General features: G+C 45.2%; 55 protein-coding genes (2 of these 55 running past the window's edge). 29 read left to right on the top strand and 26 right to left on the bottom strand.

The window, feature by feature from the left end; genetic code table 11:
- From recC to recD, 3 genes are all read left to right on the top strand, one after another.
- Positions 1-1,418, top strand: the 3' portion of a protein-coding gene (gene recC / locus R7F07_RS02575; RefSeq protein WP_054574838.1) for an exodeoxyribonuclease V subunit gamma. 2,074 nt of this gene lie to the left of the window's left edge; 1,418 of the gene's 3,492 nt are visible here — the last part of the coding sequence; the start codon falls outside the window, past its left edge; its stop codon occupies positions 1,416-1,418.
- A gap of 327 nt (positions 1,419-1,745) precedes the next feature.
- Entirely contained in the window at positions 1,746-5,420 is a 3,675-nt protein-coding gene (gene recB, locus R7F07_RS02570; RefSeq protein ID WP_171343223.1) for an exodeoxyribonuclease V subunit beta, read from the top strand.
- The gene (recD, locus tag R7F07_RS02565; protein ID WP_171343209.1) at positions 5,420-7,567 is read left to right on the top strand and encodes an exodeoxyribonuclease V subunit alpha; all 2,148 of its coding nucleotides are present in this window, start codon (positions 5,420-5,422) and stop codon (positions 7,565-7,567) included. Before recB ends, recD begins: the two co-directional genes overlap by 1 nt.
- A gap of 34 nt (positions 7,568-7,601) precedes the next feature.
- On the opposite strand, the gene R7F07_RS02560 is transcribed toward recD, so the two are convergent.
- Together R7F07_RS02560 and argA are read right to left on the bottom strand one after the other, a co-directional pair.
- Complete coding sequence (locus R7F07_RS02560) at positions 7,602-7,790, bottom strand: hypothetical protein (RefSeq protein ID WP_318110432.1); 189 nt, start codon at positions 7,788-7,790, stop codon at positions 7,602-7,604.
- A gap of 415 nt (positions 7,791-8,205) precedes the next feature.
- The gene (gene argA / locus R7F07_RS02555; RefSeq protein WP_012841478.1) at positions 8,206-9,543 is read right to left on the bottom strand and encodes an amino-acid N-acetyltransferase; all 1,338 of its coding nucleotides are present in this window, start codon (positions 9,541-9,543) and stop codon (positions 8,206-8,208) included.
- Positions 9,544-9,705: 162 nt separating this feature from the next.
- Here argA and R7F07_RS02550 point away from each other — a divergent pair, with 162 nt between their 5' ends.
- The 5 genes from R7F07_RS02550 to R7F07_RS02530 all read left to right on the top strand — a co-directional run bounded on the left by R7F07_RS02550 (position 9,706) and on the right by R7F07_RS02530 (position 14,125).
- Complete coding sequence (locus R7F07_RS02550; protein WP_005380234.1) at positions 9,706-10,161, top strand: DUF2850 domain-containing protein; 456 nt, start codon at positions 9,706-9,708, stop codon at positions 10,159-10,161.
- Positions 10,162-10,434: 273 nt separating this feature from the next.
- Positions 10,435-11,538: a murein transglycosylase A gene (gene mltA / locus R7F07_RS02545; RefSeq protein WP_005391723.1), complete on the top strand. Its 1,104-nt coding sequence runs from the start codon at positions 10,435-10,437 to the stop codon at positions 11,536-11,538.
- A gap of 99 nt (positions 11,539-11,637) precedes the next feature.
- Positions 11,638-12,447: a tRNA cyclic N6-threonylcarbamoyladenosine(37) synthase TcdA gene (tcdA, locus tag R7F07_RS02540; RefSeq protein WP_005391724.1), complete on the top strand. Its 810-nt coding sequence runs from the start codon at positions 11,638-11,640 to the stop codon at positions 12,445-12,447.
- A 19-nt stretch (positions 12,448-12,466) separates the two neighbouring features.
- Positions 12,467-12,895, top strand: coding sequence for a cysteine desulfurase sulfur acceptor subunit CsdE (csdE, locus tag R7F07_RS02535; RefSeq protein ID WP_025768227.1), 429 nt, complete (start codon positions 12,467-12,469; stop codon positions 12,893-12,895).
- 309 nt (positions 12,896-13,204) lie between these two features.
- Entirely contained in the window at positions 13,205-14,125 is a 921-nt protein-coding gene (locus tag R7F07_RS02530; RefSeq protein ID WP_025768228.1) for a GGDEF domain-containing protein, read from the top strand.
- A 33-nt stretch (positions 14,126-14,158) separates the two neighbouring features.
- Here the strand turns inward: R7F07_RS02530 and csdA are convergent, their stop codons facing one another.
- The 4 genes from csdA to R7F07_RS02510 form a co-directional block, all read right to left on the bottom strand.
- Positions 14,159-15,370: a cysteine desulfurase CsdA gene (gene csdA, locus R7F07_RS02525; RefSeq protein ID WP_017636018.1), complete on the bottom strand. Its 1,212-nt coding sequence runs from the start codon at positions 15,368-15,370 to the stop codon at positions 14,159-14,161.
- Positions 15,370-15,969, bottom strand: coding sequence for a DJ-1 family glyoxalase III (locus R7F07_RS02520; protein ID WP_006742560.1), 600 nt, complete (start codon positions 15,967-15,969; stop codon positions 15,370-15,372). Before R7F07_RS02520 ends, csdA begins: the two co-directional genes overlap by 1 nt.
- Positions 15,966-16,856 carry a 2-dehydropantoate 2-reductase gene (panE, locus tag R7F07_RS02515; RefSeq protein ID WP_171343210.1) on the bottom strand — a complete coding sequence of 297 codons (891 nt, stop codon included), beginning with the start codon at positions 16,854-16,856 and terminating at the stop codon, positions 15,966-15,968. The genes R7F07_RS02520 and panE overlap by 4 nt, the downstream gene beginning before the upstream one ends.
- A gap of 108 nt (positions 16,857-16,964) precedes the next feature.
- Entirely contained in the window at positions 16,965-17,810 is an 846-nt protein-coding gene (locus tag R7F07_RS02510) for an outer membrane protein OmpK (RefSeq protein ID WP_005391741.1), read from the bottom strand.
- 323 nt (positions 17,811-18,133) lie between these two features.
- On the opposite strand from R7F07_RS02510, the gene R7F07_RS02505 reads away from it, so the two are divergent.
- Genes R7F07_RS02505 through R7F07_RS02490 form a run of 4 tightly spaced genes read left to right on the top strand, consistent with a single transcriptional unit; the run spans position 18,134 to position 21,370 of the window.
- Positions 18,134-18,730, top strand: a complete 597-nt coding sequence (locus R7F07_RS02505) for an LON peptidase substrate-binding domain-containing protein (RefSeq protein ID WP_017636020.1) — start codon at positions 18,134-18,136, stop codon at positions 18,728-18,730.
- Positions 18,727-20,085, top strand: a complete 1,359-nt coding sequence (locus R7F07_RS02500) for a DUF4397 domain-containing protein (protein ID WP_171343211.1) — start codon at positions 18,727-18,729, stop codon at positions 20,083-20,085. The genes R7F07_RS02505 and R7F07_RS02500 overlap by 4 nt, the downstream gene beginning before the upstream one ends.
- A 44-nt stretch (positions 20,086-20,129) precedes the next feature.
- Complete coding sequence (locus R7F07_RS02495) at positions 20,130-20,714, top strand: RNA polymerase sigma factor (RefSeq protein ID WP_005380255.1); 585 nt, start codon at positions 20,130-20,132, stop codon at positions 20,712-20,714.
- Positions 20,711-21,370, top strand: coding sequence for a ChrR family anti-sigma-E factor (locus R7F07_RS02490; protein WP_171343212.1), 660 nt, complete (start codon positions 20,711-20,713; stop codon positions 21,368-21,370). Before R7F07_RS02495 ends, R7F07_RS02490 begins: the two co-directional genes overlap by 4 nt.
- 63 nt (positions 21,371-21,433) lie before the next feature.
- Here the strand turns inward: R7F07_RS02490 and R7F07_RS02485 are convergent, their stop codons facing one another.
- From R7F07_RS02485 to R7F07_RS02470, 4 genes are all read right to left on the bottom strand, one after another.
- Positions 21,434-22,786, bottom strand: coding sequence for an AmpG family muropeptide MFS transporter (locus R7F07_RS02485; protein WP_005380257.1), 1,353 nt, complete (start codon positions 22,784-22,786; stop codon positions 21,434-21,436).
- A 71-nt stretch (positions 22,787-22,857) separates the two neighbouring features.
- Positions 22,858-23,403: a peptidylprolyl isomerase gene (locus tag R7F07_RS02480; RefSeq protein ID WP_005380258.1), complete on the bottom strand. Its 546-nt coding sequence runs from the start codon at positions 23,401-23,403 to the stop codon at positions 22,858-22,860.
- Positions 23,403-23,972: a YajG family lipoprotein gene (locus tag R7F07_RS02475; RefSeq protein ID WP_005380259.1), complete on the bottom strand. Its 570-nt coding sequence runs from the start codon at positions 23,970-23,972 to the stop codon at positions 23,403-23,405. The genes R7F07_RS02480 and R7F07_RS02475 overlap by 1 nt, the downstream gene beginning before the upstream one ends.
- Before the next feature lie 32 nt (positions 23,973-24,004).
- A complete protein-coding gene (locus R7F07_RS02470) occupies positions 24,005-25,159 on the bottom strand; it encodes a methyltransferase (protein ID WP_171343213.1) in 1,155 nt (384 codons plus the stop codon).
- 243 nt (positions 25,160-25,402) lie between these two features.
- On the opposite strand from R7F07_RS02470, the gene bolA reads away from it, so the two are divergent.
- The 9 genes from bolA to nqrM all read left to right on the top strand — a co-directional run bounded on the left by bolA (position 25,403) and on the right by nqrM (position 33,446).
- The gene (gene bolA, locus R7F07_RS02465; RefSeq protein ID WP_005380262.1) at positions 25,403-25,711 is read left to right on the top strand and encodes a transcriptional regulator BolA; all 309 of its coding nucleotides are present in this window, start codon (positions 25,403-25,405) and stop codon (positions 25,709-25,711) included.
- A gap of 473 nt (positions 25,712-26,184) precedes the next feature.
- The gene (locus tag R7F07_RS02460; protein ID WP_005380264.1) at positions 26,185-27,525 is read left to right on the top strand and encodes a Na(+)-translocating NADH-quinone reductase subunit A; all 1,341 of its coding nucleotides are present in this window, start codon (positions 26,185-26,187) and stop codon (positions 27,523-27,525) included.
- A 5-nt stretch (positions 27,526-27,530) separates the two neighbouring features.
- Positions 27,531-28,775, top strand: coding sequence for an NADH:ubiquinone reductase (Na(+)-transporting) subunit B (locus tag R7F07_RS02455; RefSeq protein WP_005380265.1), 1,245 nt, complete (start codon positions 27,531-27,533; stop codon positions 28,773-28,775).
- Positions 28,765-29,535, top strand: coding sequence for a Na(+)-translocating NADH-quinone reductase subunit C (locus R7F07_RS02450; protein WP_005380267.1), 771 nt, complete (start codon positions 28,765-28,767; stop codon positions 29,533-29,535). The genes R7F07_RS02455 and R7F07_RS02450 overlap by 11 nt, the downstream gene beginning before the upstream one ends.
- The gene (locus R7F07_RS02445) at positions 29,535-30,167 is read left to right on the top strand and encodes an NADH:ubiquinone reductase (Na(+)-transporting) subunit D (RefSeq protein WP_005380269.1); all 633 of its coding nucleotides are present in this window, start codon (positions 29,535-29,537) and stop codon (positions 30,165-30,167) included. Before R7F07_RS02450 ends, R7F07_RS02445 begins: the two co-directional genes overlap by 1 nt.
- Positions 30,168-30,174: 7 nt before the next feature.
- Positions 30,175-30,771: an NADH:ubiquinone reductase (Na(+)-transporting) subunit E gene (nqrE, locus tag R7F07_RS02440; protein ID WP_005380270.1), complete on the top strand. Its 597-nt coding sequence runs from the start codon at positions 30,175-30,177 to the stop codon at positions 30,769-30,771.
- Between the two features lie 33 nt (positions 30,772-30,804).
- Complete coding sequence (nqrF, locus tag R7F07_RS02435; RefSeq protein ID WP_005380271.1) at positions 30,805-32,028, top strand: NADH:ubiquinone reductase (Na(+)-transporting) subunit F; 1,224 nt, start codon at positions 30,805-30,807, stop codon at positions 32,026-32,028.
- A 157-nt stretch (positions 32,029-32,185) separates the two neighbouring features.
- Entirely contained in the window at positions 32,186-33,190 is a 1,005-nt protein-coding gene (locus tag R7F07_RS02430; RefSeq protein WP_005380272.1) for an FAD:protein FMN transferase, read from the top strand.
- 22 nt (positions 33,191-33,212) lie between these two features.
- Positions 33,213-33,446: a (Na+)-NQR maturation NqrM gene (gene nqrM, locus R7F07_RS02425; protein WP_005380273.1), complete on the top strand. Its 234-nt coding sequence runs from the start codon at positions 33,213-33,215 to the stop codon at positions 33,444-33,446.
- Positions 33,447-33,604: 158 nt separating this feature from the next.
- On the opposite strand, the gene R7F07_RS02420 is transcribed toward nqrM, so the two are convergent.
- Positions 33,605-34,822 carry a response regulator gene (locus tag R7F07_RS02420; protein ID WP_005380276.1) on the bottom strand — a complete coding sequence of 406 codons (1,218 nt, stop codon included), beginning with the start codon at positions 34,820-34,822 and terminating at the stop codon, positions 33,605-33,607.
- Positions 34,823-35,009: 187 nt separating this feature from the next.
- On the opposite strand from R7F07_RS02420, the gene R7F07_RS02415 reads away from it, so the two are divergent.
- Together R7F07_RS02415 and dinB are read left to right on the top strand one after the other, a co-directional pair.
- Positions 35,010-35,243: a DUF2789 domain-containing protein gene (locus R7F07_RS02415; RefSeq protein ID WP_005380277.1), complete on the top strand. Its 234-nt coding sequence runs from the start codon at positions 35,010-35,012 to the stop codon at positions 35,241-35,243.
- Positions 35,244-35,319: 76 nt separating this feature from the next.
- A complete protein-coding gene (gene dinB, locus R7F07_RS02410) occupies positions 35,320-36,384 on the top strand; it encodes a DNA polymerase IV (RefSeq protein ID WP_025768236.1) in 1,065 nt (354 codons plus the stop codon).
- Here dinB and R7F07_RS02405 read toward each other — a convergent pair.
- Positions 36,381-38,306: an ATP-dependent DNA helicase RecQ gene (locus tag R7F07_RS02405; protein WP_005380279.1), complete on the bottom strand. Its 1,926-nt coding sequence runs from the start codon at positions 38,304-38,306 to the stop codon at positions 36,381-36,383. The genes dinB and R7F07_RS02405 overlap by 4 nt on opposite strands.
- Before the next feature lie 76 nt (positions 38,307-38,382).
- Here R7F07_RS02405 and R7F07_RS02400 point away from each other — a divergent pair, with 76 nt between their 5' ends.
- Complete coding sequence (locus tag R7F07_RS02400) at positions 38,383-38,862, top strand: GreA/GreB family elongation factor (RefSeq protein WP_171343214.1); 480 nt, start codon at positions 38,383-38,385, stop codon at positions 38,860-38,862.
- Positions 38,863-38,923: 61 nt separating this feature from the next.
- Positions 38,924-39,667, top strand: a complete 744-nt coding sequence (locus R7F07_RS02395) for a YggN family protein (protein WP_005385316.1) — start codon at positions 38,924-38,926, stop codon at positions 39,665-39,667.
- Positions 39,668-39,804: 137 nt separating this feature from the next.
- Here the strand turns inward: R7F07_RS02395 and R7F07_RS02390 are convergent, their stop codons facing one another.
- Positions 39,805-42,351 carry an Ig-like domain-containing protein gene (locus tag R7F07_RS02390; RefSeq protein WP_171343215.1) on the bottom strand — a complete coding sequence of 849 codons (2,547 nt, stop codon included), beginning with the start codon at positions 42,349-42,351 and terminating at the stop codon, positions 39,805-39,807.
- Between the two features lie 378 nt (positions 42,352-42,729).
- Between R7F07_RS02390 and R7F07_RS02385 the strand changes: the two genes are divergently transcribed.
- Positions 42,730-44,094, top strand: a complete 1,365-nt coding sequence (locus tag R7F07_RS02385; RefSeq protein WP_005391763.1) for a sodium-dependent transporter — start codon at positions 42,730-42,732, stop codon at positions 44,092-44,094.
- A 104-nt stretch (positions 44,095-44,198) separates the two neighbouring features.
- Here the strand turns inward: R7F07_RS02385 and R7F07_RS02380 are convergent, their stop codons facing one another.
- The 5 genes from R7F07_RS02380 to tsaA form a co-directional block, all read right to left on the bottom strand.
- On the bottom strand, positions 44,199-44,390 hold the full coding sequence (locus R7F07_RS02380) for a DUF4250 domain-containing protein (RefSeq protein ID WP_005380289.1): 192 nt from the start codon (positions 44,388-44,390) through the stop codon (positions 44,199-44,201).
- Positions 44,390-44,596 carry a YaeP family protein gene (locus tag R7F07_RS02375; RefSeq protein ID WP_005391765.1) on the bottom strand — a complete coding sequence of 69 codons (207 nt, stop codon included), beginning with the start codon at positions 44,594-44,596 and terminating at the stop codon, positions 44,390-44,392. The genes R7F07_RS02380 and R7F07_RS02375 overlap by 1 nt, the downstream gene beginning before the upstream one ends.
- 111 nt (positions 44,597-44,707) lie before the next feature.
- Positions 44,708-45,376 (bottom strand): tellurite resistance TerB family protein, encoded by a 669-nt coding sequence (locus tag R7F07_RS02370; RefSeq protein ID WP_132936894.1) that lies wholly within the window; start codon positions 45,374-45,376, stop codon positions 44,708-44,710.
- A 178-nt stretch (positions 45,377-45,554) separates the two neighbouring features.
- Positions 45,555-47,270 carry a proline--tRNA ligase gene (locus tag R7F07_RS02365; protein ID WP_054577581.1) on the bottom strand — a complete coding sequence of 572 codons (1,716 nt, stop codon included), beginning with the start codon at positions 47,268-47,270 and terminating at the stop codon, positions 45,555-45,557.
- Between the two features lie 111 nt (positions 47,271-47,381).
- On the bottom strand, positions 47,382-48,077 hold the full coding sequence (gene tsaA / locus R7F07_RS02360; RefSeq protein WP_132936893.1) for a tRNA (N6-threonylcarbamoyladenosine(37)-N6)-methyltransferase TrmO: 696 nt from the start codon (positions 48,075-48,077) through the stop codon (positions 47,382-47,384).
- Positions 48,078-48,200: 123 nt separating this feature from the next.
- Between tsaA and R7F07_RS02355 the strand changes: the two genes are divergently transcribed.
- The 3 genes from R7F07_RS02355 to R7F07_RS02345 all read left to right on the top strand — a co-directional run bounded on the left by R7F07_RS02355 (position 48,201) and on the right by R7F07_RS02345 (position 50,406).
- A complete protein-coding gene (locus R7F07_RS02355) occupies positions 48,201-48,461 on the top strand; it encodes a type B 50S ribosomal protein L31 (protein WP_005380295.1) in 261 nt (86 codons plus the stop codon).
- A 3-nt stretch (positions 48,462-48,464) separates the two neighbouring features.
- Positions 48,465-48,590, top strand: coding sequence for a type B 50S ribosomal protein L36 (gene ykgO, locus R7F07_RS02350; protein WP_005380299.1), 126 nt, complete (start codon positions 48,465-48,467; stop codon positions 48,588-48,590).
- Positions 48,591-48,819: 229 nt separating this feature from the next.
- Positions 48,820-50,406: an AbgT family transporter gene (locus tag R7F07_RS02345; protein ID WP_005380301.1), complete on the top strand. Its 1,587-nt coding sequence runs from the start codon at positions 48,820-48,822 to the stop codon at positions 50,404-50,406.
- A 106-nt stretch (positions 50,407-50,512) separates the two neighbouring features.
- On the opposite strand, the gene R7F07_RS02340 is transcribed toward R7F07_RS02345, so the two are convergent.
- The 8 genes from R7F07_RS02340 to R7F07_RS02305 form a co-directional block, all read right to left on the bottom strand.
- Positions 50,513-51,586, bottom strand: coding sequence for a hypothetical protein (locus R7F07_RS02340; protein WP_136976884.1), 1,074 nt, complete (start codon positions 51,584-51,586; stop codon positions 50,513-50,515).
- Positions 51,583-52,695, bottom strand: coding sequence for an ATP-grasp domain-containing protein (locus tag R7F07_RS02335; RefSeq protein WP_017636029.1), 1,113 nt, complete (start codon positions 52,693-52,695; stop codon positions 51,583-51,585). The genes R7F07_RS02340 and R7F07_RS02335 overlap by 4 nt, the downstream gene beginning before the upstream one ends.
- Positions 52,683-53,951 carry a F390 synthetase-related protein gene (locus tag R7F07_RS02330; RefSeq protein ID WP_171343216.1) on the bottom strand — a complete coding sequence of 423 codons (1,269 nt, stop codon included), beginning with the start codon at positions 53,949-53,951 and terminating at the stop codon, positions 52,683-52,685. Before R7F07_RS02330 ends, R7F07_RS02335 begins: the two co-directional genes overlap by 13 nt.
- Complete coding sequence (locus tag R7F07_RS02325) at positions 53,939-54,802, bottom strand: MBL fold metallo-hydrolase (protein ID WP_017636031.1); 864 nt, start codon at positions 54,800-54,802, stop codon at positions 53,939-53,941. The genes R7F07_RS02330 and R7F07_RS02325 overlap by 13 nt, the downstream gene beginning before the upstream one ends.
- On the bottom strand, positions 54,771-55,757 hold the full coding sequence (locus R7F07_RS02320) for an NAD-dependent epimerase/dehydratase family protein (protein WP_017636032.1): 987 nt from the start codon (positions 55,755-55,757) through the stop codon (positions 54,771-54,773). The genes R7F07_RS02325 and R7F07_RS02320 overlap by 32 nt, the downstream gene beginning before the upstream one ends.
- Entirely contained in the window at positions 55,754-56,743 is a 990-nt protein-coding gene (locus tag R7F07_RS02315) for a ketoacyl-ACP synthase III (RefSeq protein WP_017636033.1), read from the bottom strand. Before R7F07_RS02315 ends, R7F07_RS02320 begins: the two co-directional genes overlap by 4 nt.
- A gap of 194 nt (positions 56,744-56,937) precedes the next feature.
- Positions 56,938-57,387 carry a YaiI/YqxD family protein gene (locus tag R7F07_RS02310; RefSeq protein WP_005380310.1) on the bottom strand — a complete coding sequence of 150 codons (450 nt, stop codon included), beginning with the start codon at positions 57,385-57,387 and terminating at the stop codon, positions 56,938-56,940.
- Positions 57,384-57,671: the 3' portion of a hypothetical protein gene (locus R7F07_RS02305; protein WP_151515056.1), read on the bottom strand. The gene runs 6 nt beyond the window's last position; 288 of the gene's 294 nt are visible here — the last part of the coding sequence; its start codon lies beyond the right edge, outside the window — the gene reads right to left on this strand; its stop codon occupies positions 57,384-57,386. Before R7F07_RS02305 ends, R7F07_RS02310 begins: the two co-directional genes overlap by 4 nt.

Genomic DNA, 57,671 nt, shown 5'->3' with positions numbered 1-57,671 from the left:
GCTCCATGCCGCCAGAAGGCTTTGACTTGATGACAGGAAGAACCAAACCGGGCGACCGTTCGCGCCGAGATGATGACCGTTACCTATTCCTCGAAGCGATGTTGTCTGCACAGCAAACGCTCTACATCAGTTATGTTGGCCGTTCAATCCAAGACAACACCGAGCGAGTGCCTTCGGTTCTGGTTTCTGAGCTGATGGAATACTGTCACCAAAACTATTGTCTAAGTGGTGATGAAGCGTTGCCCGTTGATGAGTCTGGCGACAACTTATTAAATGCGTTAGTGAATACCCACGCCATGGTGCCGTTTAGCCCAAGTGCGTTCCAAGGCATGCACGCCAGCTACGCGAAAGAGTGGATTCCAGCGGCATTGACTCAAAGTAGTCAATCGCAAGGCTATGTTCGTCGTGATTTTAATCGGGCATTAGACGACTATCTGTTAGGAGCGACGTTCCCACTTGAGCTCGACTTAGTCGAGTTGCAACGTTTCTGGCGCTTACCTGTGCAGTATTTTTTCAATCGTCGTTTAAAAGTAATCTTTGAACCGCCGCTACCGGTGATGGAAGACGACGAACCCTTTGTTTTAGGTGGTTTGGAAAGCTATCAAATGCGTGATGAGCTGTTAGAAACCTTGCTTGAAACGACATTGATGCAGCCAGAGAAAAAAACAGAGGTGCTTAAACACTTTATGAGTCAACAGCGCGCGCAAGGCAAACTGCCGGTGGGGGCGTTTGGTGATATCGAATTTGAAACTAACCGAGTTCAGGCGGAAGAGCTGGTGGATAAACTGGCGTTTTTATCTGGTGCGCCTCAAGACGATTTGGAAATCGACCTGACGTTTGATTCCTTGTTTGAGCGAAATGAAGGCGAAGAGAAAAACGTTCGCCTAACAGGTTGGCTAACTCAATGCTACCAATCCGGTTTGATTCGCTATCGAAGCGGTAAGATTCGATCGCAGGATTACCTTGCAGCGTGGATCGATCACCTTGCCATGTCGGCGTCGGGTCATGCTAAGAAAACCCACATCATTGGTTACGATCGTAAAGAAGGCGCGCTGCATTTGATCTACCCAGAAATTGCCGATGTGCAGTATGCCAAACAGCTACTGACTGAATTGGTTCGCTTGTTCTTCGAAGGCATGACTAAGCCTATGCCTTATTTCCCGAAAACGGCGTTGGCTTGTGTTGAAGCGGGCTTTAGCCGCGGTCAGTGGGTCGATGACGAAGAGAAATCTTTGAAGAAAATGGCTGACGCATTCAATGATGGCTTCATGAGCCCGGGCGAAGGCAGTAATGCGTACATCTCTCGAATTTGGCCTGCTTGGAATGATGAGTTGGCCTCAGAAGTTCGTTTGCTGACAGCATTAGTACTGCAAGGTGCGCGCTTAGCGGTTCAAGACGCTGATGATGTAAAAGCGTGATAAAGAAAGTTGGATAAAGAGAAGGAAGAGTAGGGTGGCCGTCAGAAAATCATTATTTTTTGTAGGGCGTTCGCTGTACGGCCACAAGGTCAGAGGGACCATGATACTTTTGTTTAATTCATTTGAGTTGTGTCGCCAAAAAGGTTTGGCTTATCTCGTGGGGCGCATACTAACGGTACGTCTTATGGATAACCGTGAGAAAGATCTCACAAAGCTCTAAATTATCCAACTTGTTAAACATATTAATAGAATTTTTAACTATAGATCACATTTATTAGGTGATACGTCCTAGTAAATAATCCGGAGAGATTCAGCGTTATGGATCAAATGTCAGGTGCAGAGTGTCCTCTACATACGTTAGACCGCACAGAGCAACCTCAACCAACGCCACTAGAACCGATGACGTTTCCTCTGCATGGTGCGAGGTTAATCGAGGCATCAGCAGGTACAGGTAAAACCTTCACTATTGCAGGTTTATATCTGCGCCTTTTGCTTGGTCACGGCAGCGCGGAAACTCGACATCGCGTACCGCTTACGGTCGACCAAATCCTGGTCGTAACCTTTACCGAAGCGGCAACTGCGGAATTACGCGATCGTATCAGGGCAAGGATCCATGACGCGCGAATCGCGTTTGCGCGTGGACAGAGTTCCGATCCGGTGATCCAACCTTTGCTTAATGAGTTTGACGATCACAAGCAAGCCGCAGAAATTTTATTGCAGGCAGAGCGTCAGATGGACGAGGCGGCGGTCTACACCATTCACGGTTTTTGCCAACGTATGCTAACGCAAAATGCGTTTGAATCTGGCAGCCGATTTAATAACGAGTTTGTGACCGATGAAAGTCACCTAAAAGCGCAAGTTGTAGCCGATTACTGGCGTCGCAATTTCTACCCGTTGCCATTTACCGTGGCTGGAGAAATTCGCCAGCTATGGGGCTCTCCATCTGCGTTGTTGTCTGACATCAGCAATTACTTAACTGGTGCGCCGTTAAGCCTTTCTGTTCCAGCAATGAAAGGCAGTTTGGCTGATCTTCATACTGAAAATTTGAAAAAAATTGATGAACTAAAAGCACAGTGGCGAGAAAGCCAAGATGACTTCTTAACGCTGATTTCAGATTCAGATATTAACAAACGCAGCTACACCAAAAAGTCTCTGCCGACGTGGTTGGAGGCGGTAAACGCTTGGGCAGCAACGGAAACCACAGGTTACGATTATCCAGACAAGCTGGAGAAATTCGCGCAAAACGTCTTGTTGGAAAAAACACCGAAAGGCAGTGCGCCGCAGCATGCGGTATTTGAAGCCATTGAAACATTTCTTGCCAATCCAATCAGCTTAAAAGCGCCACTGCTTGTTCATGCGATTGAGCATTGTCGTGTGATGCTGGCCAACGCGAAAAATCAAAAACAGTGGCTCTCTTTCGATGACTTGCTGACGCAACTCTCTGCTTCTATCGATACGGACGAAAGCGAGCTTTTAGCGGCGCGTATTCGTACTTTGTATCCTGTCGCAATGATTGACGAGTTCCAAGATACCGACCCGCTTCAATACAGTATTTTCAGCCGTATTTATCTGAACAACCCGGAATGTGGTTTGTTTATGATCGGGGACCCCAAGCAGGCGATTTATGGCTTTCGTGGCGCAGACATTTTCACTTATATCAAAGCGCGTAACCAAGTAAGTGCCCACTACACGTTAGGAACCAACTGGCGTTCTAGCGCAGATATGGTGCAGGCGGTAAACCAAGTATTTGCTTTGCCAGACAGTCCATTTATCTATGATTCGGATATTCCGTTCTTACCTGTTAAGTACAGTCCCAATGCCGAAAAACGCATTTGGACTATGGGTGGCCAAAAGCAACCGGCGCTGACTTATTGGTTGCAAGAAGCGGACGATAAACCGCTACCAAAAGGCGAGTATTTGACTCGAATGGCAGAGGCGACTGCAAGCCAAATCCAAACTATTTTGACGCAGGCTCAACAGGGGAAAGCGTGTCTGGTGAATGGCGAAAAACAGAAAGCGGTTCAAGCGGGCGATATTGCGGTGTTGGTTCGAACAGGTAGTGAAGGTCGAATGATCAAACAAGCGCTGGCTGAACAAGGCATTGCCAGCGTGTACCTGTCTAACCGAGACAGTGTGTTTACCAGTTCAGTGGCGCAGGATCTACAGCGTCTGCTGCAAGCGGTGCTGACTCCAGAAAATGACCGTGCGCTGCGTGCAAGTCTTGCTTCTGAGCTGTTTGCCCTCGACGCAGCAAGTTTGGATGCACTTAATAACGATGAAGTGGTGTGGGAAAACGCCGTAAACGAATTCAAAGAATATCGCAAACTTTGGATTCAACGTGGTGTGCTGCCGATGTTGCGCGCGGTGATCAGCAAACGCCATATTGCCGAGCGATTACTAGAAGAAGGTGCGAGTTCACAGGGTGAAAATGGTGAGCGAGTACTTACCGATTTAATGCACATTGGTGAACTGCTTCAACACGCCAGTAATGAACTGGATAGCGACCACGGTCTGCTGCGTTGGCTCGCTCAGTCTATCAGTGATGCGGAAAACGGTTTGGGTGGCAGTGATGACCAAATCCAACGTTTAGAATCGGAACGTAACTTAGTGCAGATCGTAACTATTCACAAATCAAAAGGCTTGGAGTATGACCTCGTATTTCTGCCGTTTGTGTTCAGCTATCGAGAAGCCAGTGAAGCCAAATATTACGATGCAGCCAATGACCGCACGGTACTGGATATCACTGGCAACGATGCGTCCATGAAGCAAGCGGACAAAGAGCGTTTGGCGGAAGACTTACGCTTGATATACGTGGCACTAACGCGTGCTGTTTATGCGTGTTTTATCGGTGCCTCACCGTTGCGCAATGGCCGTTCGACCAAAGAGCCAACTGGTGTACACCGCAGTGCGATTGGCTATTTGATTCAAAATGGTCAAGAAGGTGGCATTAACGATTTGCACCAAGGTTTAACAAAGCAACAAGACGAGCTTGATTGTGTCGTTGTGGCCGATCCGCCGCAGCAACTCGAAGATAAGTACGTAGCGCCACAAGAAGAAATACACGATCTTAGTGCGAAAGAACTGCAAAACCCTATCGACAGAAACTGGCGCATCACCAGTTATTCTGGCTTGGTCAAGCAAGGCTCTCATCACGCCGAGCATGATGCCACGATTGAGATTACAGGTTTTGATATCGACTCATCTGAAGAACAAGACGAAGCGGATTTGGTGGAGCCAGAGCGTTCGATTTTTACCTTCCCTCGTGGTGCGCGTCCGGGTACGTTCCTGCACAGCCTGTTTGAGGAAATTGAATTTACTCAGCCAGCCACGACGGAAGAGAATACACAAATCATCCTTGGCTTGATGGAAAGCGAACAGCTCGATGAAGAGTGGTTGCCCATTTTACAGCAATTGATTGATACCGTACTCGCAACGCCGTTGGATGGTAAGTCTTTGCTGCTGAATCAAAAAGCACCGTCGCAACGTTTGGTGGAGATGGAGTTTTTGCTGCCGATTGAAGTTTTGTCTGCACCGGCGTTAAACCGAGTCATTCAACGTCACGATCCGTTGTCGGCGAAAGCGGGGGATTTAGGTTTCCAAACCGTGCAAGGCATGCTCAAAGGTTTTATCGACTTGGTGTTTGAACATCAAGGTAAATACTACGTGCTTGACTGGAAATCGAATCATCTTGGCGACGATGTGACGAGATACCATGGTGAGGCTCTGAAATCGGCGATGGCGGATCACCGCTACGATTTGCAGTACCAGATTTATGCGTTAGCACTGCATCGTTTCCTACGCAGCCGATTGGCGAATTATCAATATGAGCAGCACTTCGGTGGCGTGTATTACTTGTTCTTGCGCGGCATGGATGGGCAGAGTGACCACGGCATTTTTGCCGCGAAACCAACTTTCGAGTTCTTACAAGAGATGGATCGTTTGATTGATGGTCAAGCACTCGAAACGCGCTCAACTCAAGCCGGGCAGATGGAGCTACTTTAATGACGACAAATCACAATCTTCATTCTGACCAAGATAGCCTATTGGTAGTGTTGGAACGCTTGGCGCACAAAGGTGCTATTCGTCAGCTCGACTACCAATTCGCCTGTTTTATTGATTCTCAAACGCATGATGAACAGTCGGATAGTCAAGCATTGGCGTTTATCGCGGGTGTTGTCAGTAGTGAGCTTGGCAAAGGACATATCTGTCTGTCTCTGTTCGATGCACAAGGGCAATCTACGGATTTAGCCAGTAAGCTAGGGCTGTTTGGTGAGTCGGCATTGGCGCTCAACACACAGTTGCAAGACATAGACTGGATTCAAGTATTAAAAAATTCCACCGTGGTCGGCGCGCAAGGAGAAGCCTTGCCGCTGATGTTCGATGGCGAGCGTCTGTATCTGCACCGCTATTGGCATTATGAAGTGACACTGGCGGAAAAGCTCAATCAGTTGGGCGCCGCAGTTAACTTGCAACCACAAGAGTTTGTGCGATTATCCGAGTTGCTCAACCATCTGTTCGCACGCCAATACCATTTTCTGTTTAACGCGTTGGGCAAAGCAGTAGAAGCGGGAAGCAGCAACCAAGTGTTACGTCAACAATTGGTGTGTGATCACCTTGATGTGGTCGCAAGCGAATCGTTGGATTGGCACGCCATTGATTCCGTGCTTAGCAATGCGCGCAAGGTTCAGGATTTGCATCAACTGGATGAGCTGGTGCCACTTTCAGCTTGTGTGAACTGGCAAAAAGTCGCGGCGGCGGTTGCGTTAACTCGTCGATTTGCTGTGATTTCTGGTGGCCCTGGTACGGGTAAAACGACGACAGTAACCAAATTGCTTGCTGCTTTGATTGAACAGGCGACACACGAGAAAAATCTGACCATTAAGCTGGTGGCCCCGACGGGGAAAGCGGCGGCGCGATTAACCGAGTCCATTGGTAAAGCAGTGCAAGAACTGCCAGTTTCTCCGGAGCTAAAAGCCAAAATTCCGACTGAATCGAGTACCTTACATAGGTTGCTGGGCGCGATTCCTAATAGCGCAGAATTTCGTCACAACAAGCAAAATCCACTGCATTTGGATATTTTGGTTATCGATGAAGCGTCGATGGTCGATTTACCGATGATGTACAAAGTGGTCGATGCCTTACCGAAACATGCGCGGCTGATTTTGTTAGGTGATAAAGACCAACTTGCCTCAGTTGAAGCTGGGGCAGTGTTGGGTGATATCTGTTCGTTCCATGCATTGGGTTATGGCAAAGAGCAGGCGTCAGCCATCGCAAAACTGACGGGTTTCGATACTTTAGCGCATACGGGTAACAGTGCATCTAGCATTGCTGATAGTTTATGTATGCTGCAAAAGAGCTACCGATTTGACGCTCGCTCAGGCATTGGTCAGTTGGCAAAAGCGGTTAACTCAGGTTCTGCTGCGAGCGTAGATAACGTCTGGGCGCGTGACTTTTCTGACATCGAACATTTCGCGCTAAGTAGTCAACATTACAACCAAATGATGCAGACGTTGGTGCAGGAATACGGTCGTTACCTCAAACGCATTGGACAACAGGAAACTGATCCTAAAACCGGAAAGCCAGAGTCGCTAACGCACAAAGCCAAAGCGGTGTTAGATACTTTCAACCAATGCCGACTGCTGTGCGCGATCCGTGAAGGTGACTTTGGTGTGGCTGGGCTAAACCAGCGCATCGAGAAAGCGCTCGCGGCGCGCAAGTTCATTCAAGTTCAGGATGAAATTTGGTATCACGGCAGACCCGTCATGGTTACGCGTAATGATCACGGTTTAGGTTTGTATAACGGTGATATTGGTATTTGCATGCGAGATGACACTGAAGAAGAACCGCGTTTGAAAGTCTTTTTTGAGTTACCTGGCGGCAGTGTGAAATCGGTCTTACCGAGCCGAGTACCTGAACATGAAACGGCTTACGCCATGACCATCCATAAATCGCAAGGCAGTGAATTTGATTACACCCTGATGATTTTGCCACCAGACTTTAGCCCGATATTAACCCGTGAGTTGATTTACACAGGCATTACCCGCGCGAAAAAGCGTTTAGCTCTTTACGCCGAACTTAATGTTCTGAAGCGAGGCATTAAGGTGAAAACCACTCGTGCGAGTGGGTTAGTACAGCGGCTTACTAACTAAAACAAGAAGACCGAGCTTATGGCTCGGTCTTCTTTTATGCATGTTTTGCAAACGCATTGGTAAAAGACACGCTGCGTATTTTGTATTGCTGTTGATAAGCAAGAATAAAATCTCGGATAGCGTCATTTACGGGGAAAACACAGTGGACGTCTAGGTCTTCTAAAAACTGATTGTCAGCCATATCCCAGAAGCTTTGAAGCGAATTACAAATGATTGTTCTCATAACAGTGCTCGTCTCGGCTTATTTAAAGTCAGATTAACAACTGTCCTTGGTGTGCAATACGGAGCTAACTAGTTTTTAATTGCCCAGTATTTTAGGGTGAAGGCTAATTACATCACCTAGATCCATTCGTATTGGTTAAAAACCAATCACTAGCGAGCAGAGTATAGCCAACCAAATGTATATTTAAAAGATAAAATTGGAACAAAAATCAAGCAATGGTTTGCGCATTTCTAAGTTGGGTTTACATGATGACCCGCTAGTCCGGAGTAGGGTTTATGTGTGGCCTTACTCCTAAACAAACTCGTTCCTAAACAAGCTCGATGTGCAGGGTTGAGCGTGAATGAACTGAATCCTGCCCTTTGAGGTTAGTTGGTATAGTGGAACGTCAAGTTTCGCTCCCTGATTTAAGGTTAAGCTATAAATCTAACGCTAAGATTTTGGACTTACGCTGGAAGTTATATAACCCTTGTTTGGCTCCAGGCAAATAGTCGACACTGACTTCGTAAAAACCTTGCTCTCTGAACCAATGCAAACTGTGTGTCGTGAGGACAAAAATTTGATCAATGGTTTCGGATTTAGAACGATGTTTCATGTAGTTGAGCAGTAACAAACCTCGGTTGCCATCACGATAGTCAGGGTGAATCGCTACGCAAGCCATCTCAGCTTTACGCTCTTCTGGGTATGGATAAAGGGCAGCACAGCCAATAATCAAGCCGTCTTTTTCGATGATGGTAAATTTTCCAATCTCTTGCTCTAGCTGCTCTCGAGAGCGCCTAACCAGTACACCTTGTTCTTCTAACGGGCGAATGAGGTCTAAGATACCGCCAATATCGTCAATATTAGCTTGCCTCACTTGTTCAGCACTCGCCATAACAACTTGGGTTCCGATGCCGTCGAAAGAGAACAACTCCTGAATTAGGGCTCCATCCACTTTATAGCTGATCAAGTGGCTACGAGGCACTCCGGCACGACAAGCGGCAATAGATCCTTTAAGAAAGCGCAGTGTTCCAGTGTTGTAATCTAGGTCAGGAGACGTATTTTCAGAGAGCGTTTTGATGACATGCTCCGCCTCAATTGGTAGTAACTCGGCGACAGCATTGCCGTTGTCATCAATGACACCTTGTTCGGAGCAAAAACCAATCAGCTTATCCGCACCCAGCTTTATCGCTAGTTGGGTGGCGACTTCTTCCGATAATAAATTGAAGCACTCGCCAGTCACAGAGCTAGCAATGGGACCTAGCAGAACAATTGAACCTTGATCAAGAGTGCGGTTGATAGCATCGGTGTCAATGCGGCGAATGCGTCCACTATGGCAATAGTCCACACCATCATCAACGCCGAGTGGCTGAGCAATGATGTAGTTTCCGCTAACGACATTGAGCTGGGTGCCTGCCATCGGAGTGTTGTTGAGGCTCATTGATAGGCGCGCAGTAATCGCAAGTTGAAGTTGTCCGGCAGCTTGCATAACAACAGATAAAGCCGATTCATCCGTAATGCGGATATTTTTGTGGTAAGGCGTAGTGAGGTCTTGTTTTTCTAGCAGCTGATTAATTTGAGGACGTGCACCATACACCACCACGACTTTGATTCCGAGGCTGTGCATGAGTGCGATATCATTAATAATATTGCCAAAATTTTTGTGTGCGACGGCTTCTCCGCCCAGCATGATCACCATGGTTTTTCCGCGGTGAGCATTGACATAAGGTGTTGATTGACGGAATCCTTTTACGAGAGCAGTACTACGAATTTTCACTACAGCCATTCCTTTGTTTAATTATGTTAAAATAATGCCTTTTTATTCATTGAGTGGCAAGGCGAAATTTTGGAATAAAGCACAAACATATTGAGGTAGGTTCTTGGTCCCGTTAAGAGGGAAGGTTACAATGGTGGCGTCTTTCCTCAATACGTGAACCTCATGTCTTCTGCTGTTAATAAGAATGCTGCGATCACTGCTTCAAATCTGTCAAAAACGTCATCTAAATCAATGCTTCGTAAGTGGCTAGAGCGTTCTCTCATGCTTATAGCGATAGTTGGAACCGTTGTCGTGTGCATGCTGTATAGTGATTTGATTACTCGAACCATTAATCCGCCCATTCCCAAATCGACAATTTATGGTCGCTGGGTTGAGCAAGATGTTGCGCCTTATGCTCGTGAAGAATTTGTGTTGAGTGAGCGCGGTGTTACCGTAAATGGTTCTACAGTGGCGACCAGTTTTGAATTCGATGGGGATTCGTTTTCGTATCGAGTGGGTTCAAATGAGCGGCACTTCAATTTTGTGGGTAAGCAGCATGCAGAAATGAAGCTGGATGCCAATGCTCATTATCTACCTGTATTCCGTTTAGAGGGACGTGCAAGGATAGCGGTAAGATAGTCGTTTTTATTATTGTCTTTTAAGCAGAGCTCTCTTGCGTCTGTGAGCCATATGGATGATCACAATTTCATCTCTCAATCAGTAAATTTTACTTCCAAACATAATCCGGACAATTCCGTAATTCTTCCGCTGTTATCATGTTGCATTAACTGAATGAATTTACAACGAGTAAACGGATTGGCTTAGCGTTGAAACATTTTGTCGTTGCTTTTCAATTGCACCGTATGCATTTGTTTGCCATCCTTTTGCTATTCTCTTTTACGGAAAAGACACGTGTTAAAAAAACTCCTTCCTATTATCTCTTTGAGCCTACTCTTTGGCTGTGCTCAACAAAATGATCGTGCTCAGCAATATCTTGATGGTGAGTTTCCTCAGATCCTCAATCAAGTGGATGTGGTTGAGTCTAACAAACCACGCGATTTTACTGAATTTAACAAGCAAGCTGAGCAAGTGGTGATAAAGTCACCATCCATGGCGAAGATATACCAACCGCTATATCAACGATTAAGTGAGTGGGCGCAACAGAGCGGAGATACCAGTGCGTTGAGTGCGTTTGGCATTCAAGCCGCGCAATTGGGTGGTGGTGATAAAAAAGGTAATGTGCTGTTTACCGGATACTTTTCTCCCGTGATGGAACTGCGTCATACACCAAACGACATTTTTAAGTACCCAGTTTATGGCAAGCCAAACTGCTCATCAGATTGTCCGACTCGCGCGGAGATCTACAACGGGGCATTAGATGGCCAAGGTTTAGTGCTAGGTTATGCACCTAACCGTATTGACCCGTTTATGATGGAAGTGCAGGGCAGTGGCTATGTGCATTTTGAAGATGATGATACGTTGGAGTACTTCGCGTACGCAGGGAAAAATAATAAAGCTTACGTTAGTATTGGCCGCATTTTGATTGAACGTGGTGAAGTGCCGCGTGAAAAAATGTCTCTCAAAGCGATTAAAGAATGGGTAATGGACAACGACGACGCAACAGTACGCGAGTTGTTGGAGCAAAACCCTTCTTACGTCTTCTTTGCGCCAAAAGCGGAAGCGCCAGTAACGGGATCGGCTGGTATTCCTTTGTTGCCAATGGCCGCGGTCGCGGGTGACCGTTCTATCTTACCAATGGGGACTCCAATCTTGGCGGAAGTGCCACTGCTGAATGCCGATGGTACGTGGAGTGGTGCGCATCAACTGCGAATGCTGATCGTTTTAGACACTGGTGGTGCTGTAAAACAGAACCATTTGGATCTGTATCATGGCATTGGTGCGAGAGCAGGAACGGAAGCAGGGCACTACAAGCATTTTGGTCGAGTTTGGAAACTTGGGCTGGAAAACTCACCAACTCAAGCGCCTTGGGCTTTGCCGCCAGAAAAGCTACAATAGCCATCCAAGAAAGAGGAACCGCCTCTTATCTAGACATTTCATCAAAGAGTGCGTATAAATCGCACTCTTTGTTTTTCTATCGATCATCTGGACTTCAATATGCGTGAACTCGATACCCCAGCATCTGACAGCTACAATCAACGCTTTGGCGGCACTCGTCGTCTTTATGGCAACAGTGAAGTGGACATTCTTCGCGCTGCACACGTTTGTGTTATTGGTATTGGTGGCGTGGGTTCATGGGCGGTCGAAGCGCTGGCCCGTACTGGGATCGGTGAGTTGACTCTGATTGATATGGATGATGTTTGTGTCACGAATATTAACCGCCAAATTCATGCGATGACGGGCACCGTTGGCCAAAGCAAAATTGAAGTGATGGCCGAGCGTGTCAAATTGATCAACCCAGAGTGTAAAGTCAATCTGATTGATGATTTCATCACGCCAGACAATCAACATGAGTACTTAAGCAAAGAGTTTGATTACGTGCTAGATGCGATTGACAGCGTAAAAGCGAAGGCGTCTTTGTTGGCGTATTGCCGCAGCAACAAGATCAAAGTGATCACCACGGGGGGCGCTGGTGGTCAGGTTGACCCAACGCAGATCATGGTCGCTGACTTAACGAAAACGATCCAAGATCCTCTAGCGAAGAAAATCAAAGACACCTTGCGTCGTCATCATAACTTCCCTAAGAATCCGGCTCGTAAGTTTGGTATTGATTGCGTGTTTTCAACCGAGCAGCTGAAGTACCCTCAAGCAGACGGTTCAGTGTGTGGTGTGAAGTCGACAGCGGAAGGTCCAAAACGTATGGATTGCGCTAGCGGTTTTGGTGCGGCGACTGTCGTAACTGCAACGTTTGGCTTTGTCGCGGTATCGCGAATCGTTGAGAAGTTGATTTCAAAATATAAGCAGTAAACTAGAAGAAGAGCGCATCATGACAGATTTTCCCGTTTCTCCATTTGGTACAGATATCACCAGCGAAGACATTGTAGCGACTATGCAGCAATTTAAAGGCTGGGAAAATCGTTACCGTCAGGTTATTCAGTGGGGTAAAAAGCTGCCAAAAATGCCAGAAGAGCTGAAATCAGAACAAGTTACCGTTTCGGGTTGTGAAAGCTTGGTGTGGTTAGTGAGCCAAGAGCAAGATGGCGTTTGGCATTTTTGTGCGGACTCCGATGCGCGTATCGTCCGTGGATTGATTGCCTTGGTAATGGCAGCTTATGACGGTAAAACGGCCGATCAAATTCAAGCATTTGATATTGATGCTTATTTTGATCAGCTGGGGCTTGTCTCCCATTTAAGCCCGTCACGTGGTAATGGCTTGAAAGCTATTGTAGAGCAGATTAAGCAAGTCGCCGTGTAACGAGTTATTTTTCCAACTCTTAAAAAACGCCGAATAGCCTAGCTGTTTGGCGTTTTTTGTATCTGAGTTGAGATATTTTTTGCATATGGATAAAAAGTATGCAAATGGTCGACTATTTTAGCGTTAATTAACCATTCTATTGATCCTGGTTCATTATATTGCCCACTTGGTTTTTATAAACTCAATTGTATTTAAAATTTGTCTATATTAGATAATAGACATATGCCCCATCCGCTCCTATTCCCCAATGTGGAAACACACTTGGAAGCGATTGGGTTACTTAGATACAAATGCTAGGAACCTCCCTATATGCAATTCACCTTGGAACATGCGCAAGACGTGTTATCCGGAATGCCAGACCCCACTTTTATTCTGAGTGAAGATGGTATCTATATTGATGTTTTTGGAGGAACAGATAAAAAAGCCTATCACGATGGAAGTAATTTGATAGGTAAGACACTTCACGGTGTACTTGAAAAAGATAAAGCCGACTGGTTTATCGAGCAGATCAGTCGATCACTGAAACAAGACAGTATTGTGACGATCGAGTACAAGATGTGCGCCGACAGCATTCAGGGAATAGATGCCAACAGTGGACCAAGAGGCGACCTATACTACGAAGGCAAGATCTGCCCACTCGCTATAAAATACCGGGGTCGTCGCGTTGTCCTTATTCTTACACGCAACATCTCCAATCGCCACCGAGTTGAAACCCTTCTTCGCCATCAAAGCCAAATTGATGCTCTTACCAACATCTACAATCGACGTGTTTTTTTCGAAAAGCTCACAGAAGAAGTTATTAAATCCCAAGCTCCAGATTATCACTCCGCGTTGTTATTGTTTGATTTGGACTTTTTTAAAGTCATCAATGATAAACGTGGTCATGATGCGGGGGATTATGTCTTAGAGACCTTAGCTGATTTGGTTTCTCACTTACTCGTCAAAGACGAAATTTTTGCAAGAGTCGGAGGGGAGGAGTTTGCGATTATTTTGCCAGAAACTTCTCTGTCGGCGGCGAAAGAGGTAGGAGAGGAAGTACGTTCCCACATTCAAAATTGTCAGTTCGAATTTGAAAAGATTGAAATTCCGGTCACGGTGAGTGTAGGCGTGGTGGAAATAGGCAGAAATGAAACCACCAAACGTTTGTATGCGCATGCAGATAAAGCGCTTTATGCTGCGAAAAGAAATGGCAGAAATTGCGTGGCGACTCTGGATAGGCAGATGGAGTAACCTTGTTGGTTACTCCAAATCAAACCGTTGGCGTTATAGCATGTCGACGGCTTTTTCTACGGCGGCGATGAGTCTTTCCACATCGCTCGTCGTGTTATAAATACCAAAAGAGACGCGTACCGTGCCTTTCACATTTAGCGCATCCATCAATGGGTGAGCGCAGTGGTGTCCTGCTCGTACCGCAATGCCTTGTTGATCGAGCAGCGTCGCAATATCTTGGTGATGAACGCCGTCCATTACGAAGGTCAGTACAGAGGCATTCGGTTGATAGCCTAGAATATGGATGTCATCCAAAGCGCTTAGTGCTTGGTAGGCCTTATCCTGAAGCGCATGGAGATGAGTCTCTACTTCGTGATGGTCAAAACCTTGGTACCACTCAATGGCTTTCGCTAGAGCAATCGCGCCCGCAACGTTTGGTGTGCCCGCTTCAAATTTTCCAGGAAGTGCAGAAAACGTCGTTTTTTCGAAAGAAACGCGTTCAACCATTTTACCGCCGCCGTGCCATGGTGGCATGGCTTCCAAAAGTTCAAGCTTGCCGTATAAAACCCCAATGCCTGCTGGTGCATAAAGTTTGTGACCTGAGAAAACGTAGAAATCGATATCTGATGCCGATAAATCAAGTTGCTCATGTACGATGCCTTGCGCGCCATCAACTACAATAACCGCGCCAACGTTGTGCGCCAGTTCAGTGATTTTTTCTATAGGTTGGCGTGTGCCTGTTACGTTGGTTATTTGCGCGCAAGCAACAATTTTACAGCGGTCAGACAGAAGCGCCTCAAATGCACTGATGTCGAACTGGCAATCTGATGTCATCGGAACTTTAATGACTTTAGCACCCGTTTGCTCTGCCACGATTTGCCAGGGCACGATGTTGGCGTGGTGCTCCATCTCGCTAATCAAGATCTCATCACCTGGTTGTAACGTGCTACGGGCGTAGGTTTGAGCAATTAAGTTCAGTGCTTCGGTTGCGCCCCGTGTCCAAATGATCTCTTTAGAGCTGTTTGCACCAATAAAGTTTGCCACTCGTTCTCGTGCCGCTTCAAATTGGCTGGTGGCATTAGCCGTTAAACTATGACTACCACGGTGAACATTGGCATTTTGCGCACTGTAGTAATGACTGATGACATCAATCACACATTGCGGTTTTTGCGTTGTAGCTGCGCTATCTAGATACACTAAGGGCGTATCGTTGACGGATTGATTTAGAGCGGGAAATTGCTCACGTACAGCATTTACGTCAAACATTATTCTTCACCAAGCTTATGGTAATGCAGAGTAGGCAGAGGGATCATTGGTTCAGCAACTGACCATGCGTGTTTTTTACCTGAGAGTTGAATGATTACTTCCATTGCGAACTCTAAAGCAGTGCCCGGACCTTGACTGGTGATCAGGTTGTGGTTGATATCAAAGGTCACGCGTTTGCTGCGCCACTTCTCTTCCGGGATATGTGACTGAAAGCTCGGGTGACAGGTCATCAGTGATTGTGGGAAAAGATCATGGTGTTGCAATACCAACGCCGGTGCTGCGCAGATAGCTGCGACCAATTTTCCCTCGTAGATGTGCTGCTTAAGGATTTCTATCATCACCGTACTATCACGAAAAATTTCTGCACCACCAACACCACCAGAAAGCGCTATGGCGTCAAACTCATCATCAGCGATATCGACCAGTTTACAATCGGCTGTTAGTGTGACTCCGCGAGAAGCTTTCATCGTCAATGAGCCATCAAAAGCAGCACTCGCTACCGTAACGTCATAACCCGCGCGAACCATCATGTCGATAACGGTGACGGCTTCCATTTCTTCGGTGCCCGGAGCGATTGGCACTAAGATTTTCTTACTCATTGTTCTGTCCAGCTTTGTTCTATTTGTTTGATGCGTTGGTAAAGTTTTAAATTCTCAGGCGTATTGATGCGATGTTTCTCGGCAGCCTTTAACAGGTATCCGGTTATAAAATCAATTTCCGTTCGACGCTGATGGAATACGTCTTGTCTCATTGAAGAATAGTTCTCAGCTGTGGCGTTCACCACTTGCATTACCGTATCGAAAAGAGAGCGAAACTCGATAGCAATACCTTCTTTACTCATTACTTCAACCAGTTCTTGAGTGATGCTTTCGAGTTGTATCTTAAACTCGGGCTGCGCAAGCTCACCATTCTTACACTGCTGAATCGCAGTCAGTGGGTTAATCGCGCAGTTAATTGCTAACTTAGTCCATAACGCAGATTGGATGTGTGGATTCCAAATGACCTCTGGAAGGGCATTATGCATAACATCTTGCAGAAAAGTGCACTGCATTCCTTTGTCATTATAACCACCCGCTTGCGTTGTTCCGTGACCGGTATGCAATACGTGTTGGTTATCTGGTTTGTATGCGCCGTGCGTCGTTGTTGCGAGCACTATCGGATTGTTTGGCACAACCTTCTCCACGGCAGAGGCAGTACCCATACCATTGTGCATCAGCATGATAATCGTGTCTGTATTGATATGAGGGAGCAAAGGCTGAATGGCGTCTTCCACTTGCCAAGCTTTTACCGTGATCAAAATGAGATCCGCTTGATTTACGGAGGAAATATCTTGATTACTGAATACGATTGCGGGAGTGTCATCCAACTGGAGTGATTGTTGGCTTTCAGAACTTCTTCCCCACAATGAAACATTGTGCCCGGCAAGCTTAAATTTTGTTGCCCAGAGTGAGCCCACCGCACCTGGACCGAGGATAAGGATATTCACCAAACGCTCTCATTAAAAAGGTTTGCTGCAAGGATAATGAGGGAAAAAAGGAAAGCAAATAAAAATGGCGCCGAAAGGCGCCATTTTTGAGCAAACTTAGTGGTTCAATTAGAACTTGTAAGTTACAGCTAGGTAGTGGCTTACACCAGTCGATTCTAGCTCAACACCTGGAGCGACTTGTAGACCGTCTTTTACGCCATATACTTCTTTGTATGCTTTCAGGCCGTAACCAACCGCGAAGCGATCTGAGTGCCAGTAAATGCCGTTGAACATTGCACCACCGTTTGACGCGGTAGTACCAAATTTGTTACCAGCATCATCATCCATACCGAATTGGTAATCAATGTAACCTTGGTAAGAAATGAATGAACCATTGTCGAAGAAGTAGAATGGTTTGAACCAGTTAGTCGAGATTTGGAAACCGTTCCAACCTTTGTTGTTGCCATCGTAAGTGCTGTACAGGTTTAGGCCGATTTTACCTAACCAAGGAACCATTACATCAGAACCTAAACCGATTTTCTGGTTGTTTACACCACCGTTGTTACCGCCCCATTCCATTAGAGATGCAATGTATAGCTCTTGAACTGGACCGAAAGATAGGTCTTTACCAGTTACGGCATCTAGAGACATACGTGGTGCAAATTTCATGAACATCTTGTCAGGAGCGCCGTTCTCAATTGACTTATCTTGGTTATCTTTAGTCGCTAGGTTAAATACGTCTACGTAACCGTATAGGTCGAAAATACCAGAGCGACCGCCAAATTCCATTTCTAGGTAATCGTGAGCGTTGTCGTCAGCGCCTTTAACTCGTGGCATTTCATCAATTGAGTACATGTAGTTGAACTGCATCCACTTGTAATCGTTTTTGTGGATATCGCCGTCAGAGTAATCTGCCGCCATAACTGGAGCTGAAGTAGCCGCTAGAAGGCTAAGAGCTAAAAGTGATTTACGCATAAGGGGACTCTCTATGTTTGTAATGATTCAGAACACGCAATCTATGCTGCGCTTTCCAATTGGCGGGAATAATAGCGATAAAAATCCCAAATGAAAGTGATAAAGGGTGCAAAATTGAACGTTTTTGGTGAGTTGCGTCACGAAATTATCTTTATTTACGGAACTTTTTGTTTGTTGCATTTGATTGCAATAAATATGTGATTTGGATCGTTTGCGTAAGCGATTTTATGACTTTTTAAGCCAGTCGATTAACCAACATAAATCGTTAGTGATCGGAGTGATAAGGGATTCGTATGTATCCGTGAATCAAAGAGGACGTTTGAATGAAAGAAGTCATGTTATTCCCACTCACTTCAGTTGTACTCCCTGAAGGTAAAATGAATCTGCGCATTTTTGAGCCACGATATAAGCGAATGGTAAAGGAATGCAGCCTACAAAATGTGGGCTTTGGAGTTTGCCTAGTAGGAAGTGAAGGTGACCCTAAAGACGTGGGTAACGTTTCATCTATCGGAACTTTGGTCAGGATCGTTGATTTTGAAACACTCAGTGATGGCCTTCTTGGTATTACAGTTGCTGGTGAGCAACGCTTTGTTGTCAAACGCGTCCGTGCAGATGCGGATGGCTTACGTCATGCAGAGGTTGAATGGTTAGACAATTGGCAACATCTAGACAACTCACCAGATTTCTTCTTTTTAAGCCAGCAGTTATCCCATGTTTATGAAGAGTTTCCTCAACTTGGAAGCCTCTACCAGCATCGTTTTTACGATGACTCTGCTTGGGTTACTCAGCGTTGGCTTGAGTTACTACCCCTAGACTGCAATCTGTTCGAACAGCTAGTCGGCGCAGAGGACTGTATTCCTGCGTTGCAATTTCTGACAGAAGCCATAGAAGCCCCGACTAACAAAGAGGCAAGGATATGAAAGGATTTAATAAAGCTGCGCTAACTATTGTTGCGACATTAGGACTGGCGGCGTGTGGCTCCGACAGTGACACTATCGAGTATTCTAATTTACAAGCAGTGCACGCGTCTTCTGATGCGCCGCTCGCAAATGTGTGGATCAACGATAAACCATCATTAACGAATGTTGATTATGGTGTGGGATCTGGCTACGTTAAATTGCGAGAGGGGATGAATTCGATTCAGGTCGATGTTCAGCTCCCAGGTAATGAAACCGCGACCGTAATACCTAAAACAGAACTAGATCTTGATTCCGACCTCAATTATAACGTGTTCGTTGTTGGCGATGCCGATGGTTCGCCAAACCCAGTTGAGCCTTTAGTTGTGACTCGCAGCTCCGATTCAATGGCTGATGCCAATAGTTTAGATGTTCAAGTTGTTCATGCAGCTTCAGGCGTTCCTGCTGTTGATCTTTATGTCACTGAGCCAGGTGTTGCTCTTGCTAGCGCGACTCCAATAACTAACCTTGCTTACAAAGCTTCTACCGACGTATTGAACATCCCAGCTGGTGAGTATCAAGTTCGACTTGCCGTAGGAGACAGCGTTGCTTTTGACTCCGGCACAGTACCTCTTGCGGCTAATTCCAACTTGACGATTGCCGCTATCGGCACAGGAGATTCGAATAGCACGTCACCTGTCAAACTCTTGGTGTTGGACGGTTCGGGCTCTTCTATAATTGAAGATATGGGCAGCCAAGCTGAAGTAAGAGTCGGACACCTTGTCGATGGAGCGCCAGTCGTCGATGTTAACGTTAACGGGGCGGCCTTCGCTCCTCTTGCCGACTTAGCGTTCAAAGAGATTCGTGGTTATTTGGATCTTGCTGCTGGCGCTTACGATATTGACGTTTACGTGGATGGCACAACAACCAATCCGATCATAGATGTTGACGGGTTAATGGTTGCAGGTGGAATGGATTACAGTGTTTATGCAGTCGGTGTTGTTAGCCCAGCGATTGATATCGAAGCTCTGGTTGTTGAAGATATGAGACGCGCTGTGGCGACTAGCGCGACATTGAATGTGACACACGCTGCGGCTAATCCTATAGCGGAAATGGTGGATATTTACCTCACTACGAGTGCAGGAATAGATGGAAGTGATCCAACTATTGCTAATTTTGCGTATAAAAATAGCGTACAAGGATTATATGTCGCTGAAGGTACATATTATGTAACGGTAACAGTGGCTGGTAACCCAAGTATTGTTGCGGTTGACTCAGCACCAGTCAATGTAATGAACGGTGTTGTGTACCAAGTCGTTGCCATTGATGATGGGAACAACGGTGGTTTCAACTTGTTGGTCGATGACGTGACCGATTAGGACGAATGGGAGGAGGAGACTCCTCCCACAAATTAAGGCCGATTATGATGAGTGATAGCCCGAAAAAACTGGGGCGCAGTGATTGGAACGATTACATGGATAAAGTGAAGGCTCGAGACAAAGATGCGTTCGCTTTTGTATTCCGTTTTTACGCACCCAAGCTGAAGCAATTCGCTTACAAACATGTTGGTAATGAGCAAGTTGCTATGGAGATGGTGCAAGAGACCATGGCGACAGTTTGGCAGAAAGCGCACCTCTATGATGGTGAAAAGAGCGCGTTATCGACTTGGATATATACCATAATTCGAAACCTTTGTTTTGATTTGCTGAGAAAACAGAAAGGTAAGGAATTACACATTCATTCTGATGACATTTGGCCGTCAGAGTATTATCCACCTGATCTTGTTGATCACTATTCACCAGAACAAGATATGTTGAAAGAACAGGTGGTTAAGTTTTTAGATATTTTACCGAAAAACCAGAGAGATGTTTTACAAGCGGTATATCTTGAAGAGCTACCTCATCAACAGGTCGCGGAATTATTTGATATACCCCTCGGTACTGTAAAATCCAGGCTGAGGCTTGCAGTAGAAAAGCTAAGGCATTCAATGCATACGGAGCAACTATGAACAAACACCCAGATAACAGCTTGTTAGAAGCATACGCTTCGGGAAGCATTGATGCGGTTTCTGGTCTTGTGGTCGCAACCCATTTAGAAACATGCACCAAGTGCCGAGCTTATGTGAACCAAGTCGAAGCAAGTCAAGCGAACATCGTAAGTGACATACCTTCTGAGTATGTTTCTGAATTTGACGACATGTTTAATGACATCATCAATGCGGAGCCAGCGACTGATAATATCGTGATCCGCGACTCTGCTGCTGTTAATGTCGCAGGAAAAAGTTTCGCTCTTCCTAAAACCTTAGCGCGTTTCTCTGACCTCGTAGGGTCATGGAGAAGTTACGGAGGCAAGGTTTTTAGTGCTCAGATTGACCTAGGGGAAGACGCTCGTGTCAGCTTAATGTACATCGGGGAAGATGTGCAAATTCCTCAACATACGCACAAAGGCCAGGAGTCTACATTGATCCTGCATGGCGGATTTAGTGACGAGGATGGCCAATATGAAGAGGGCGATTTGATGATTAGAGACGCATCAGTGAAGCACAGCCCTTACACTAAGGCCGGAGAAGACTGCTTGTGTTTAACCGTATTGACTGAGCCGATGATCTTTACTCAAGGCGTGGCACGTATATTTAATATGTTTGGTAAAGGGTTATACCCATAGACCTCTTATCTTATATCTCGCAAAACAAAAACCACCGAATTCGGTGGTTTTTTATATGTTTCGTTAATGCTTGTGACGTGCTTTTTCCAATAGAGCATCAAAGTAATGTCGTAGCGAGTACAACATAATCAAGCTTGGCACGACCATGACAGCGGTAAGCACGAAGAATGTGCTCCAATCATTAAGATAATCCACTAGCTCGCCACTGAAAGAAGCAAGAGTCGTCCGTCCGAAGTTTCCTAGAGAAGCAAGCAACGCATACTGAGTTGCCGAAAATGCTTGTCCGGTTAGAATCGTCAAAAATGAAACAAAAGCGACAGTTGAGAAAGCAGTCGTAAAGTTATCGACAATAATCGTGGCTAAGTACAAGTGCTCGTTTGGGCCTACCGAAGCAATCCAAGCAAACATCAAGTTACTGGCAGACATAGCAATACCACCGATCATTAATCCACGTACAATACCAAACCTAACGTTGAACATGCTTCCGACAAAAGTAAAGAAGATGGTGGCTCCCCAACCAATCAGTTTGGAGTAATAGCCAATTTGTTCATTGCTAAAACCAATATCTTTGTAGAACGCGATCGACATCCTGCCCAAAAACGCTTCGCCAATTTTAAATAGGAAAACGAACAGCAACAGAGTAATCGCGACACGGACACCATTGCGATTAAAGAAATCAAGGAAAGGTTCCACAACAGTCACGGTAAACCAAGCTACGACTTTCGAACCAACCACTTCTTTGTGGCGTTGTTCAGCGGCAGACTGAAGTTGTTCGCGTTGAGTCTTAGGTTCACCGACTAAAATCGTAAAGACCATTAGAATGCCGACTATCACCGCCATCCCGTAATACACACCATTCCAACCGACACTGTCAGCATTAACAAACGCTAAATAACCCGGTAGTGAATAACCTGTCCACCAGCCAATGACCGCCATTGCAGAAGCTTGAGGCAGTTTAGACTCTTCTGACTTTGGGAAAGTATCAATACGAAAAGCATCAATTGCGATGTCTTGTGTCGCTGAAGCCGTTGCAATACACAAGGCGAGTAGTGACGCAAACACCAAGTTTTCCGCTGGATTAACACCGGCAATAAATAGGGTAGCGACGAGTACGATACTTTGACAAAAGAAAATCCAGCTACGTCTTTGCCCCAGCAGTCTAAAGAGGACTGGCAGCTTCACGCGGTCAACCAGAGGTGCCCACAGAAAGTTGATCGCATAGACCGCAAAAACGCTACCAAAATAGCCAATTGCGGAGAGGGTCAAGCCGGCATCTTTTAGCCAACCTGACATGTTTGAACCGATAAGAACCCACGGAAAGCCGCTAGAGCAGCCCAGCATGAAAACCCACATGAGTCGTTTATCGAGGTAACTTTTTACCGTTTCCAACCAAGTGATGGAAGGTAATGAAGACATAAATCAATCCAATAAAATGAAGCCGTTGAAAGAGAAAGCCCTTCGATTATTCAAAGGGCTTATCGTTTTGGCTATTTAAGTAGTGTAGCTTTGGTGATGACGATTTGCGTCTCTGGTACATCACGCATTCGGCCTACCGTCGTGGTCGGCTGCTGAGCCATTTTCTGGATAACGTCGAACCCCTCAGTAACCTCACCAAATACAGCATAACCTGGTGGTCGAGCGCCATAGTTGAGAAAGTCATTGTCGACTAAGTTGACGAAAAACTGACGAGTTGCAGAGTTTGGTGCATTGGTTCGTGCCATGGCGATGGTAGCACGGTCATTGTTTAGACCATTATTTCCTTCGTTTTTGATTGGCGCGTATGTTTTCACCATCTGCATATCTTGGTTAAAGCCGCCACCTTGTGCCATGAAGCCTGGGATAATACGATGAAAAATAGTACCCTCGTAGCTCCCATCTTCTACATATTTTAGAAAATTAGCGACAGTGATAGGTGCTTTCTCTTCGTTTAACTCAACCGTAAATGAACCAAGTGTTGTTTCAAACGCTACTTTTGGTCCAGCCCAAACGCTGCAGCTGAGTAGTGCTAAGGACAGAATCGCTTTGCGTAACATTAGAAACGCTCCTGCATGTATTGACGAAGCTCAGGGTCATTGGCAATCTCTTTAAGCGTCAATGTCACCACATCATTCAATGTCTCTTCAATATCGGCATCAGAAGCACTCAATGTGCCAGATCGCTTTGCTGTACCTGTATAAGTTTTGACTAGCTTGCCCTCAGGTGTCTCTGCTGTGATTTCCAGCACAACTTTAGCATCCATCTCATTTTCCATCACCGAATGCTTCACGTTGACCAACGCTTCTTGAACGCTCAATTCAATCGCGTTATTGCTGTTTAGATCCGCATGGAAACCTTGAGATGAGAATTGCTTCTCTAATGCTTCTTCTAACGCAATACGTAAATTCTGTTTAGCATGAAGAGGAAGAATGTTCGAACGGCCGTTATCCACCAACGCCACGTACTGCGCTGCACGTACATCTTTGCTGGTCAAACTGTAAGTCTTGCCTTGAACAATTGGATTGGTGCTCAATGTGCTTTCTGGCATCAGGTTCAGCTGAGGTTGTTGAGGGGCTGAACACGCAGCAAGCAACGCAACCGAAGCCGCAAGTACCAATTTTCTCATTTTATTATTCCTTTTAACTATTTTGCTAAAGCTTATTTTGCGCTTAATTTAGCAGGATTTTTTGTAGCCTGTAAAATCACAAACTTATTGTTGGAAGCGATAAGTTTCACATTTTTATCGCCAAACAGACGTTTGAGTTTTGCGTCGTACCCGAGGTGACGATTTCCGATAACCAGTAAACGGCCATTTTCACTTAATACTTGTTTAGCATCGCAGAACATTTGCCAAGCAATATGATCGGTGATTGCCTGTTGTTGATGAAACGGTGGATTACACATAACCATAGAGCTGCTGCTGTGTTTAAAACCGTCCAAGCAATTGTTCGCTATGCACTGTATGTCTCTATTTTCACCAAGGTTGTCGAGTAGGTTCTGTTTTGCCGACTCAAGCGCCATAAAGCTTTCATCAACACATGTTAGCCGAGTATTTGGATTCAACTGACCAAATTTAACAGACAAAACACCATTGCCGCAGCCGAGGTCGATGACATTGTCTATCGAAGGGTCTTGAGGCAGGTGCTGCAGCATAAAGCGTGCACCTAAATCTAAACTTTCTCCTGAATAGACATTTGGCATGTTCTTGAGTTCGATATCTTCGCCATCAACGCGCCAAGTCGTGAAAGGCATTACTTCAATCGGAGGCTCAACTGTTGCTTGAGAAAACACCAATCTGTGCTTTTTCCAGGCCAAAGATGTTTTTGTTTCGCCTAAGTATTTTTCAAACAGTTTTAGCGTCGAAGTATGAATGTCTTTCGCTTTATTGACTGCAATGACGGGGCAGGAAGCCGGTAGCGCCTTTCTTAATTGGCTTAGTATCCACACTAGATGGCGGTTACTTTTGGGCAGTTGCAGCAAGACGAGATCAATATTGGCAGGAACGAGGTCCATCGTGGTGGCAAACGCTACTTTATTGCACTGGTTTTGCTCGAGATTTTGCTGTGCACCTTTATGTGAGATGAATGAATCACTCATTAGCGTTACATGGTGCTTTTCCGAAAACCAGCAGGAGAGGGCACCAAAGCTGTCATTAATCACGAGGATGTTTTGATTGTCTGGCAAAGCAAGCTCTTCAACATGATTAATAAGATACTCATCACCGGCATCCCACGCTTGTAGCGTTTCGTTACTACGTTTTGGGAAACGATGAAGTGTTAAGCTTCGCTCGTGAAGGTTCAGTTCGGTTTTCATAGCTAAATGTAAGTTGATTTAGAAATTAAGTGTTATTGTCGCAAATGATGACGTGTCGAGATACAAAAAGCTGTCAAATTTTACGAGTTCAGTGATGGCTGCTCTTTAGACATGTTCGTGGAGTCAAGCGCCTTGAGACAATATGTCTACAAAGTGCGTCAATAATGAGAGTGACGTTTGAGTGATGCATGTCTGCTTTACTTAGGTATATACTTATGGAATTCGCATCAATGAGGAACGAATATGATCCAAGAAATCATAGAGAAGAAACTACACAGTGAGCTGCAACCCAGCTATCTCAAAGTCATTAATGAGAGCTACATGCATAATGTGCCACCAGGCTCAGAGAGTCATTTCAAAGTGATTGTTGTGAGTGATTCGTTCGCGGGACAGCGTTTGATTGGGCGCCATCGTCAAGTTCATCAAATTTTGGCAGATGAACTGGATAACCACATTCATGCATTAGCTATTCATACATACACTGATGAAGAGTGGAAGCGTGAACAAGATGGCGCCCCTGATAGCCCGATGTGTATGGGTGGCGGTCACTAAAAACGCAAGATATAAAGGTGCAGAGAAAGGTGGCTTAAGGCCATCTTTTTTCGTTTTACATTCTTTAGGGACGTTAACGTGGCACAAATTCTGGTTAAAAAATGTGTTAACAGTGTTTCAACAAATGAATGGAAATTGCAGAATATTTCAGGCGATGAATATCACTTTTCCATAAGATATGTATGGAATATGGCATTTGTGCGATGGGTCAAAGTTATGACTATTCTTTGACCTTTTAGACCTGATTCTACCGAAATAACCCCTCTATTCTAATGATTGATCATGGCATCAAGTTCCTAAAAAATGCTAGACTACGGCACCTGATAAATCTCGCGTATTCCTTGTGACGAGATTTTTAATAGGATGTTGCGATTTTGATGTTTAAAACAACATCAAAACCGGACACTGATGTCGTGTCTAAAAGTTACGCAATCAAAAGAATCTTTTTCCCGATAAAAGTAGTGCAAGTGCGTATGATTACAATAAAGAAGGGCTTGGATCTTCCTATCGCAGGAACTCCATCCCAGGTGATTAATGATGGTAAGACCATCAAAAAAGTCGCCTTGCTTGGCGAAGAGTACGTTGGCATGCGACCTACCATGCATGTCCGCGTTGGTGATGAAGTGAAAAAAGCGCAAGTTCTTTTTGAAGATAAAAAGAACCCAGGCGTGAAATTTACTGCACCAGCAGCCGGTAAAGTGATCGAAGTTAACCGTGGCGCTAAACGTGTCCTTCAATCTGTAGTGATTGAAGTGGCAGGTGAAGAGCAGGTGACATTTGATAAGTTCGAAGCCGCTCAACTTTCAGGTCTAGATCGTGAAGTGATCAAGACTCAGTTGGTTGACTCTGGCTTATGGACCGCTTTACGTACTCGTCCGTTTAGCAAGGTTCCTGCAATCGAGTCTTCTACTAAGGCTATTTTCGTAACTGCAATGGATACTAATCCACTAGCAGCTAAGCCTGAGTTGATCATTAATGAGCAACAAGAAGCATTCATTGCTGGTCTAGACATTCTTTCAGCCCTGACAGAAGGCAAGGTTTACGTATGTAAATCTGGCACTAGCTTGCCACGCTCTTCACAGTCTAACGTAGAAGAACACGTCTTCGATGGCCCTCACCCAGCAGGTCTTGCTGGCACCCACATGCATTTCCTATACCCAGTAAATGCAGAGAATGTGGCATGGAGCATCAACTACCAAGACGTTATCGCGTTCGGTAAGCTGTTCCTAACTGGTGAGCTATGCACAGATCGTGTTGTGTCTCTAGCTGGCCCAGTTGTGAATAACCCTCGTCTAGTTCGTACCGTAATGGGTGCAAGCTTAGATGACCTAACAGATAACGAGCTGATGCCTGGCGAAGTTCGTGTGATCTCTGGTTCAGTACTAACAGGTACACATGCAACTGGTCCACACGCATACCTTGGCCGTTACCATCAACAGGTTTCTGTATTACGTGAAGGCCGTGAAAAAGAACTATTTGGCTGGGCAATGCCTGGTAAGAATAAGTTCTCGGTAACTCGCTCTTTCCTTGGTCACGTATTCAAAGGTCAGTTGTTCAATATGACAACGACGACCAATGGTAGTGATCGTTCAATGGTTCCAATTGGCAACTACGAACGCGTAATGCCTCTAGATATGGAGCCTACTTTGCTGCTTCGTGATCTATGTGCCGGCGACACAGACAGTGCTCAAGCACTGGGTGCGCTTGAACTGGATGAAGAAGATCTAGCATTGTGTACCTTTGTATGTCCAGGTAAGTACGAGTACGGTACGTTACTTCGTGAATGCCTAGATACTATCGAGAAGGAAGGGTAATTTTCATGGCTCTTAAAAAGTTTCTTGAAGACATCGAGCATCATTTTGAGCCTGGTGGCAAACACGAAAAATGGTTTGCCCTGTACGAAGCTGTAGCAACAGTTTTTTACACCCCAGGTATCGTAACAAATAAAAGCTCGCACGTTCGTGATAGCGTTGACCTAAAACGTATCATGATCATGGTTTGGTTTGCGGTATTCCCAGCAATGTTCTGGGGTATGTACAACGCAGGTGGCCAAGCTATTGCAGCACTTAACCACATGTACGCTGGTGACCAACTAGCGACAGTTATCGCAGGTAACTGGCACTACTGGCTAACAGAAATGCTTGGCGGCACTATCGGTGCGGAAGCGGGTGTTGGCAGTAAGATGCTACTAGGTGCGACTTACTTCCTGCCAATCTACGCAACAGTATTTATTGTTGGTGGCTTCTGGGAAGTGTTGTTCTGTATGGTGCGTAAACACGAAGTTAACGAAGGTTTCTTTGTAACTTCTATCTTATTCGCACTTATCGTTCCACCAACGCTACCTCTATGGCAAGCGGCACTAGGTATCACATTTGGTGTTGTTGTAGCAAAAGAGATCTTCGGTGGTACAGGTCGTAACTTCCTTAACCCTGCACTTGCAGGTCGTGCATTTCTATTCTTCGCTTACCCAGCACAAATTTCGGGTGACGTAGTATGGACTGCAGCTGACGGCTTCTCTGGTGCAACTGCTCTTAGCCAATGGGCTCAAGGTGGTAACGGTGCTCTAGTTAACACAGTAACTGGCGCTCCTATCACTTGGATGGACGCGTTCATCGGTAACATCCCTGGCTCTATTGGTGAAGTATCGACTCTAGCTCTAATGATCGGTGCAGCGATGATCGTTTACATGCGAATCGCTTCATGGCGCATCATTGCGGGTGTGATGATCGGTATGATCGCAGTATCGACTCTGTTTAACGTGATCGGTTCTGACACTAATCCAATGTTTAATATGCCATGGCACTGGCACCTAGTTCTAGGTGGTTTTGCATTCGGTATGTTCTTCATGGCAACGGACCCAGTATCAGCGTCATTTACTAGCAAAGGTAAATGGTGGTACGGCATCCTGATTGGTGCAATGTGTGTGATGATCCGTGTAGTTAACCCAGCGTACCCAGAAGGTATGATGCTGGCGATTCTATTCGCGAACCTATTCGCACCTCTGTTCGACCATGTAGTGATTGAGAAGAACATCAAGCGGAGACTAGCACGCTATGGCAAGTAATAACGACAGCATTAAAAAGACGCTGGGTGTTGTTATCGGGTTGAGCCTTGTTTGTTCAATCATCGTATCAACAGCAGCAGTAGGTCTGCGTGATAAGCAAAAAGCTAACGCTGTCCTAGATAAGCAATCAAAGATCGTTGAAGTTGCAGGCATTGACGCAAACGGTAAGAAAGTACCAGAGCTATTTGCTGAGTACATCGAACCTCGTCTAGTAGACCTTGAAACAGGTAACTTTACTGAGGGTAATGCATCTACGTACGATCAACGTGAAGCATCAAAAGATGCAGAACGTTCAATCGCATTGACACCAGAAGAAGACGTAGCTGATATCCGTCGTCGCGCGAATACAGCAGTGGTGTACCTTGTAAAAGATCAAGATGAAGTCCAAAAAGTTATCCTGCCTATGCACGGTAAAGGACTATGGTCGATGATGTATGCCTTTGTAGCCGTTGAAACTGATGGTAACACTGTGTCTGCTATTACTTACTACGAGCAAGGTGAAACTCCTGGACTTGGTGGTGAAGTAGAGAACCCTTCATGGCGCGATCAATTCATTGGCAAGAAATTGTACAATGAAGATCACCAGCCAGCGATTAAGGTCGTGAAAGGCGGCGCACCGCAAGGTTCTGAGCACGGTGTTGATGGCCTATCAGGAGCGACGCTCACTAGTAATGGTGTTCAACACACATTTGACTTCTGGTTAGGTGATATGGGCTTTGGTCCTTTCCTAGCAAAAGTTCGTGACGGAGAACTTAACTAATGTCTAGTGCACAAAACGTTAAAAAGAGCATCCTAGCGCCAGTGTTGGATAACAACCCAATCGCGCTACAAGTTCTTGGTGTATGTTCTGCTCTTGCAGTAACAACTAAACTAGAAACAGCTTTTGTAATGACACTAGCGGTAACATTTGTAACTGCGTTGTCTAACTTCTCTGTTTCATTGATCCGTAACCACATTCCTAACAGTGTGCGTATCATCGTTCAGATGGCAATCATCGCATCGTTAGTAATCGTGGTAGACCAAGTGCTAAAAGCTTACCTATACGATATCTCTAAACAGCTATCTGTATTCGTTGGTCTGATTATCACTAACTGTATCGTAATGGGTCGTGCTGAAGCATTCGCAATGAAGTCTGCGCCAGTACCATCTCTTATTGACGGTATTGGTAACGGTCTAGGTTACGGCTTCGTTCTTATCACTGTAGGTTTCTTCCGTGAGCTATTTGGCTCAGGCAAACTATTTGGTCTAGAAGTTCTACCTCTAGTGAGCAACGGTGGTTGGTACCAGCCTAACGGCCTAATGCTACTAGCACCATCAGCATTCTTCCTAATCGGCTTCCTTATCTGGGTAATCCGTATTCTGAAACCAGAACAAGTAGAAGCGAAGGAGTAAGGACGTCATGGAACATTACATTAGTCTGTTAGTTAAATCGATTTTCATCGAAAACATGGCTCTGTCTTTCTTCCTAGGTATGTGTACTTTCCTTGCCGTATCTAAGAAGGTTAAGACCTCTTTCGGCCTAGGTGTTGCAGTTGTGGTAGTTCTGACTATCGCTGTTCCTGTGAACAACCTGGTATACAACCTAGTTCTGAGAGAGAACGCGTTAGTTGAGGGCGTGGACCTTAGCTTCCTAAACTTCATCACCTTTATCGGTGTAATTGCAGCACTTGTACAGATTCTAGAGATGGTCCTAGACCGTTTCTTCCCACCTTTGTACAACGCGCTAGGCATCTTCCTACCGCTGATCACAGTAAACTGTGCAATCTTCGGTGGTGTATCTTTCATGGTACAACGTGACTACAACTTTGCTGAATCGATCGTTTACGGTTTCGGCTCTGGTGTGGGCTGGATGCTAGCAATCGTTGCTCTTGCAGGTATCCGTGAGAAGATGAAGTACTCTGACGTACCTCCAGGTCTACGTGGTCTTGGTATCACATTTATCACTGTAGGTCTTATGGCGTTAGGCTTTATGTCTTTCTCTGGTGTTCAACTGTAAGTCGGGTAAACCGCAACAATTAAGGAATAGTCAATGGACATTATTCTTGGTGTAGTGATGTTTACTCTGATCGTACTAGCACTAGTACTAGTGATTCTTTTCGCTAAGTCTAAGCTTGTACCAACAGGTGACATTACAATTTCTGTGAACGATGACCCTTCTCTGGCGATCGTTACACAACCAGGTGGTAAGCTACTGAGTGCTCTAGCAGGTGCTGGCGTATTCGTATCTTCTGCTTGTGGTGGCGGTGGCTCATGTGGTCAGTGTCGCGTAAAAGTTAAATCAGGTGGTGGCGACATCCTACCAACCGAGCTTGACCATATTACTAAAGGTGAAGCGCGTGAAGGTGAGCGTCTAGCGTGTCAGGTTGCAATGAAAACTGACATGGATATCGAGCTTCCTGAAGAAATCTTCGGCGTTAAGAAGTGGGAATGTACTGTTATCTCTAACGATAACAAAGCGACATTCATCAAAGAGCTTAAGCTACAAATTCCAGATGGCGAATCAGTACCTTTCCGTGCTGGTGGTTACATCCAGATTGAAGCTCCTGCTCACCACGTGAAATACGCAGACTACGATATTCCTGAGGAATACCGTGAAGACTGGGAGAAGTTCAACCTTTTCCGTTACGAGTCTAAAGTTAATGAAGAGACCATTCGTGCATACTCTATGGCTAACTACCCAGAAGAGCACGGTATCATCATGCTTAACGTTCGTATCGCAACTCCGCCGCCGAACAACCCAGACGTACCACCAGGCATCATGTCTTCGTACATCTGGTCTCTAAAAGAAGGCGACAAGTGTACTATTTCTGGTCCATTTGGTGAGTTCTTTGCGAAAGATACAGATGCAGAAATGGTATTCGTTGGTGGTGGTGCTGGTATGGCTCCAATGCGCTCACACATCTTCGACCAACTTAAGCGTCTGCACTCTAAGCGTAAGATGTCTTTCTGGTACGGCGCACGTTCTAAGCGTGAAATGTTCTACGTAGAAGACTTCGATATGCTACAAGCTGAGAATGACAACTTCGTATGGCACTGTGCACTGTCTGATCCACTTCCAGAAGATAACTGGGATGGTTACACTGGCTTTATTCACAACGTTCTTTACGAGAACTACCTACGTGATCACGAAGCGCCAGAAGACTGTGAATACTACATGTGTGGTCCACCTATGATGAACGCTGCTGTAATCGGCATGCTAAAAGATCTAGGTGTAGAGGATGAAAACATCCTACTAGATGACTTCGGTGGTTAATTCCTCCAAGTGATTGAATCTATGGCTAGCTCTCCAAGAGAGCTAGCCATTATTTTTTATAGACATAAAACTGATACTCAACAGTTGATATAGGTAATCGGATTGAAAGGATTGATCCTATTTCCCATATCAATTCAACAACATTGGGAGTTAACAAGTGAAAAAGTGGCTTGTTGCATTTGCTTCTCTATTGATTTTGGCTGGCTGTGAGCAGCCTGCCGATCAAATTCATTTAAGTGGCCCTACCATGGGGACTTCTTACAACATCAAGTATATCGAGCAAGATGGTATTCCAACGCCAAAAGCGATGCAGACAGAAATTGATCGCTTATTGGAAGAGGTTAATGACCAAATGTCGACCTATCGTGACGACTCAGAGTTAAGTCGTTTTAATCAGCATCAAACGAGCGAGCCATTTACAGTTTCGACACAAACTGCAACGGTAGTGAAAGAAGCAATTCGCCTTAACGGTCTTACTTTAGGTGCATTGGATGTGACGGTCGGCCCTCTAGTTAACCTGTGGGGGTTTGGTCCAGAAGCTCGTCCAGATGTAGTTCCAACCGATGAAGAACTCGCTGCTCGCAAAGCAAATACCGGTATTCACCACCTATCTGTTGATGGTAATACACTGTCCAAAGACCTTCCTAACTTGTACGTCGACCTATCGACGATTGCGAAAGGTTGGGGGGTTGACGTGGTTGCTGACTACCTTCAATCTGAAGGGGTACAGAACTTTATGGTCGAAGTTGGCGGTGAAATGCGTCTCAAAGGTGTCAATCGTGAAGGTGTGCCTTGGCGTATCGCAATTGAAAAACCGACCGTTGATGAACGTTCAATTCAAGAAATTATTGAACCAGGCGACATGGCAATTGCAACAAGTGGTGACTATCGTAATTACTTTGAGAGTAATGGTGTGAGATACTCTCATATTATTAATCCACGAACAGGCAAACCAATTCATCATAAAGTGGTGTCTGTAACGGTATTAGATAAATCGTCGATGACTGCTGATGGTCTTGCAACTGGTCTTATGGTGCTAGGTGAAGACAAAGGCATGGCAATTGCGAACGAAAATAATATTCCTGTTTTCATGATTGTGAAAACGGAAGATGGTTTTAAAGAGTTGGCTTCGGAAGCATACAAGCCATTCATGAAGAAATAACAACAGAAGTGAGCATGTTTTTATGAATACATTTCTAATTACCTTTGCTGTGTTTGTCGCGGTAATCACTGCAATGGCTGTCGGATACATTTTCCAAAAGAAAGTCGTGAAAGGTAGCTGTGGTGGCTTAGGGGCAGTTGGCATCGAAAAAGTGTGTAATTGTCCAGAACCCTGCGATGCGCGTAAAAAACGTGAAGCGCGCGAGGCTGCGCGTGCTGAGAAATTGGCGGCGTGGGAAAAAGATAGAATTGCTTAGTATTGGTTAATCGTACTAAGAAAGTGATAAAGCTCAGCGTTCTGCTGAGCTTTATTTTTAGGCAGCTAACCAAAGCTCAGATGTCCGAGAAAGAGCCCAATACCGTGTTTTGTTGTTTCTTTCTCTCATGTTACAGAGCAAGACCACACTGATAGTCATTAGGACGAAGAAATGATTTGGTTACGTCCGTTCTCTTTGGCCATGTAAAGTCGCTCATCCGCCACTTTTATTTGTTGTTCCAGCTCCCCCTCGATGTTGCTTACACCAATACTCGCGGTCACAAGAATGTTTTTGTCCAAATAAGTTATTGGCGTTTTTTCTATGCGCTGTCTCATTTGTTCTAAGCGTGTTAGAAAGCCGTCATAGTCGCCACTGGCTTGAATACAAAACTCCTCGCCACCAAGCCTAGCGACAATATCATTTGGAAAATAGATTTTTAGAATATTCGCTATCATGACTAACACTGCATCGCCGCCCTCATGTCCGTGTGTATCATTTACTTGCTTAAAGAAATCGATATCAAGCATCGCGATGTTTCTTTGAGCGTTTTCTACATGGGGTTGCTCAAACAGAAAGCGGCGGTTCCATAAGCCCGTTAGCGCATCTTGATTTGCCATTTTAAACAGTTCAGATGTTGCGTCTTTGATATCTAACAGTTGGTGAATACGGCAAAAAAATTCTTCTTGATTAAATGGCTTGTATAAAAAGTCATTGGCCCCTGCTTTTAGAAACCTAGCCGTCATGGTCTTAGAGTTACTACCCGACAAGCCGAGAATGGCTAATTGATTTTTATCCCACTTCCGACGTAATTCACGCACCATAGTAATGCCATCTTTAACGGGCATATCATGGTCGGTTAAAACGAGAGTGATATCTGGATTTTGCTCGACAAGCTCTAGGGCTTTTTGCCCATTGTCAGCTTCCAACGTCTGAATATATTGATGCTCCAAAAGTTGGGCAATGTGTCTTCTTACGGTGTGTGAATCATCAACGACTAAACATTTGTGTTGTTGATTGTTGGTTAGTCGCTTGAGGAGTGGTAATAGATAGGAAACGGACGCCATGCTGTCTTTCAAAATATAGTCGAGGACACCTTTTGCAAGCATCTTTTCGCGAGTGTCTTCTTGAAATCGAGCTGTTAAAACAATGACACGATGACCATGTTCCAAAACGAGGTCAATAATCTCGCCATCTTGAGCATCCGGTAAACAATAGTCTAAAACCGCACAGAAGAGGTCCTGTGCTGAAGATAACAAGTTCTTTGCCTCCGCGTAGCTTTCCGCTGCGATGACCTCATAACCAGCTTGGCTTATTGTTTGGCAAAGAAAGTTTTTAAATGCACGACTATCTTCAACAACCAGAATCTTATTACTCAAGCGCAGTCCCCAAAATTAATTGTTTAAAATCAATGATAACTAAAATTAAACTTATCGCCATCAAAAAACACATGTCAACCAAAAGTAGAACAACTACTCAAATGTTTGACACGCATCCGTTAACATCACATCATTATTCCTGTCTTAGTTATATAATTATGTTTAGCTAACGTAGGGAGAAAGTAGTATGGAAATGCATCAACATGGTATGGCTGAGCTATTTCAACAACTGGGCCTCGGTAGCTCTCCTCAAGAAATGAAAGATTTTATTAATCAACATCGACACAAAAGAGATTCTGCGCCTTTACATGAAGCTAGCTTTTGGACGATGTCACAGGCGAACTTTCTAAAACAAGCCATCGAAGAAGATGCAGATTGGGCCGAATTAGTCGATCAATTGGACGTAATGCTTCGAGATTGACGTTCGCTTAAACACGCCCATTTCTCTTCAGGTAGATTTGATTTATACTGTTTTTTTGAACAGTGCTTTGATGGCTATGTCAGATCGAATTAGAAAAATTATTCATGTCGATATGGATTGTTTTTATGCTGCCGTAGAGATGAGAGATAACCCCAGTTATCGTGGCATTGCACTCGCTGTTGGCGGACATGAAAAGCAGCGTGGAGTGATTAGCACCTGTAATTATGATGCGCGTAAATATGGTGTTCGCAGTGCAATGTCAACGGCGCGCGCGCTGCAACTCTGTCCTCATTTGTTGGTTGTGCCCGGTAGAATGCATGTATATAAGCAAGTCTCTCAGCAGATTCGTGCTATTTTTGAGCGTTATACGCCTATCATTGAACCTCTCTCATTGGATGAAGCATACCTCGATGTCACGGACTCGACAGCTTGCCGTGGCTCCGCTACGTTGATCGCAGAGTCAATTCGCCGCGATATCTGGAGTGAACTTGGGTTGACGGCATCGGCGGGCATTGCTCCGATAAAGTTTCTTGCCAAGGTCGCGTCAGACATGAACAAGCCCAACGGTCAGTTTGTGATTCCGCCAGAGAAAGTCCAAGAGGTTATCGATAGTCTTCCGCTAGAGAACATTCCTGGTGTGGGGAAGGTGAGTCTTGAGAAGCTCCACCAAGCCGGTTTTTATCGATGTGAGGACATTAAAAACAGTGACTATCGAGAGTTGTTGAGGCAGTTTGGTCGTCAGGGTGCCTCCTTATGGCAGCGAAGCCATGGAATTGATAATCGAGAAGTCGTTGTTGAGCGCGAGAGAAAGTCCGTCGGTGTGGAAAGGACATTCAGCCAGAACATCGCAACCTATGATGAATGTTGGCAAGTGATTGAGGAGAAACTTTATCCTGAACTCGAGAAACGTTTAGAGCGTGCAAGCCCAGATAAGTCGATTATTAAACAAGGTATTAAAGTCAAATTTGCCGACTTTCAACTGACAACAATTGAGCACATCCATCCGCAATTAGAGCTTGAGGACTTCAAGATCTTGCTAAGAGATATTCTTAAACGCCAAAATGGACGGGAAATTCGCCTTTTAGGCTTGAACGTGATGCTCAAGCCCGAAGACCAAGCGCGTCAATTGAGCTTTTTTTAGGCCCTTACCGTTTCTACCTGCGTTAATACCTGCTCAAAACTTACATTTGCCATTGCACCATAACCTGCTAGCTTTGAGGCTTTTAGCTGGCTAATCAAAGGAGTGCTGATTCCGCACAAGAAGCGAGCAACGGCATCATTACTGATGGCCGATGGGGAAAGCTGAATAAACTCCCGCGCCCATATCGATACTTGAGATTGTTCAATATCTTCAGGTTCTGGTGCTGTGAATGTGGCGACGTGACCACGACACACGGAGCAGTGACCACATTGCTTTGGTGCATCGTGATCCGCAAAGTAGTTCGCCAATTGTGAGCTCAAACAGTGCTCGGACTGGAACAAGTGCAGCATGGTGTGGATTCTTTCGATATCTTTGCTTTCTTTGGATTGGAACAGTTCATACAGTTGTTGGATTAAAACATCCGAGCTCTGTTTGGTTGGCATAACTGAGTACACGTCCGTCAGTTGTTTGCTCTCTAGTTCTATCCAGCCGTTCTGGTGAAAATAGTCGAGCGCTGCGACAACTCGGCTGCGTTCCGATTGATAGTTCATCCATAGCGCTTCTAGATCAACTTGGCACCACACTTTGGCTTTTTGTGAGCAGGAAAAAATAGCCTCCACAAATTGACGTCGCTCGCCTTGAAATTGATTCACAATAAATTGCTGATCGTGCAAAAACTTAAACCGATATTCCGCAAAGTAACTGTACTTTGCTTCAATGACGTTATGTAGCTCCAAATAAACCAACAAGGTTTTGAGTGGCAATTGGCGGATATTACTTTCACGCGACAAACGCAGTGGCACTACCTCCCATTGTGGAGCATGTTCTTTCGCTTGCTCGACTACATAGTTAATTGACGTAAATTCTGGTGTGTCACCATAGACAAAATTCTCCAACACCGTTAGGCCGGACGTATTGCCTAGCAGAATGCACTCCGAGCGTTGCCCGTCCCTGCCTGCACGTCCAATCTCTTGTGCGTAGTTCTCGATTGATTTGGGTAAGTCGAAGTGAATGACGCGTCGAATATCAGATTTATCGACCCCCATACCAAATGCAATCGTTGCAACAATACAGTCAATTTGGCCATCCATGAACTGCTGTTGGATTTGTTCACGAACGTCGCTTTTCATGCCAGCGTGGTATGCGTGAGCGTTAATGCCAATATGGATTAATGACTTTGCTACTCGTTCTGCTGTTTGCTGCTGCGTCACGTATACGATGGTCGGAAGCTTAGGTGAAGAGGCGATGATCTCACTGAGCTGTTCTTGTTTCTTTGTTTCCTCACACGGGATCACCGAGATATCCAGATTAGAGCGGTAGAAGCCTGTAACGGTAATATGTTCACTGGAAATATCGAACTTTTTTTGCATGTCTTCAATAACTGCAGGCGTTGCCGTTGCGGTGAGAAGTAAAGACTGTGGGATGTTCAGTTCACGTTGATATTGCGGTAGTTTGAGATAATCTGGACGAAAGTTATGCCCCCATTCGGAAATACAGTGCGCTTCATCAATGACCATCAAAGAAATCGGTACTTGGCGAATGAATTCACGAAAACGCTCATTTTTTAGTCGCTCAACAGAAATCATCAAGATTTTGATTTGTCCATTCTTCACGCCAGCCATGACCTGTTGTGCTTCTTCTCTACTTTGACTGCTATCGATAGAAGCGGCCGCGATTCCTTTACTTTGTAAAAAGCTCAGTTGATCCTTCATTAACGCCAACAACGGAGAGATCACCAACGTAAGGTTGGGTAATATGGTTGCAGGTAGTTGATAACAGAGTGACTTCCCCGAGCCTGTAGGAAAGATTGCCGCAGCAGAGTAACCATTCATAACGGCTTCAATAACGGGTTGCTGACCTTGGCGTAATGAGTCAAAACCAAATACAGATTGAAGTGTTTGATGCAGCGAGTCACTTTGCATAATAGGGAAACCTTTCTTTGATGGTAAACTTGGCTACATTAACACACCCCGAATACTAAACGCGCGTCCTAAAAGTATGAACAAAGCTGACTTAGTCCAAATTATCATCCAACATCTGGAAGAAAAACTTCAAGTTGCCCATTCATCGGCTCAGCGAGCTATCGATGCCGCCACAGATGAAGAAACTGTTCCCGAGCACAAGTACGATACATTGGCACTTGAAGCCGCGTATCTTGCTCATGGACAAGCCATGCGAATTCAAGATAGTGAAGAGGAGTTGCGTCAATATCGTTCTTTAGTGACTCGTAACTTTAAGAATGCGCCTGTTGGTGTTGGTGCTTACGTTGTTCTCGCAGATGAGAATTTGATCGAAAAGCACTTCTTTGTAGGCCCTTGCTCTGGTGGTTTGACTGTTCAATATCAGACTCTGGAAGTCTTTGTCTTAACAGCCAAATCTCCTCTGGGTCGAGCGTTGTTCGGGAAAGAAGAGGGTGATGAGGTTGACGTGAAAATAGTAGATAAAACAACTTGTTACGAAGTCGTGACGATTTGCTGACATCTCATGTATCACTCAGTGTTATGTTTAACACGAGTAATGTTAAATAAAAGAGAATGACATGAAAAAGCTTTTTACACTCTCATTGCTGATGGTCAGTGCTACTGGTTATGCAGCGCAGTGTCGTGTGGACATCAATAATGAAGTCCGTATGGATGGGCAAAGCTTGGAAATTCGCCAAACGACAGGTGATAAAGCTGTCGTGGATGAGGATAACAACCTCTTCATCAAAGGTGAGCTAATTGAACTCAATGCCGACCAAAAAGCGGCAATTGAAGACTATCGCGAAAAAATGAACGCGTATATTCCACAAGCAAAGCAGTTGGCGAGTGATGGTTTAGCGCTTGCAAATGACATCATCGATGATGTCGCGGAAAGCCTAGACGCACCTGGCGCGTTTGATAACGTCAAAGTCGCAGTACAGGACTTTTTCGCTGATGTTGAATCACGTTACTACAAAGATGGTGATTTCATCCTGCCGGCGGAGAGTTTTGAGTCTATGACACAAGGGTGGACTGAAGACTTTGCAAAAGCACAAGAGATCTTCAATAAAGAGTTTTTAGCCAGTTCGTTGGATGCTTTATCGAAAAAAATGAAGGAAGAGGGAGGGATAAACCTCACTGCATTATCAGAGAGTATGGCTGAACTCAGCGCGAAAGTAGAAGAGCGTTTAGCCGAGCATTCGAAAGAGGTAGAGCAACAAGCAGAAGACTTGTGCGATTCGCTGGATGACATGGCAGGACAAGAAGACGATCTGTTGAAGAAAATCCCTGAGCTAAAAGATTACCGAGTATTTACGATTTAATTACTCATTAAAAAGTAAAAAAACTCAATGAGATAAAGAAAGAGAGCACGATTGTGCTCTCTTTTCGTTTTTACATACTTGAATAAGTAATGGAAACAAGACGATATTTGCGTTTTACTCGCTTGTTCTTTGATAGCTTATTGCGTATTCATCTCGGTGAGTTTATCGCCGACAGGTTTTGAGAAGTTAAAGCCATCATGCTGATCCCAGTTGATAGACCATGTCATTACCCCTGCATAATTCGGGTAATGGTACGCTGGTTTAACGGTGCCACATGAAGTGCCTTTGGTTAAACAATCTAGTGCGTTGATAATATTCTGTGTTGGAGCCTGCCCTGAATTTGCCGAGCTAGGACCTGAAGGTAAACCGATTGCGACTTGATCATCGCGCAATGGTGCAAATTGAGTGCCGTCGGCCAACTCAAAACCTTCGATAAGCATTTTAGATTGCGCTACCATCATATCCACAGAGCCTTCTGGTGCACTGCCTGGCAGGTATGGGTTTGGCAAACCGCCGTTGTTATATAACTGGACGTGAAGCAAGTCGAGCGTGCTGCGTGTCTCGTTTATCACAGGAATGTAAGCTCCCCAAATACCGCTGTAAGCCACATAGCCGCCTTGAACATAAGGGTGCTCAGGCGCCATGGTTAGGTACATATCGCCACCCATGTTTTGCTCTATTTGAAGCAAAGCACGACCAAGGCGAGCTTGAATTTGCGAGCCATGAACTAAGTTAGAACCACTCTCTAAATCCACATCTAGACCATCAAAGCCCCACTCAGCGATAAGACCTGTTAGGCTAGAGACAAAGTTGGCTTCATCTTGGTCGGTATTCAGCGTAATCGTGCCTTCTGCGCCGCCAAGAGAGAGAACAAACTTCTTACCTTTAGCTTGAAGCGCTGCCATGTCCTGCTTGAATTGTGTTGGATCGAGTGCTGGACAATCGCTGTAAATATCGCCTGAATATAGATTAAAGTGCACGGTGCCATCACTGTTGCGATCATTTTCAGCAAAGGCAATATCAATCACATCCCAAGCATCTGCCATATCTGCTAGACGAATTGGACAGCCCGCTCCATTTACAAAATTGTGCCAGTAACCGATGAGTTTATGGCGTTTATCTACTTGCTCAACCACCGTTATTGCTGCGGCGTCAGACAGTGCATTGCTTCCTGACAAATCCACAGCTTGGGCGCTAACTGTAAAGTTACCAAGTGCAGTTGGTGTCCAGTTGGCTGTGTAAGGTGCTGTGGTATCGGTTGCAACAATAGAGCCGTTGATCATGAAATCAACGTGTTTAATGCCTGAAGTTAAAGACGTTGCATCGGCGCTTAATGCGAGACTTTTGCCTAATCCGACGGTTTGACCGCTGCTTGGTGAAGTCAGAGAGACGACCAAATCTTTATCGCTGACTTCCACACCAACCAGGGACTCTGACGTGTTGTTATCATTATCGGTTGCGACGGCTTTAAGCTGGTTAGCGCCAATAAGTGTGGCGTTCCAAGTAACGGAATATGGCGCTTGAGTGGTGACCCCTAAGCTGGTGTTGTTCGCAAAAAACTCAACTTGCGTGACTGTGCCATCAGCATCGCTTGCGTTTGCCGTGATTTCGTTATTGCTGCCAGCGAGCACGACTTGTCCATCCGTTGGTGCCGTAATGGTAACTTGCGGTGGTGTCGAACAAGCACCTAGGCCACTCCAAGCATCTTGCCAGTATAGCCCTTCACCAGGCTCGTAAGCCCATGTCGCATCCGAGGAGCACCAACCAGCAACATCACAACGATATTTTTGGTTGAAGTGAGAAATCAGGTCGCCAGCTTGATAACTTGTGCCTGCCACATAAGGTACTGCATCTGCACATCCGCCCGTTCCGGTTTCTGAATTACTAATAACCAGCGCTACTTCTTGGCTCATCGTTGCGAGGTTTGTATCATCAGTCGCTTGTGCTTTGAACGAGTATGTACCTGGACTAGCGGTCCATTGATATTCGTAAGGTGCGCTAGTATCAATGGCGACAGATTGATTGTTTACGAAGAACTCAACTTGTGTGACCACACCATCAATATCGTCAGCTTGAGCGGCTACGGTTAGGTTATCGCCTACATTAAGCACTTCTGTGCCTACTGGGCTTGTCAATGAAATGCTTGGTGGCGGTAATTCGACTTGTGGTTGAACTTGGATAGAAATCGTCGTGGTGCTAACAGCTCCCTCATTATCTGTCGCAATTGCGGTCAATTGCGAGATCCCTTCAATAGCTGTCCAAGAAGCTTCGAATGGTGCTTGAGTTACCACAGCAACGGTTTGGTTGCCTGCAACAAACTCAATTTGTGTGATTTGGCCATCTTCGTCAGTTGCGTTGGCTAACAAAGTGATCGCACTGCCTTCGGGAATTTGTGCGTTGTTTATTGGAGAGGAGAACGACACCGTTGGTGATAAATTGTTGCTTCCACCATCACATTGCCCTAACGCTTTCCATGCTTCCCAAGATCCTGAGTTGGTCACGGGATCATTGCCTTGCGTCCAATATGCAGCCTCATAAGCGGCTCCTTGCGTTTTTACTAAAGCGCCCGATGTATAAGTCGCAGTGCTGTCCCAGTCGGGTAAACTTTGACAGTTATAGGCTTGAGCTTGGTAGCTGGCGCTGAGTGCTACAACCATCGCTCCGTGAAGTAGGGTGACCTTCATTTTCCTCTCCTTGAATCATGGGTATAAATGAGAACAGAGTAATAACTAGCTGATAAATAGACATTAGGGGGAAAAAGCGAAGCACAATATTCTGCTTTTCGACACAGTATCACGAGGAACAGTTCGTCCCTTACACCAGAGCTCATTATTTTTCGGCTCACTTCACGGCAGAAGGATTGGTAAAATTCAGCCACGTAAAACGAACAACAGTCGCGAGGCTTTTGAGCGATGAATATGAGATGTACGTTAAAATTTACAAGCTGAATGACTACAAATTGTTTCAACTGTCGAGGATTTAACCGAGGTGCTCTTGTTGAATAGTGAATATTGCTATAGTGTACTAGTTAGCTAGTTCAATGATATTTTTGTGTGAGTAGTATGACACAGCAAACCTCTTCTCAGCCTCGCGAGCATTTTGGCTCTCGTCTCGGGTTCATCTTAGCTGCCGCAGGTGCCGCAGTTGGCCTTGGCAATATTTGGGGCTTCCCAACTCAAGCAGCCAGTAATGGTGGCGGTGCTTTCCTGTTAGTTTATTTGGTGATGATTCTTATCGTCGCATTTCCGATGCTGGTGGTTGAAATGGCGATTGGTCGCCATGGTCAAGCCAACCCTGTAGACAGTATGCGTGCAATCACAGATAACCCTGCCGGTAAAAAGCTCGGCGGCATTGTGGGTTGGATTGGTTTAAGCGTACCAAGCGCTGTCTTAGCGTTTTATTCAATTGTTGGTGGTTGGTTGATCTGCTTTTTACTGGGTGCAATCACAGATCTAATGGGGTTAGAAGCTGCAACTCAATGGCTAAAGGGCTTTAGTGTTGAACGTAACTTGTTCGGAACCATTACTTTTTATGTACTGACGATTCTCATCGTACAAGGTGGCGTAAAACAAGGTATTGAGAAGTGGTCCACACGTTTGATGCCAGCATTGTTTGTTTTGTTTGCTCTGCTATTTGCTTACATCATGACGCAAAACGGTGCGATGGAAGGTCTGAAACATTACCTAGTGCCGGATTTTGAAAAGGTATGGGACCGCAAGTTGATTCTTGCTGCAATGGGGCAGGGCTTCTTCTCGCTTACGATCGGTGGCTGTTCAATGCTGATTTATGGCTCTTACTTGAGTAAGAAAGAGAACCTACCAAAGATGGCGATGAACGTGACCATGGTAGATACTGCCGTTGCTTTCATTGCAGGATTAGTGGTGATGCCAGCGATGTTTGTGGCAATGCAAAAAGGCGTTCAGATCTATGCAGAAGATGGCTCTCTATTAAGCTCTGATACGTTGGTATTTACCGTATTGCCATTGATGTTTGATAGCTTAGGTTTGCTTGGTCAATTGTTCTCTATTGTGTTCTTCTTATTGCTGACGATTGCGGCGCTAACGTCCTCCATTTCAATGTTAGAGTGTCCAGTGGCTTTAGTGAGTGAGCGCTTCAATACTAAGCGCAGCGCAACGAGCTGGGTTTTAGGTGGTCTCATTGCCTTGTTCAGTGTGGTGATTGTTTATAACTTTGGCGCTCTGTTTGGTATGGTCGCGACGGTTGCTACTCAGTATCTACAACCAACCGCTGCGCTCTTATTCTGCTTATTTGGTGGTTGGGTATGGAATCGCAACTCAAAAATCAAAGAGCTTGAGCAAGGTTGCCCGGAGTTTACGCAAGGTTGGTTTGGTAAGTTATGGCCTGCGTATGTGAAGTTTGTATGTCCAATTCTTGTGGCGACAGTCATCTGGGCTTCATTTGGCTAACCGGGACGCCTATCGAATAAAAGAAAAGGGCTTGATGGTAACTCATCAAGCCCTTTTTGATATTGGTTATTCTCGTTTCGGTTATCCGCCAAGAATGGTGTTGATTAACGGAATTGTCCTGCTTCTGGAAGAAAGTCAAAACCAGCAGAAGCCAGTTTTGTCTCCAGTGCTGTGCGTTCGATATCGAAGAAAGCCACCAGTTTATCTAAGTCACCACCGAAGTCGTCGCGTAGCTTCATATTCACAATGCTCATCAGCATGACAGGATCCATGGATTCAAAGTTCGCTAGATTCATTACTTATCCTCAAAATCTGAAATCAGTAGGTTTGCCGCAGCAAATGCCGCTTTTTCACGCACTTCTTTAGGCAGGGACTCATCCGCTGCAACATCGTTCAGTGCTTTAACTGCACATGAAATTGCTTGGGGAATATAAGCTTGATCGCCACTACCAATCTGAGCATAAAGCTCACGAACCAGTTCACAACAGCCGTATACTTGCATGTTTTCTTTCCACTAAATGATAACTTATCTCAATATACACACAGCGGATTTGAAACTCAAAGTACAGAGTTGTTTTGGCTCAAGTTGAAGGTTTGCTTGAGCGAGATTTAATCACTGCATTTGTGCTTCTAACTGCTGGGTGACTTCTGGTGAAAGTTGAAGTTGTTTTGCTAGTTCTTGCAGATACGCTTTTTCCATAAAGTTTTGTTCATCAGCGACGATCAAAGACGCCAGGTAAATTTCTGACGCTTGTTGAGGAGAGGTCGCCTGATTAGCAATTTCAGCAGGATCAAGCGGTTTGTTTAACTCTTGCTGAACGAGGTGACGAACGTGCTCATCTGCGCCCATATCCGCGAGAGCTTGTTCAATGCGCGCCATTTCCTCTTCATCAACGTGACCATCAGCTTTTGCAGCTCCAATCATTGCTTTTAAAATTAAGATACTGTGTTTACTGTCATCGGGGTCAAAGGTTTCTTGAACACCTTGACCGGATTGCTTGGCTTGCCAGTCGTTATACACTTTGTAGGCCAAGGCTCCAAGCGCAGCTGCGCCACCGACTTTTAATGCGTTTGACCCTATTTTTTTAGTCATTTTTTTACTTTTCTTTGAGCCCATCAGCATACCGATGAGGCCTCCGCCTACAGCACCTGCTCCTAGCGTTTTTAGACTACTTGAATTTGATGAGGATTTGATGTTGTTGGTTTGTTTGCCCAATGCATCTGCACCTTGCTTAAGTAAGTCTGATTTGAGTGCTTGGTTTAGAAGACTTTTTAAATCCATAACTGACCTCCTTTAGATGATGAAATCAGTTTAATAGCAAGAAGCTGAACCAAAGATTAACAAAGTGAATAGTTCGAAAAAGGTGGAGGGAGGATGTTGAGCTGTAATAAAAAGGGCTGACCGAAGCCAACCCTTTTTAACTATTTGAAACTACTTCAAATGCGAACTCGTCTAGTGCTTACTTTAGTTGAGCTTTTACGTGCTCAACAATGTCAGTCATTGCGACTGCTGTTTTCTCACCAGTAGCACGGTTCTTGTATTCGAAGTTGCCTTCTTTCATTGAGCGGTCACCGATAATAATGGTATGCGGTACACCAATAAGCTCCATGTCAGAGAACATTACGCCTGGGCGTTCTTTACGGTCGTCAAATAGCACTTCGATGCCCATTGCCGTTAGCTCAGCGTACAATTTCTCAGCGGCTTCTTTCACTTCTTCTGACTTGTGCATGTTCATTGGAACGATCGCTACCTGGAATGGTGCGATTGCATCTGGCCAGATGATGCCGTATTTGTCGTGGTTTTGTTCAATAGCAGCCGCTACTACGCGAGTGATACCGATACCGTAACAACCCATTTCTAGGATGACGTTCTTACCATCAGGACCCAGTACACCACAGTTCATCGCTGCGGAGTAAGCGTTACCTAGTTGGAAGATATGGCCAACTTCGATACCACGCTTAAGCTGGATAATGCCCTTGCCACATGGGCTTGGGTCACCTTCCACAACGTTACGTAGGTCTTCAACTTGGCCAAGCTCTACATCACGACCCCAGTTAATACCGAAGTAGTGTTTGCCATCGATGTTCGCGCCCGCACCGAAGTCGCTCATTACCGCAACGCTGCGGTCAACAATGAACGGCAGTTTAAGGCCAACAGGGCCAAGTGAACCAGGGCCTGCACCGATAAGCTCACGAATTTCTTCTTCAGATGCCATTTCCAGTGGAGCTGCAACCTGAGGAAGGTTTTCTGCTTTCACTTCGTTCAGTTCATGATCACCACGAATAATAAGCGCGATGATTGGCGCATCAACTTCGTCAGATGCTTTCACAAACAGTGTTTTCACTGTTTTTTCAATTGGTAGTTCGAACTGCTCAACCAATTCAGCGATTGTTTTCGCGTTTGGCGTATCAACCAAAGTCATTTCTTGTGTTGGTGCCGCAGCCTCAGAGGCTGGAGCTAGTGCTTCTGCTTTTTCAATGTTTGCCGCGTAATCTGACTCGCTAGAAAATGCGATGATATCTTCGCCGCTTTCAGCCAGTACGTGGAACTCTTGAGAGCCGCTACCACCGATAGCACCGCTATCTGCAAGTACAGGACGGTAATCCAGACCCATGCGATCGAATGCTTTACAGTAAGCATCGTGCATTGCGTCGTATGACTTTTGTAGTCCGTCTTTATCAATGTCAAAGCTGTACGCGTCCATCATTGAGAATTCACGTGAACGCATTACGCCAAAACGTGGGCGTCGTTCGTCACGGAATTTAGTTTGGATTTGGTACAGGTTTAGCGGAAGCTGTTTGTAAGAGCTCACTTCATTGCGAACAAGGCTAGTGATCACTTCTTCAGCGGTTGGGCTAAGTACAAACGGACGAACATGACGGTCAGTAAAGCGAAGTAGCTCAGGGCCCATCTTTTCGCTGCGGCCTGTCTCTTCCCATAGTTCAAACGGCTGAACAACGGGCATCAAAGTTTCGACTGCGCCTGCATTGTCGATTTCTTGACGAACGATGTTTTCGACTTTACGCAGTACACGTAGACCAGTAGGTAGCCAGGTGTATAAACCTGAAGCCAGCTTACGGATCATACCTGCACGTAGCATGAGCTGGTGGCTCACTACTTCTGCGTCGTTTGGAGTCTCCTTCAGAGTAGAAAGAAGATAATTACTGGTACGCATTAAATTTATCCGTTTATTTAAGTTAGATACTCAAGCTTGAATAAGCAGGAGTATGGGAGTTCCCTAAAGGGAAATTTGTTAGCCGTCTATAATATCAGCCAATTGCGTTTGTCAAAAGCTTTCAATAGCGGTAACCGTTATTAAGTTGCTTGTTGCTGTGAACTTTACGTTCAAGTCGAACAAATTTACCGCATATTCTTTGTCGTCCGGCTTGTTTTTCTTATATGCAGGGCGAGGATCTTGTGCCAGAACTTGTTCAATGACTGATCTTACATAGTCAGTATCGGATCGATTTTCTATCGTTGCTAATGCTTGAGCAGAAAAGGTGACTTGTGACTTTTCTGGCTCTTGGTCTGCGTATCCGCCTTGTGCTTCCGAAATAGAATCCGAATAGGGGATGTAAGGCTTAATATCCACAATCGGTGTCCCATCCACGAGATCTACACTGCCTAAATTAAGATAGATTTGATCGCCTTGCTTAGTGACTCCTTTCACTTCAACGGCTGACATTCCGATTCCGTTTGGACGGAAAGTCGAGCGCGAGGCAAAGACACCAATTCGTTCATTGCCGCCTAATCGTGGCGGACGTACAGTTGGTTTCCAACCAGCTTCCAGATTCTGATCAAATAGAAACAACAACCAAACGTGAGAGAACTGTTCTAGCCCACGCACTGCTTCAGGGCTATTTGCTGCACCTAACAGTTTTACGCGTGCTTTAGCCTCTGGTACTAAGCGTGGTTGGCGCGGAACTGCAAACTTTTCTTTGTACGGTGTCTCAATGACGCCGATGGGTTCGATGGAATACATGGTGGACATCTCTAAGAATTCATTGAGATGAAAAGTATCACAAATTTCTCTTGCTTTTCTTTTTGATAATGATTATTAATTAAAATGTTATAACATAACAATTTAATTGAAAGGAAAAGTATTATGAAACCAGGAATCCACCCTGAATATCGTCCTGTGGTGTTCCACGACACCAGTGTAGATAAGTACTTTGTCGTTGGTTCTACGTTGAAAACGGAGAGAACCATCGAATGGAAAGATGGCAAAACTTACCCTTACTTTACGTTAGATGTGTCGTCAGCTTCTCACCCGTACTACACCGGTAAACAGCGCGTTGTACAAACCGAAGGTCGCATTGCGAACTTCAACCGTCGTTTTGGTCAATTTAAGAGCGAAAAGGAATAAATCATGAAGGTAGTAAAATCATTAAAAAGTGCAAAAAGTCGTCATCCGGATTGCCAGATTGTAAAACGGAGAGGGCGTCTTTATGTCATTTGTAAAACGAACCCGAGATTCAAAGCTGTGCAAAAGTAATCAACCTGCATATATCTAACTTATGGTTTTGTTTAATTGATAATGTTGAGTTAATTATCTTACATGGATGAAATATCTACATTTTTATTCAATGTTGGTTATAAATACCTCCTTTCGTCACAGTTTGTAACATTTAGGGCTTTTATTTGACCTTCTACTCAAGTACCCTTCGCACGCTTTTTGACATTTTTGTCACATTTGCATAGGAATAAAAACAAGGAGGGAACAGATGAGTTCATCTGATTCAATTAAACAAAACTCGCCTAAGAAGCCGCTGTTTACGCGCTTTTTGGATACTGTCGAATATTTGGGGAACTTATTACCCCACCCGATCACACTATTTGCCATTTTCTGTTTAGCCATTCTGGTGATGTCGGGTATTGCAGGATACTTCGAAGTTTCCGTAGTTGATCCTCGTCCTGAGGGTGCAAAAGGTCGTGCCGCGGATGGCATGATTCATGTCGTTAGCTTGCTTAACGCTGATGGCCTTGAACTAATCGTTACCAATCTAGTGAAAAACTTTGTCGGCTTTGCACCTTTGGGTACGGTATTGGTTGCGATGTTGGGTGTTGCTATTGCTGAATACTCAGGCTTGCTATCTGCAGCAATGCGTGGCTTAGTCATGGGTGCATCACAACGCATGGTAACAGTGACGGTCGTTTTCGCGGGTATCATTTCAAATACGGCATCAGAGCTTGGCTATGTGGTACTTATTCCACTGGCTGCAATGCTGTTCCATTCTTTAGGTCGTCACCCACTTGCCGGTCTTGCTGCGGCGTTCGCTGGTGTATCTGGTGGTTACTCAGCAAACCTACTTATTGGTACGGTTGACCCGCTGTTGTCAGGCATTACTGAAACGGCGGCGCAAATGATTGACCCAACTTACACTGTTGGTCCAGAAGTTAACTGGTACTTCATGTTTGTGTCGACATTCTTCATTGCAATCACAGGTGCGTTTGTTACTGAAAAAATTGTTGAGCCAAAGCTTGGCAAATACAGTGAAGAAGAAGCCTCAGAAGATTTGTCGAACGACAAAATGGGTGGCTTAACAGACATTGAGAAGAAAGGCCTAAAACTAGCAGGTGTTGCTGTACTGGTTGTTTCAGCGCTGCTTGCTTGGACGGTTGTTCCAGAAGACGGCATTCTACGTTCTGATGCAGGTACAATTGCAGGTTCACCATTCCTGAAAAGTATCGTGGCATTCATCTTTGTGTTCTTTGCTATTCCAGGCTTTGTGTTTGGTAAAGTTGTTGGCACGATGAAGACGGATCGCGATGTAATTGATGCAATGGCGAAATCTATGTCTTCTATGGGCATGTACATTGTATTAGTTTTCTTTGCGGCTCAGTTCGTTGCTTTCTTTAAATGGACTAACTTCGGTCAGGTATTCGCGGTTGCTGGCGCTAGCTTCCTGCAAGAAATTGGCTTAACTGGCCCAATGTTGTTCTTTGCCTTCATCCTGATGTGTGGCTTTATCAACCTAATGATTGGTTCGGCATCGGCACAGTGGGCAGTAACGGCTCCGATTTTTGTTCCTATGTTGATGCTTGTTGGCTATGCACCGGAAACGATTCAGGCTGCTTACCGAATTGGTGACTCGACGACAAACATCATTACTCCAATGATGAGCTACTTTGGTTTGATTCTTGCCGTAGCGACTCGTTACATGAAGAACTTAGGTATCGGTACGCTGATCGCGACCATGCTACCTTACTCAATCTGCTTCATTGTAGGTTGGAGTGTGCTGTTCTACCTATGGGTATTCGTATTTGGTTTACCAGTAGGCCCTGGCGCAGCAACATACTACACACCGTAGAAAACGGTTACCTCACACAGCTCCATTATAAAAAGCCTGCGAACGTCGCAGGCTTTTTTATCGATTGAGACTGTGTACGCAGGCTTACCTGATTATAGATGTCGGTTTATAGCTGAAAACGCATCAACAAAGGGCGATAAAAGTGCTGAGTGAGCCAGCACAAGCTTTTCCAAATTATGCGTTTGTACCAAGGTAAGTGCGCAATATAAACATAGCTAAATTCAATTTCTGGCCGGGCTTTTCTGTTGCGTTTAAAAGCCGGAGCGCCTGAGCTCATATTAAAGCGACGCTGGTATATCATTGCATGGCGGATGGTATAGGCCGATATTCGACGATACAATGCGAGGCGTTGTGGCTTATTGGTATCGTAGCCAAAAATTGGGCAAGTCATATCATTATCAATTTCTACAATGCCTAACGTAGCCAGCATCTCTTCTTGATAAAACAGTCCCACTAAATGTACTAATTTGTTCTGGCTCACCTGTTTTAAATATTGGGTTGAAAACTGGATGTTATTGAGGCTGTATTTATCAAGGTAAAGCATGTCATATAACTCTTTGGCACGCTGAAACTCTTCATCAGTGGTCAGTGGCCTAAACTGCCAATCTTTATCATTAAGCAGTTTGAAGTCTTTCGTTAAATCTCGGTTGAAGCTGAACGCTTGCCAATCATCAAGTAAATACACTTGTCGTGTTACCAAGCTTTGCCATTTTGGCTGCTTCAATCGCTGAATTAAGTGTGAATGCTGACGCTGGTTGAGGGAGCGAAGCACCAAGGGAAAGGTGGGGTATTGATCGAGTGCGACGCGACGCAGTTCATCGAGATTTAAGGCTGCCCATTGTTCGCTATACATATTGGTGGACAAGCACTGATTGTTGAGCGTTTGGACTTGATCCAATCCAGCCAATGATAAGATTGGTTTAGTCATATTAATAAGTAACTTACATACCCATCGAACAGCCACATTTTTGACTTTGTGAAGCTCTTCTTCGGCGTAGCCACTAAGTAGTGTCATAGGGGACACGGCATAACAGTTGTTTGGTATTTTTGGTGTTACGGAGTAGGGAATGGCAACATCATCGATATAGTAGCAACCAAAGCTTGCTGTGCATTCATCAATGGGATTCGACTGCATAAGAGTGATAAAGGTTTTATGCCATTCTTGAGAGGAAAGTGTCATGAGTTCAATGCCTCTCCATTCCACTCAATATCAACGGTAGAAGCGTTGCTCCACTTCGTCTTGTTCTGCCTAGCTAACCGGAGTAATTCAAACACACTCCGGATTTGGCTCCCTACCGGCAAGTTATGCTGTTGCATTACATTCACTCCAGACCACCAATCTTGCCAAGTTCGAGCCTTGAACAGGGATAACCCTCCTTCAGCGATGAGTGTTATTGGCCCTAAATGATGCAGTCGCTGTTTGGAAGGGGCAGTAAATGCCATATTAGGGAGCAGTTGACTGCATCTAGACGAGAGTAGGTGCAAACCACTGGTGGCTCTTGGGTTACATTCAATCACGTAGAGTTCATCTTGTGATTTGATGAAGTCAAACGACACTTGCCCATGATAAGTATGACGTTTACCAAAAGTTGCGATAAATCTATCTAGTCGTTCGCACGAGATCGGCTGAAAAGCACTGGCGGCCGAGCTGTTTACACAGTATTTCGGTACATAAGCTTGGTGTGCTTTAAGTTCACCATGTTCAAAAATGGCATAGTTACACACCGGAGTCCCTTGGATTTTTTGTTGCTGAACCCAAGGGAAAAGGGGCGATATCGTGGCGGCAGAAATAGACTGAGTCGTCACATCTCTTATGACTTGCCCGCCAAACCGAGAGTAAACGGGCTTTAGAACGGTCCTCTTATTAATTTCAATCTCACTTTTATCAGCGACCAAACGAGTTTTTGGAAGTGTGATTTCTGGCAAACCCTGAAGCTGTTCAAAGACGGTCAACTTGTTGTGCAGGGCATTGAGTAGTCCCACATTGGGCAGAAAAAAATCTACTTCTGGGCATTGTTTGGCAACATGAGCCAAGTAATAAACTTCTTCACAAGTGGGTATCACTATATCAATACGCATCTGAGTAATGATTTTTAGGATCTGCTGTTGATAGGTGGGAAACGCAAATCGAGGTGAAGCGGTGGGTATATAAGACTCGATACCTCGCAAAAACGATCCCAGAGGCTTTTTTAGCGAATCGGTGAGAATTACTTCATGCCCATGATGCATACACATGGTTGCCCACTCTAGTGCAACTGGTGCTCGGGCTCCGGTGATTAAGACCCGCATATGTTCACCACACGTCGTTGTTTATTCATTGGCGTCCAAATAGGCGCAGGGCGGTAACTAAATCTGACAGGATCAAGCCGCAATTGGTCAAACAACTTTATCAAGGCTTGGTGTATAACCCGATGGTGGTGAACATCCGCTTCAATTTGAATGGCTTGTGACCCTGTTTGGGTGATTCGGTAATCCACGCGACCTTTGGCAGATAGTGTTATAGCGCGGTAGATGAGATCTGGTAACACCGTAACTGGGACGTGGTTTGCGTTTAGCGTGAGGCGATCACCACATCGTCCGGCAATCGTGCCAAGAGGTTCAAATACGCCATTATCCTGTTTATTCTCAATAATATCGTCGAGCTGATAACGAATAATGGGCTGAGTTTTACGACGAAAATCGGTGATAATTGGGCTGTAATGAGTACGTTCGGTATTCAGCCAATGTTTTTCGATGTAAATAACATCCTGATTCCAGCGCATTTGTCCATGCTGATCAGTACATGCAAGAAAACCTTCGGTACATTGATAGACTTCATGGAGTTCGCTGTCGAACCGTTGAGAAATAAAGTGACGGTCACTCTCAGTTAGGACTTCTGCACCAGAAATGATCCGCTGTGGTTGAATTTCGGGTTGACCAAATTGACCGCTGAACTGGGCGCAGAGCTGAAGAGCTTGCGCACTACCAACTAAAAGCGTGGGTTGGAACTCATCTAGCTCTTTTATCCATTCTTGGTAAGGTTTAGTTAAATCCGCATAAAAGAATGTGACAGGGCCTTTCGCGACGGATTTATACAGTGGGCTGTTGGCGCGCAAGGCTAGCGCAATTCGGTGCTTTTGCCATAGGTTGGGCAACAGGCGAGCCAATATATTGCCAGCCCACAGTTGCGTTTCCTGTTTGTCAGCAAGAAACAACCCGCGTATGCCTGATGTGCCCGAAGAAAGCCCAACAGTAACATCGCCAACTTTCGAAGCGGCGAAGTTGCGTGACTGTTCTGCTTCGAGTGCTTGTTGCATTAGCTGTTCAGCATCTAAGCCTTTCGTATTCAACTCTGAAAGGTTCTCCATCATGGTTTGCTTATTCATGATAGGGAAATCACTGAGTGGTGCACCTTGAAGTGAGCGGTAATACGGTGAATGACGGCATACCCAATCCAAGTGTTGCGTTAAGTGTTGTTGCTGCCATGTTTCGACTTGTTCCCTTGAGCCGAAGGGGCGGTAGCGGGTTCGCCAGAATTCTGAGATAAGCGTTCTCACTTCATCCATCCTTCTTTGATTAGCTGCTGGATAGTTTCCTGACAATGTGAAGGCACGAAGCGAACAAAGTGGTGGGTTTGTTGGTAGCAACTTCTCAACTCGGAGAGGGTGTTTTTATAGGCTTTTGTATCATCGCAAAGCATGTTCGCCAGCCAATGTTGATCGATATTTTCACTCAAGCTCTCGATTAACCAGCATGCATCGGCGAGTAAGAACAGCCAACTTTGGTCTCTTTTAACTAGCAAGCCCACTTGACCCGCAGCATGGCCTGGCAAGCTAACCATATAAATGAATCCGTCGTCGAACATGTCTTTACAGAGCAAATTAACACCTTGGCACTGAGGAATAATTTGGCTGATTGGTACGGAAAAGTCACTATGAATGAATAAGTTAGATTCAAGTTGTGGAGGAAGTAGAGCTTTTAGGTATCCTTTTCTTACGCCTCCAATTCGACCACTCTTAGTAATTGCATCCACCCCTTTTTGTTGGCAATGCAATTGAGAGTGGGAAAACTCAGACACGGCAGCAATGTGATCAGCATGGAAGTGGGAGAGTACTAAGTGTTCAATATCATGAGGTTTGAGACTTTCTTTTGCTAACTGCGCAACAATTCCGTGTTCTTTGTTATAGCGACAAGGTGTTGTCCAAGCATAAAAACGTTCAGGGAAGGGACGAGTCGCGCTAAAAAAATGCTCGTGATATCCCGTGTCAAACAGGATGTTGCCTTGTGTTGGGTGCTGAATTAACGCAACGGCTGCCGGAAATGCTCTAGGCTTGATACCAGAACCTGGTTTGACAACAAAGCCTGGGTGTACGCAGTGTCCAACCTCAAAGATTTTTATTTTTAGACCAGTTTGCATACTGCTGTATTCCTTCTTGAATTGAAAAAAGCGGTTGGTAATTCAGTGTTTGTTTCGCCTTGCTGATATCCAGAGTTTGATGATAGTTAAACAATCCTGCGCTGTATGAGGTGAGCCTTGGTTCTGGCTGATGTGGTAAGTGCCTTCGTATTTGCTCACTGAGCTTTAATAATGGTGATACAACGCCATATGGTAATGATTGTAACGTTACTTTTAGGTTTAACCCCTCACATAAAGCTTGCAGAACAGTCTCAATTGGCATTGGTTCGTTGTTGGAAATGTTGAACACATCACCATGCTGAAGTCGGTCTGCCTGAGTGCAAGCGAGCATCGCTGCATGGGCAACGTTATCGACATAAGTCAGATCAACCACAGGATTTCTACCCGATGGCAGAAGCAGAGTGTTGTTTTTTATCGCCTTAAGCACTCTTGGGATAATAGCGCGATCATTGGGTCCAAAAATGCCACGCGGTCTTAAAATGATCGCTTTGCTTTGGCCTTTTACGGCTTCAATTTCCGATAGGTATTTTGTGTGTGCGTAATCATTACACCAGTATGAAGCTATGGCGTCGGTTTCTCGAATATTCCAACGGTCTTGATGGTCAAAGTAGACGCTGGTGGAGGAAATATGGATAAAACGCGAGATTTGATAGGTATTAGCCGCATTGACGAGGTTTTTGGTGGCATCTACATTGGCTTGATAAAACGCCTGCCACTTTCCCCATGGGCTTGAGAGAGCGGCACAATGGATGATTGCATCCATACCTTGGCATACCGCATGAACTGCTGAGTGGTCTCTTAAATCGACTATATGTGGGATAACATCGAATTGCTCGGCGAGTTGTTTAGCGATGACTGTATTTCGTGCTATAAAATGCAGTTCATGCTGCTGGTGAAACATTCTCAGAATTGCGCTACCCAACATCCCGCTGCCACCAGTGACCAATATCTTCATAGTTTTAGCACTCCCATCCCTAGCGACAACCCTGCGGCGGTGCCAGCTAATAACACATGTTTTCCTGCGGTTTCTGGCTGATTACGCAGCCAGTGTAAGTTAATTGGGAGTGAGGCGGCGACTTGGTTTCCCAAAGTCGAAAAGTGATTAACGGTTTTCTCTGTTGGTAGCCCGGTGAGTGAAGGCAGTTTTTTTAATCCATGCGCGCTGGCTTGATGAGGAAGAAAATAATCAATATCGCCGAGTGTTACCGGAGAGGCGTCAAACCCTTTTTTTAGAAACGCTGGTAAGGCTTTACGCACATGTTTAAAGAGTGCTTTGCCCTCCATCTCAAACTGGCAACTTTTTAAATAGGCTTGATGCTCGGAGGTATGCGGATTGATATGACTACCTCCGCCCTTAATTTGACAAAATGAATACCCGGTATGATGCGTTTCAAAGTGACTGGTGAGCAATCCATCATCGTCGTGTTCTTCGAGCAAAAATGCGGCGGCACCGTCCGCGAATAAGGTTGCAACTTCTGGTTTGAGCGTAAAATTTCGATTCAGTGTGATGCCAGTGGCGAGTTCGCTGGTGACAATAAGAATCCGACGGTACCGTTTTGCCAAGAATAGACTCTGAGCAAGATCAAGCGCAGAGAGAAAGGATAAACAGGTGCTGTTCAAATCAAAGCTTTCTAGCCATGTTGGAGCGTCTAACGCGGCGAGAACCGCTGAGGCGTCGTAGGGTAGAGACTGGTGGTGTGTGCCGCTAGCGTAGATAAGAAGATCAACGGAGCTTAAGGTATGTGTGTTTCCTAAACACTGCTCTATTGCCTGCATTGCCATGTAAATAGCGGTCTCTTTTGTATTGGCTACATGACGATATTCAACGTCGAATTTATTTCGGCAGGTCCCTGGCGCTAATTTTAGGAAGCGATCCATCTCTCGATCAGACCATTGATTCGTTGGCAGGTAGCTTCCACTGGAAACGATGTTAAAGCCCATTATTCTCTATACACTTATTAAAAACGTCGTTCAAAATAAACCACGTTGCATATTGAAGCTATGGCGAGCAAGATGAAAAATAAACAGAACAAAACAAATGGGAGTAAGAGCACGCTTTGGGTGCAATGCTGAGAATGAATTTTCAGGAATGAGCCAGGCTTTTATTTGCTGGCTCAATTTGAATAGAGTGAGGGTTACTTCTTAAATTTCGCCAAAATACGATCCAAATGGTTTGCAAATTCGCGTCGATCGGTTTGAGAAAGCGCGGCGGGTCCACCTGTCTGAATTCCGCTTGAACGCATGGTTTCCATAAAGTCGCGGATATTTAGGCGAGCTTTGATGGTGTCTTTTGTATAGAGCTCGCCACGAGAACTGAGGGCTTGAGCGCCTTTAGAGATAACCTCATCTGCAAGCGGAATATCTGACGTGATCACCAAATCGTTGGCTTCCACACGCTTGACGATTTCGTTGTCTGCGATGTCAAATCCCGCAGGGACTTGTAGCGAGTGGATGTTGTCTCTTTTCGGCACAGGGACAACGTGGTTAGCGACAAACGTACATTCAATCCCCGTACGCTCGGCGGCACGCACAATGGTTTCGCGAATAACTTTCGGACACGCGTCTGCATCTACCCATAACTTCATGATGACTTCTCACTGAGTTTCGCTTCTAACTCTTCAATACGAATGGCTAGCATTGTTACGGTGCGTTCTAGGGCTTCAAGACGATCATTATCGGTGTGGTGTTGTGCTGCGATTTCAACCTTGGGTACGCGTTGAGCACTCTTCCAACTTTTTATTGCGGTGATTAATGCTGGCATTGGAACTGGCGTTTTCAAGCGTGCTTTCACTAACGCTACGGTTGGCTCTTTTCCTTGTTGTTGCAACTGTTCCATTGCCGCTTCTAATTCTTTAGTAACGTCTTGAGT

The organism is Vibrio sp. YT-16 (assembly GCF_033337405.1).
GTDB classification, from domain to species: domain Bacteria; phylum Pseudomonadota; class Gammaproteobacteria; order Enterobacterales; family Vibrionaceae; genus Vibrio; species Vibrio alginolyticus.
The sequence above is the reverse complement of the archived record's forward strand: the minus strand, read 5'-3'. Positions and strand labels throughout refer to the sequence as shown.

Excerpts from the sequence above, each read along its gene's own strand:
- ykgO (WP_005380299.1), top strand. The coding sequence starts at position 48,465 with ATGAAGGTAGTAAAATCATTAAAAAGTGCAAAAAGTCGTCATCCGGAT.
- R7F07_RS02325 (WP_017636031.1), bottom strand. The coding sequence starts at position 54,802 with ATGCAAACTGGTCTAAAAATAAAAATCTTTGAGGTTGGACACTGCGTA.
- R7F07_RS02480 (WP_005380258.1), bottom strand. The coding sequence starts at position 23,403 with ATGTTACGCAAAGCGATTCTGTCCTTAGCACTACTCAGCTGCAGCGTT.
- R7F07_RS02375 (WP_005391765.1), bottom strand. The coding sequence starts at position 44,596 with ATGCAAGTATACGGCTGTTGTGAACTGGTTCGTGAGCTTTATGCTCAG.
- csdA (WP_017636018.1), bottom strand. The coding sequence starts at position 15,370 with ATGTTTGACGTAAATGCTGTACGTGAGCAATTTCCCGCTCTAAATCAA.
- csdE (WP_025768227.1), top strand. The coding sequence starts at position 12,467 with ATGACAGATTTTCCCGTTTCTCCATTTGGTACAGATATCACCAGCGAA.
- R7F07_RS02380 (WP_005380289.1), bottom strand. The coding sequence starts at position 44,390 with ATGAATCTAGCGAACTTTGAATCCATGGATCCTGTCATGCTGATGAGC.
- R7F07_RS02390 (WP_171343215.1), bottom strand. The coding sequence starts at position 42,351 with ATGAAGGTCACCCTACTTCACGGAGCGATGGTTGTAGCACTCAGCGCC.
- R7F07_RS02320 (WP_017636032.1), bottom strand. The coding sequence starts at position 55,757 with ATGAAGATATTGGTCACTGGTGGCAGCGGGATGTTGGGTAGCGCAATT.
- R7F07_RS02335 (WP_017636029.1), bottom strand. The coding sequence starts at position 52,695 with ATGCGGGTCTTAATCACCGGAGCCCGAGCACCAGTTGCACTAGAGTGG.
- R7F07_RS02365 (WP_054577581.1), bottom strand. The coding sequence starts at position 47,270 with ATGCGTACCAGTAATTATCTTCTTTCTACTCTGAAGGAGACTCCAAAC.
- R7F07_RS02460 (WP_005380264.1), top strand. The coding sequence starts at position 26,185 with ATGATTACAATAAAGAAGGGCTTGGATCTTCCTATCGCAGGAACTCCA.
- R7F07_RS02510 (WP_005391741.1), bottom strand. The coding sequence starts at position 17,810 with ATGCGTAAATCACTTTTAGCTCTTAGCCTTCTAGCGGCTACTTCAGCT.
- R7F07_RS02450 (WP_005380267.1), top strand. The coding sequence starts at position 28,765 with ATGGCAAGTAATAACGACAGCATTAAAAAGACGCTGGGTGTTGTTATC.
- R7F07_RS02310 (WP_005380310.1), bottom strand. The coding sequence starts at position 57,387 with ATGAAGTTATGGGTAGATGCAGACGCGTGTCCGAAAGTTATTCGCGAA.
- R7F07_RS02370 (WP_132936894.1), bottom strand. The coding sequence starts at position 45,376 with ATGGATTTAAAAAGTCTTCTAAACCAAGCACTCAAATCAGACTTACTT.
- R7F07_RS02470 (WP_171343213.1), bottom strand. The coding sequence starts at position 25,159 with ATGAAAACCGAACTGAACCTTCACGAGCGAAGCTTAACACTTCATCGT.
- R7F07_RS02330 (WP_171343216.1), bottom strand. The coding sequence starts at position 53,951 with ATGGATGAAGTGAGAACGCTTATCTCAGAATTCTGGCGAACCCGCTAC.
- R7F07_RS02345 (WP_005380301.1), top strand. The coding sequence starts at position 48,820 with ATGAGTTCATCTGATTCAATTAAACAAAACTCGCCTAAGAAGCCGCTG.
- R7F07_RS02405 (WP_005380279.1), bottom strand. The coding sequence starts at position 38,306 with ATGCAAAGTGACTCGCTGCATCAAACACTTCAATCTGTATTTGGTTTT.
- R7F07_RS02445 (WP_005380269.1), top strand. The coding sequence starts at position 29,535 with ATGTCTAGTGCACAAAACGTTAAAAAGAGCATCCTAGCGCCAGTGTTG.
- R7F07_RS02530 (WP_025768228.1), top strand. The coding sequence starts at position 13,205 with ATGCAATTCACCTTGGAACATGCGCAAGACGTGTTATCCGGAATGCCA.
- R7F07_RS02560 (WP_318110432.1), bottom strand. The coding sequence starts at position 7,790 with ATGAGAACAATCATTTGTAATTCGCTTCAAAGCTTCTGGGATATGGCT.
- R7F07_RS02400 (WP_171343214.1), top strand. The coding sequence starts at position 38,383 with ATGAACAAAGCTGACTTAGTCCAAATTATCATCCAACATCTGGAAGAA.
- R7F07_RS02495 (WP_005380255.1), top strand. The coding sequence starts at position 20,130 with ATGATGAGTGATAGCCCGAAAAAACTGGGGCGCAGTGATTGGAACGAT.
- nqrM (WP_005380273.1), top strand. The coding sequence starts at position 33,213 with ATGAATACATTTCTAATTACCTTTGCTGTGTTTGTCGCGGTAATCACT.
- nqrE (WP_005380270.1), top strand. The coding sequence starts at position 30,175 with ATGGAACATTACATTAGTCTGTTAGTTAAATCGATTTTCATCGAAAAC.
- R7F07_RS02505 (WP_017636020.1), top strand. The coding sequence starts at position 18,134 with ATGAAAGAAGTCATGTTATTCCCACTCACTTCAGTTGTACTCCCTGAA.
- nqrF (WP_005380271.1), top strand. The coding sequence starts at position 30,805 with ATGGACATTATTCTTGGTGTAGTGATGTTTACTCTGATCGTACTAGCA.
- dinB (WP_025768236.1), top strand. The coding sequence starts at position 35,320 with ATGTCAGATCGAATTAGAAAAATTATTCATGTCGATATGGATTGTTTT.
- tsaA (WP_132936893.1), bottom strand. The coding sequence starts at position 48,077 with ATGTATTCCATCGAACCCATCGGCGTCATTGAGACACCGTACAAAGAA.
- bolA (WP_005380262.1), top strand. The coding sequence starts at position 25,403 with ATGATCCAAGAAATCATAGAGAAGAAACTACACAGTGAGCTGCAACCC.
- R7F07_RS02415 (WP_005380277.1), top strand. The coding sequence starts at position 35,010 with ATGGAAATGCATCAACATGGTATGGCTGAGCTATTTCAACAACTGGGC.
- R7F07_RS02385 (WP_005391763.1), top strand. The coding sequence starts at position 42,730 with ATGACACAGCAAACCTCTTCTCAGCCTCGCGAGCATTTTGGCTCTCGT.
- R7F07_RS02520 (WP_006742560.1), bottom strand. The coding sequence starts at position 15,969 with ATGAGTAAGAAAATCTTAGTGCCAATCGCTCCGGGCACCGAAGAAATG.
- R7F07_RS02550 (WP_005380234.1), top strand. The coding sequence starts at position 9,706 with ATGTCTTCTGCTGTTAATAAGAATGCTGCGATCACTGCTTCAAATCTG.
- recB (WP_171343223.1), top strand. The coding sequence starts at position 1,746 with ATGTCAGGTGCAGAGTGTCCTCTACATACGTTAGACCGCACAGAGCAA.
- R7F07_RS02355 (WP_005380295.1), top strand. The coding sequence starts at position 48,201 with ATGAAACCAGGAATCCACCCTGAATATCGTCCTGTGGTGTTCCACGAC.
- R7F07_RS02475 (WP_005380259.1), bottom strand. The coding sequence starts at position 23,972 with ATGAGAAAATTGGTACTTGCGGCTTCGGTTGCGTTGCTTGCTGCGTGT.
- R7F07_RS02500 (WP_171343211.1), top strand. The coding sequence starts at position 18,727 with ATGAAAGGATTTAATAAAGCTGCGCTAACTATTGTTGCGACATTAGGA.
- R7F07_RS02340 (WP_136976884.1), bottom strand. The coding sequence starts at position 51,586 with ATGACACTTTCCTCTCAAGAATGGCATAAAACCTTTATCACTCTTATG.
- R7F07_RS02395 (WP_005385316.1), top strand. The coding sequence starts at position 38,924 with ATGAAAAAGCTTTTTACACTCTCATTGCTGATGGTCAGTGCTACTGGT.
- tcdA (WP_005391724.1), top strand. The coding sequence starts at position 11,638 with ATGCGTGAACTCGATACCCCAGCATCTGACAGCTACAATCAACGCTTT.
- recD (WP_171343209.1), top strand. The coding sequence starts at position 5,420 with ATGACGACAAATCACAATCTTCATTCTGACCAAGATAGCCTATTGGTA.
- R7F07_RS02455 (WP_005380265.1), top strand. The coding sequence starts at position 27,531 with ATGGCTCTTAAAAAGTTTCTTGAAGACATCGAGCATCATTTTGAGCCT.
- R7F07_RS02485 (WP_005380257.1), bottom strand. The coding sequence starts at position 22,786 with ATGTCTTCATTACCTTCCATCACTTGGTTGGAAACGGTAAAAAGTTAC.
- R7F07_RS02315 (WP_017636033.1), bottom strand. The coding sequence starts at position 56,743 with ATGGGCTTTAACATCGTTTCCAGTGGAAGCTACCTGCCAACGAATCAA.
- R7F07_RS02490 (WP_171343212.1), top strand. The coding sequence starts at position 20,711 with ATGAACAAACACCCAGATAACAGCTTGTTAGAAGCATACGCTTCGGGA.